This window comes from Streptomyces inusitatus, from assembly GCF_014651115.1.
GTDB classification, from domain to species: domain Bacteria; phylum Actinomycetota; class Actinomycetes; order Streptomycetales; family Streptomycetaceae; genus Streptomyces; species Streptomyces amakusaensis.
Genome location: NZ_BMWG01000002.1, coordinates 166,674 through 222,481 on the forward strand (window position 1 = coordinate 166,674; position 55,808 = coordinate 222,481).

The following is a 55,808-nucleotide window of genomic DNA, read 5'->3' on the forward strand; positions in this document are numbered from 1 at the left end:
CTCCAGGGGTACGAGGACATCGTCGGCTGGTTCCTGGGCGTGGGTTCGGTGTGCCGGGGCTCGCGGCTCGTCCCCACCGTGGCCAACGGGATGCCGGCCTTCGCCCAGTACCACCGCGCGGAGGACGGCGACGGCCACACTCCGTGGGCGCTGATGGTCATGGACATCCGGGACGGCAGGATCGCCGGGATCAATTCCTTCCTCGACACGGACCGCTGGTTCCCGCTCTTCGAACTGCCGGACCGGCTGCCCGCGCGGAGCGCTTGAGCGCTTGAGCGCTTGAGGACCTAGTCGGGATCGATGAGGTCCCTCAGGCCGATGAGGTCGAGGAGGTCGAGGAGTTCGGGGGTGGGCTCGTGGAGGCGTATTCGGCAGCCGTGGCGGCCCGCCGTGAGACGGAGGCGGGCGAGGGCCTCCACGGCGGTGAGGTCGGCGGGGGCCAGGGCCTCGACCTCGCAGACGGCCTCGGTCGCGCCGGTGTCGGTGAGCCGGGCGCTCAGTTCCTGGCAGAGCCGGGGCACATCGTCCCGGGAGACGGGCCCTTGGATGCGTACGACGACGGGGTCTGTGTTCACACCCACAGAGACCGGCGGGAGGGGCGGAATTCATCGGCGGACCGGGCCGGAAATGCCAGGACCGGTCAGCCGATGAGCGCCGGATCAGGAAATGCGGTCGAGCACGATGGGGCTCGGGGTGAAGGCGGTGCCCGCCGGGGCGATGTCGTAGGAGGACTCCAGCGACTTCAGGGCGTAGTCGAACTTCTCCGGGGTGTCGGTGTGCAGGGTCAGCAGCGGCTGGCCCTCGGTCACCGTGTCCCCGGGCTTGGCGTGCAGCTCCACACCCGCCCCCGCCTGGACGGGGTCCTCCTTGCGGGCGCGGCCCGCGCCGAGCCGCCAGGCGGCGATGCCGACGTCGTACGCGTCGAGGCGGGTCAGCACACCGGAGGCCGGGGCCGTGACGACCTGGCGCTCGCGGGCCACCGGGAGCGCCGCGTCCGGGTCGCCGCCCTGGGCCGAGATCATGCGCCGCCAGACGTCCATCGCGGAGCCGTCGGCGAGGGCCCTCGCCGGGTCGGCGTCCTTCAGCCCGGCCGCGTCGAGCATCTCGCGGGCGAGCGCCAGGGTCAGTTCGACGACATCGGCCGGGCCGCCGCCCGCCAGGACCTCGACGGACTCGCGGACTTCGAGGGCGTTGCCCGCGGTGAGGCCGAGCGGAGTGGACATGTCGGTGAGGAGGGCGACGGTCCGCACTCCGCTGTCGGTGCCCAGCGCCACCATGGTGGAGGCCAGCTCGCGGGCGTCCTCGATGTTCTTCATGAACGCGCCGGTGCCGGCCTTGACGTCCAGGACCAGCGAGCCGGTGCCCTCGGCGATCTTCTTCGACATGATCGAGGAGGCGATGAGCGGGATGGCCTCGACGGTGCCGGTGACATCGCGCAGCGCGTACAGCTTCTTGTCGGCGGGGGCCAGGCCGTCGCCCGCCGCGCAGATCACCGCGCCGGTGGTGTCCAGTACGTGCAGCATCTCCTCGTTGGAGAGCAGCGCGCGCCAGCCGGGGATGGACTCCAGCTTGTCCAGGGTGCCGCCGGTGTGGCCGAGGCCCCGCCCGGAGAGCTGCGGCACGGCCGCGCCGCAGGCGGCGACCAGCGGGGCGAGCGGGAGGGTGATCTTGTCGCCGACGCCGCCGGTCGAGTGCTTGTCGGCGGTGGGGCGGGAGAGCGCGTCGAAGTTCATCCGCTCGCCGGAGGCGATCATCGCGGCGGTCCAGCGGGCGATCTCCGTGCGGTTCATGCCGTTCAGCAGGATCGCCATGGCGAGGGCCGACATCTGCTCGTCGGCGACCTCGCCCCGGGTGTAGGCGTCGATGACCCAGTCGATCTGCTCGGGGCTCAGCTCCCCCCGGTCCCGCTTGGTGCGGATGACGGAGATGACGTCCATGGCATTTCCTCCAGAGTGGCGGATCACAGCGCTCTACGCGCATAGAGATCGAGCGTAAAGGCTGCGGCCCCTCCGTTCGCAGGGAGGGGCCGCAGTACTAGATCAGATTCTTGGGGCCGAAGGCCTGGGGGAGCATCTCCGCCAGGGTCACGATCCCGCCCGGGGTGTCGAGCAGCAGCTCGGGCCCCCCGAACTCGTACAGCAGCTGTCGGCAGCGACCGCACGGCACGAGGCTCTCGCCCCGGCCGTCCACACAGGTGAAGTGGGTCAGCCGGCCGCCGCCGGTGGCCTGGAGCTGGGAGACGAGTCCGCACTCGGCGCAGAGCGAGAGCCCGTAGGAGGCGTTCTCGACATTGCAGCCGGTGACCGTGCGGCCGTCGTCCACCAGAGCGGCCACCCCGACCGGGAAGTCCGAGTAGGGCGCGTACGCGTGGGTCATCGCCTCACGCGCCCGGCTCCGCAGGACCTCCCAGTCGAACGCGGCCGTCGTCACTTGCCCTGGCCCTTGCGGTAGCGCATACCGTCCGCCTTCGGCATTCGCAGCCGTTGTGCGGAGAGCGAGAGGACCAGCAGCGTCACCACGTACGGGGTGGCGGTCACGAACTCGTTGGGAACGGTGTCCGTGGCCAGGTACCAGAGCAGCACCAGGGCGGCGATGACCGCGCTGACCACGGCCTGGACCGTGTTCTTGCGGTAGAACTTCCAGATCGCGAGGGCGACCAGGCCGATCACCAGCAGCAGCAGGAGCGCGTGGACGGTCTGGCCGCCGTTGCGGAGCTGGAGCGCGTCGGTGAAGCCGAAGAGGCCCGCGCCCATGGCGAGCCCGCCGGGCCGCCAGTTACCGAAGATCATCGCGGCGAGACCGATATAGCCCCGGCCGCCGGTCTGGCCCTCGTTGTAGATGTGCGCGGTGACCAGCGACAGGAACGCGCCGCCGAGACCGGCCATACCGCCGGAGACGATCACGGCGATGTACTTGTACTTGTAGACGTTGACGCCGAGCGACTCGGCGGCGATCGGGTTCTCGCCGCAGGAGCGCAGCCGCAGACCGAACGAGGTGCGCCACAGCACGAAGAACGTCATCACGAAGAGCGCCACGGCCACCAGGGTCAGCAGCGACAGATTGGTGACCAGACCGCCGAGGATGCCCGCCAGGTCCGAGATCAGGAACCAGTGGTGCTTCTCGATCGTCAGCAGCCAGTCGGAGAGCCCCGGCACGGTGATGGAGGTGATCGAGTCGGCGGGCGGGGACTGCTTGGGGCTGCCGCCCGCCGCCGCGGCCTCGCCGCTGTTGAACCAGAGCTTGGCGAAGTAGGTGGTGAAACCGACGGCCAGGATGTTGATCGCGATGCCGGAGATGATGTGGTCGACGCCGAAGGTGACGGTGGCGACCGCGTGCAGCAGTCCGCCGAGCATGCCGCCCAGCACACCGCAGAGGACGCCGATCCAGGGATCGGTCTGCCAGCCGGCCCAGGCGCCGAAGAAGGTGCCCAGGATCATCATGCCCTCAAGGCCGATGTTGACCACGCCCGCGCGCTCGGCCCAGAGGCCGCCGAGACCGGCGAGGCCGATCGGCACCGCCAGGGAGAGCGCGGCGCTGATCAGTCCGGCCGAGGTGATGTCCTGTGCTCCGGTGATCATTCGAACCGCGGAGAGGACGAGCAGCGCGCCCGAGATGATCAGCAGAACGACCGGGAAGGACAGGCGGGTACGGCCGCCCTTGCCGCCGCTCACCTTGGGGGCGGCGGCGGGCGGCGGGGTGGAAGTCGCCGTGACGCTCACGCCGACACCTCCTGCTTCTCGGAGTTACGGGCCTGGGCGGCGAGCTTCGCGCCGACCTGCCGCTGCTGGCGCTTGAGGCCGTAGCGGCGCACGACTTCGTAGGCGATGACCACGCAGAGGACGATCACGCCCTGGATGACGCCGACGATCTCCTTGTCGTAGCCCTGGAATTCGAGCTGGCCGCTGCCGCGCTCCAGGAAGGCCCAGAGGATCGCGCCGAGGGCGATGCCGATCGGGTGGTTGCGGCCGAGGAGGGCGATGGCGATACCGGTGAAGCCGATGCCGACGGGGAAGTCGCCGCTGTACTCGTAGCTGTCGTTGAGCAGGGTCGGCATGCCGACCAGGCCCGCGACCGCGCCGGAGATCAGCATGGAGGTGACGACCATCTTCTTCACATTCACACCGCTGGCCTCGGCGGCGGAGCCGGACTGGCCGACCGTGCGCAGATCGAAGCCGAAGCGGGTGCGGGAGAGCGTGAACCAGTAGGCGACGCCCGCGAGGGCCGCGACCACGATGAAGCCCCAGACGGGGCCGGTGGCGGTCGGGAACTCGAAGAAGTGCGAGGACTCCGGGATGGGCTTGGTGGAGATCTTGGTACCGGCGGTGTCCAGATGGCCGAGGCGGCCGGTCTGGAGGAGATAGCCGATGATCGCGGTGGCGATCGCGTTCAGCATGATCGTGGAGACGACCTCGCTGACGCCCCGGGTGACCTTGAGGACACCGGCGATACCGGCCCACATCGCGCCGACGATCATCGCGCAGAGGATGATCAGCGGGATCTGGATCGCGCCGGGCAGGGTCAGCGCGCCGCCGAGGGCGGCGGCGAAGAAGGCGGCGAGGCGGTACTGGCCGTCGACGCCGATGTTGAACAGGTTCATCCGGAAGCCGAGGGCGACCGCGAGTCCTGCCAGGTAGTAGGTGGTCGCCTTGTTCAGGATGTAGACCTGGCTGTCCGCCTTCGACCCGTAGTCGAACATGATGCCGAAGGCGTTGAACGGCTCCTTGCCGGTCGCCAGCAGCACCACGGCGGTCACCAGGAACGCGACCACGATCGCGAGCAGCGGGGCCGCGAGGCCCAGGAGCACCCGCTCCTTGTCGATCTTCTTCATCGGTCCTCTCCCCCGTCCCGGGGGTCGTCCGAGCCGTCGCCGGACTCGCTGGTTTCGACGGTTTCAGCGGTTTCGGCGGGGACCTCAAGATGGCCGGAGGCCGCGCCGGTCATGGCCGAGCCCAGCTCCTCCGGGGTGATGGTCGCCGGGTCGGCGTCCGCGACCAGCCGGCCCCGGTACATCACCCGGAGGGTGTCGGAGAGCCCGATCAGCTCGTCCAGGTCGGCGGAGATCAGCAGAACCGCCAGTCCCTCGCGGCGCGCCTCGCGGATCTGGTCCCAGATCTGCGCCTGCGCGCCGACGTCCACCCCGCGGGTGGGGTGGGCGGCGATCAGCAGCTTGGGGTTGTGGCTCATCTCGCGGCCGACGATCAGCTTCTGCTGGTTGCCGCCGGAGAGCGAGGCCGCGGTGACGTCGATGCCGGGGGTGCGCACGTCGTACTCGCGGACGATCCGCTCGGTGTCGGCGCGGGCGGCCTTGAGATCGAGGAAGGCTCCCCTGCTGTTGGGCTTCTCGGTCACATGGCCGAGGATGCGGTTCTCCCAGAGCGGGGCTTCCAGCAGCAGTCCGTGGCGGTGGCGGTCCTCGGGGATGACCCCGATGCCGTCCTCGCGGCGCTTGCGCGTCGGGGTCTGCGAGATGTCCTGGCCGTCGAGGGTGAGCACACCGGTGTCCAGATGGCGCATGCCCATGATCGCCTCGACCAGTTCGGACTGGCCGTTGCCCTCCACTCCGGCGATGCCGAGGACTTCGCCCTTGTGGATGGTGAAGTCGATGGAGTCCAGTACGGCGCGGACGACTCCGTCGGGGTCGGTCGCGGTCAGCCGCACTTCCTTGACCTGGAGCATCGGCACATCGGTGACGGTGGACTCACGGGTCTCGGGCGAGGGCAGCTCGCTGCCGACCATCAGCTCGGCGAGCTGCTTCGGCGTGGTGGAGGCGGGGTCGGCGGTGCCGACCGTGGTGCCCCGGCGGATGACGGTGATGTCGTCGGCGACCGAGAGCACCTCGCCGAGCTTGTGCGAGATGAAGATGACCGTGAGGCCCTCCGCCTTCAGCTCCCGCAGATTGTCGAAGAGCGCGTCGACCTCCTGCGGCACCAGGACGGCGGTCGGCTCGTCCAGGATCAGTGTGCGCGCGCCCCGGTAGAGAACCTTGAGGATCTCGACCCGCTGGCGGTCGGCGACGCCGAGGTCCTCGACATGGACGTCGGGCCGGATGCCGAGGCCGTACGCGTCCGAGATCTCCTTGATCTTGGCGCGGGCCCGGTCGCCGATGCCGTACAGCTTCTCGGAGCCGAGGACGACGTTCTCAAGGACGGTGAGGTAGTCGGCGAGCATGAAGTGCTGGTGCACCATGCCGATGCCGCGGGCGATGGCGTCTCCGGGGTTGGAGAAGGAGACCTGCTCGCCGTCCACCGCGATGGTGCCCTCGTCCGGCTTCTGCATGCCGTAAAGGATCTTCATCAGGGTGGACTTGCCCGCGCCGTTCTCGCCGACGAGGGCGTGCACGGTGCCGCGGGCCACGGTGATGTCGATGTCGTGGTTGGCCACGACTCCGGGGAATCGTTTGGTGATGCCGCGGAGCTCTACGGCATGGGGACTGCTGGACGCTTTGATGGCGCACTCTCCAGGACAGGAGTGGAGGAGCAGAGGCGGTGGTGGCGAAAACTACCGCGTAGCACCCCGTAGCTGGGAAACTACGCGCGTAGCGTCGCCAAATCGTGAAAGACCCTGGCGCGCTCGCCGAACGCGATACGTGCGTCGGGGCCCGGAGGGGCGGCTGGCCGCTCGTCCGGGCCCCGATGCCTGGCTGGATCAGGTGGTGGTGTTGACCTTGATCTGGCCGTCCACGATCTTCTTCTTCGCCTCGTCGAGCTTGCCCTGGATGTCCTTCAGGTGGTCGCCCGTGGTGGTGAGGCTGACGCCGTCCTCCGCGAGGGAGTAGGTGTGCGTGCCGGTCAGCGGCTTGCCGTCCTTGACGGACTTGGCCAGTTCAAAGACGCCGGTGTCGACGTTCTTGACGACCGAGGTCAGGATGACGGAGGCGTACTTCTTCAGGGCCGGGTCCTTGGCCTGGTCCGAGTCGACGCCGATCGCCCAGGAGCCCTTCTTGGCCGCGACGGCCTCGATGGCGCCGGCGCCGGAGCCGCCCGCGGCGGTGTAGATCACGTCGACGCCCTTGTCGAGCATGCCCTCGGCGGCGCCCTTGCCCTTGTCGGGGCTGCCGAAGCCGGAGAGGTCGGTACCGGTGGTCAGGTACTGGATCTGGACCGACGCCTTGGGGTTGGTCTCCTTGACGCCCTGCTCGAAGCCGGCCGCGAACTTCTTGATCAGCGGAAGGTCGACACCGCCGATGAAGCCGATCTTGCCGTCCTTCGACTTCAGCGCGGCGGCGACGCCCGCGAGGTAGGAGCCCTGCTCCTCGGTGAAGACGATGTTGTCGACGTTCTTGGCGTCGGAGATCGAGTCGACCAGGCCGAAGCTCGTCTTGGGGAACTGCGGAGCGACCTTGTCGATCGTGTCCTTGTAGGCGAAGCCCACGGCGACGACGGGGTTGAAGCCGCCCTTCGCCAGCGAGGCGAGACGCGCCTCGCGGTCCGCCGGGGTCTCGCCGTGCTTGGCGGTGAGCTCCTTGGTCTCGGCGCCCAGCTCGGCCTTGGCCTTGTCCAGGCCGCGGGCGGCGGAGTCGTTGAAGGAGTTGTCGCCGCGGCCGCCGACGTCGTAGGCCATGCCGATCTTCAGCTTGCCGTCGGCGGCACCGGTGGACTCGGTGGTGGTGGACTCGGTGGACGCCTCACCGCACCCGGAGGCGGTGAGAGCGAGGGCCGCGGAGGCGAAACACGCGGCAGCGATCTTGGATACCCGGCGCAAGAGGAGGCCCCTTCGAGACTGACCGAAAGCGCCTCTTCCGGCGCTGGTTTTGCGGCGATCGTAACGCGCGTAGATGTCAGTTAAAGCCCTGTTCATGAGTCGTTATCGGATCGTCGCGAACCAGGCGTGTGAAGGACGGAGCGTAGCGTTACGGCACGGGGACGGGTGGTGCGCACGGGGCTGGGGACGCGACCCCGGGAATGCCCTGGAATCGCGCTTCCAGGGCGTTCCGGTTGTGGTGTCAGCCGCGGGCCGCGTGGAGCAGGGCCGTGGCGGTGAAGAGCTCGACGCCGACCTTGATGGCGCGCTCGTCGGCGTCGAAATCGCCCCGGTGGAGATCGCGCTTGACCGGGTCGCCGGGGGTGCGCACCCCGAGCCTGGCCAGTGCGCCGGGAACCCGTTCCAGGTACCAGGAGAAGTCCTCGCCGCCCAGGCTCTGTTCGGTGTCCTCGACGGCGGCGGGGCCCAGCCGGACGGTCTGCGCCTCCCGCAGCAGCTCGGTGACGTAGGGATCGTTGACCACGGGCGGCACGCCCCGGATGTAGTTGATCTCCGACTTGGCCCGGTGGAGCGTGGCGATCTCGTCGATGGCCGCGTGGACCAGATCGGGCGCGGCCCGCCAGCCCGGCAGATCCAGGCAGCGGACGGTGCCGGAGAGTTCCGCGTGCTGGGGGATGACATTGCAGGCGTGGCCCGCCTCGATGCGTCCCCAGGTGACGGCGAGCCCCGAGCGGGCGTCCACCCGGCGGGCGAGCAGGGCGGGGACCTCGGTGGCCACCTTCGCCGCCGCCGTGACCAGGTCGGTGGTCAGATGCGGGCGGGCGGTGTGGCCGCCGGGCCCGTCGAGGGAGACTTCGAGCCGGTCGCAGGCGGAGGTGATGGGGCCGGGCCGCAGCCCGATGACGCCCGCGTCGACCCGGGGGTCGCAGTGGACCGCGACGATCATGCCGACGCCGTCCAGCACCCCTGATTCGATGGCGTCGGACGCGCCGCCGGGCAGCACCTCCTCGGCGGGCTGGAAGATCAGCCGTACCGGGCGCGGCAGCAGCCCCTGCCGGTCCAGCTCGGCCAGGACCAGTCCGGCCCCCAGCACCGTGGCGGTGTGGATGTCGTGGCCGCAGGCGTGCGCGCGGTCCGGGACGGTGGAGCGGTAGGGCACGCCGGTCTTGGTGTCGGGGATGGGGAGCGCGTCGATGTCCGCGCGGAGCGCGAGAAGTGGCGTTTCTCCGTCCCACTCGCCGATGTCACACAGGAGTCCGGTGCCGACGGAGAGCACCCGTGGTTCGAGACCGGCCTCTTCGAGGCGCGCCTTGAGGGCGGCGGTCGTACGGAACTCCTGGTTGCCCAATTCGGGGTGCATGTGCAGATCGCGGCGGAAGGCGATCAGCTCGGCGCGCAGCGATTCGGACAGAGTGCCGGGGAGGGCGACGCCCCCGGGCAGGTCGGTTTCGGACTCGCGGGACATCAGTTGGTTCACCTGTTGAAGAGTAGGCCCAGGAGGGGGCCAACTGACCGCTGATCAACAAAAGTTCAATCCTACAGGCGAAGGAACAGCGGCCCCCAGGTGCATGATCTCGGATATCTGTGGGTAAGCTCACGCCTCTTTTCGAACGTACCCCACCGTGCGGGACCCCGCCGCCGGGCGGCTCCTCAGACCGGCGCGGGCAGCCGCTGGACGTCCCGGGCGCTCCCCGTGACGCCCGCGAGGAACCCCCGGGCGTGTGGTGAGGCGGTCGCTCTCAGCCACTCCGGGGCTATGTCGCAGACGGCCACCTTGATTCCGGTGCCCGCGAGTGCGATGGGGAGGGTGTGGACCACGGTGGAGGGGAAGCTGAGGACCGTGGCGGCGATCGGGCCCCGGCGGGCGACCAGCTCCAGCGGGAGGTCCGGGCGGACGATCTCCACTCCGGTCTCCCGGGCCAGCCGGGCGAGTTTGCCTGAGTCCTCGCGGCGGTGGGCGAAGTAGCGGGTCACGCCGTGTGCCCGGGTGAGGGCGGCGACCGCCGCCGCGTAGCGGTCCGGGTCGACCACCCCGGTCTCCACCAGCGAGGTGCCCACCAGATCGGCCCCCGGCGCGATCTCCGGCGGGCCGAAGCGGAAGCGGGTCCAGCCGAAGGTGTTGGGGGTGACGGCGATGCCTTGGGGCGGGGCGACGGGCATCGAGGTGAACAGCTCGACGGCCTGGGTGCGGGAGGGCGTCAGCCGGCTGCGGGCGAGCCGGGTGACCGGCGCGAGGGCCAGCTCCCGGGGGCCCCGGGCGTCGCGCCGGTGCCAGCGCGTCAGCTTCTCGCCCCGGGCGAGCCGGTCGGTGAACTCCATGGTCGCGGTGCCGTCGTCCACCACGGTCAGCGGTGTGCCGCCGACCAGCGTCAGCAGTAGCTGCACATAGCGCGAGAAGGGGTCGCCGATGACGATCCGCCCGGCGCGGCGCAGCTCCGGCAGCAGTGCGCGCACCGCCCTGAGCGGCGCGCCCGCGCCGCCGCGCGCCTCCTGCCAGCGGACCGCGAAGCCCTCCTCGCGGGCCAGCTCGGCCATGGTGCGCAGCTGGTCCCGGGAGACGGGGTCGGTGGGCGGGAGCACGACGACGAGGATGCCGTCGGCGGGGCCCGGGGGCGACGGCGGGCCGGGGCGGCGGCGCGGGTGCTCGTACGGCTGGGGGTACGGCGGCTCGTACGGCTGGGCGTGGGCCCACTCCAGGACGTTCAGGAGCTGGACCGGGCTCTCGACGAAGGCGAGATTCACTGCGGGTCACCTCTGACGTGGACGGTTCGGTCTTCGGAGAGGGAGGGGAGGGCCGGAGGGCGGGGGTCCGCAAGGGGGTCGCCCACTGGGCGCGGGGTCCGTCCGCCCTCCGGGGTCTGCCGGTGAGGGAAGGCGGCGGGGTCAGACGGCGACGGGCTCGCGGTCGTCGGCCCCGGTCCCGGTCCCGGTCTCCACCGCGTGGAGGCCGGGGACGCGGCGGAGCTTGCGCATCGGGGCGAGTTCGGATTCGTAGACCTTCTTCACGCCGTCGCCGAGCGCCGCCTCGATGGTGCGGATGTCGCGTACGAGACGCTGGAGCCCGCCCGGTTCCACGGAGGCGGCCTGGTCGGAGCCCCACATCGCGCGGTCGAGGGTGATGTGGCGCTCGACGAAGACGGCTCCGACGGCGACGGCGGCCAGGGTGGTCTGGAGTCCGGTCTCATGGCCGGAGTAGCCGATCGGGACGTTCGGGTACTCGTCCTTGAGGGTCTGGATCACCTTGAGGTTCAGCTCCTCCGCCCGCGCCGGGTAGGTCGAGGTGGCGTGGCAGAGCAGGATGTTGTCGCTGCCCAGCACCTCCACCGCGTGCCGGATCTGGCGCGGGGTGGACATCCCGGTGGAGAGGATGACGGTCCGGCCGGTGGCGCGCAGGGCTCGGAGCAGTTCGTCGTCGGTGAGCGAGGCGGAGGCCACCTTGTGCGCGGGGACGTCGAACTTCTCCAGGAAGGCGACGGCCTCGGTGTCCCAGGGCGAGGCGAACCAGTCGATGCCGCGCTCGCGGCAGTGCGCGTCGATACGGCGGTACTCCGTCTCGCCGAACTCCACCCGGTGCCGGTAGTCGATGTAGGTCATCCGGCCCCAGGGGGTGTCGCGCTCGATGTCCCACTGGTCGCGCGGGGTGCAGATCTCCGGGGTGCGCTTCTGGAACTTGACGGCGTCGCAGCCCGCGTCGGCGGCGGCGTCGATGAGGGCGAGGGCGTTGTCCAGGTCGCCGTTGTGGTTGATGCCGATCTCACCGGTGACATAGACCGGGTGGCCCGGCCCGGCGGTCCTGGTGCCGAGGGTGCGCAGTCGGGACGTGCTCATGAGGGTGGTTCCTTACGTGTCGGGATCGGTGGAGCGAGGTTCAGGACTGGTCAGGGGACTGGTCAGGGGACTGGTCGTGGGGCGGCCGGCCGGGGCCGTCCAGCGCCGGGCCGAGCAGCCAGCCGGCGATCTCGCGGACGGCCCCCTCGCCGCCGCGCGTCGCGGTGACCGCGCGGGCGGCGGCGCGTACGGGGCCGTGCGCGTCGGCGACGGCCACGGGCCAGCCGGCGAGCGAGAAGCAGGGCAGATCGTTGACGTCGTTGCCGAGGTAGAGCACGCGCTCCGGCGGGATGCCCCGCTCCTCGCACCACTCGGCGAGCGCGAGATCCTTGCGGTCGACACCGTGCAGCACGGGGATGTCGAGCTTGCGGGCGCGGGCGGCGACCACCGGATTCCGCTCGGTGGAGAGGATCAGCAGGGCGAGACCGGCCTCGCGGAGACGGGCGATGCCGAGCCCGTCGCCCCGGTGGACGGCGACGGTCTCCCGGCCGTCCGCGTCGATGAGGACGCGGTCGTCGGTCTGGGTGCCGTCGAAGTCGAGTACGACGGCGTCGACATCGGCCGGCGCGGGCCGGGCGGGCGCGGTGTCCCGGCCGTCGGTACGCCTTCCGGCGGCGGGCGGGTCGAGCAGCGGGGCGAGCGCCCGGGCCCGGGCGAGATCGTGCGGGTCGTCCACCTCCAGCACGCGGGCGGGGTCGGTGCGGACCAGCTCGGTGCGGCCGAAGAACCGGTGCCGCGCGGCGCGGAAACCCGCCGCGTCCATGGCGTACGCGGCTCCCGTCTCCAGCAGGTCCTGCGGCCGGTCCTGACGGCGGGGCCGGTGGGCGGGGTCGTGGTTGACCCCGCGCGCTCCCCGGGCCGGGGCGAGGACCGGGTTCTGGTCCTCGCCGGGGACCGGGTCCGACGCCGGGCCGGACGCCGATCCCGGGTCCTGATCCTGGTCCTGGCCGGAGGCCGATGCCGGGGATTCGCGCCAGAGGAAGCCGTGGAAGGGGGCCACCGTCACCGCGCTGTCCGCGCCGCCCTCGGCCACCGCCGAGGCGACGCCCGCCACCTCGGCGCCGGTGAGGAACGGGCTGGTGCACTGGACCAGCACCACCACGCCCACCCGTCTCCCGTGCGCCGACTCGAAGGCGTCCAGGGCGTGCAGCACCGCCGACTCGCTGCTCGCCGTGTCCCCGGCGAGCGCCTCGGGCCGCCACACCACCTCCGCGCCCGCGGTCTTGGCCGCGGCGGCGATCTCCGGGTCGTCGGTGGTCACCACGACATCGGTGACCAGCCGTGCGGCGAGGCTCTCCCGTACGGCACGGACCACCAGCGGCACTCCGCCGACCGGTGCGAGGTTCTTGGCGGGGACGCCCTTGGAGCCGCCCCTGGCGGGTATCACGGCGAGGACGGTCATCGGCTGTCGCTCTCCTGAGGTGTCGGGGGCCGGACGGCCCGAAGCGCGGTTCACAGTTCGCCCACCCGCCGGATCACCGGGGCGACCCGCTGGACGCCGTGCCGGTACGCGCCGCGCGCGGCCCCCCGTACGGCCTCGCGGACCAGCCGTCGCACACCGCCGCCGGGCCGGGGCTCCCCCGCCGCGCCCGGCAGCGGGACGCCGTCCGGGCCGATGCGGTGGCGGGCGAGGATCCCGGGCAGATAGCCGGGGGCGGTGGCGGCCGTGTAGTACGGCGCGAGGGCCGGGAGTCCGGGGCGCGCGAGCAGCTCGGCGACCCGCTCGCGGGCGGTGTCGAAGGCGTTCTCGTACCGTCCGTCCGCCGCGACGCCCTGCCCGGCCAGCCAGAGCGGATCGGGCTTCGGACGGTGCCCGGCGTCGAGGCGGTCGAAGGAGGTCAGCAGCCCGGAACCGATGAAGTGGTGGTTGCCGAGGGACTCGCGGACGCCGAGATCGGTGAGGATCGCGGTCGGGATCCCCCGGTGCAGCGACTCCATCGCCGCTGTGGAGGAGACGGTGACCAGCAGATCCGTACGGTCCAGGACCTCGCCCATGTGCCCGTGCGCCAGGGTGAGATTGGGCGGCAGCCCGCCCGGTGTCTTCTCCGCGAGCCGCTGGTACGGGAGTTCTTCGAGGTGAGTGGTGTGCTCGCCGGGACGGGAGCGCAGCTTGAGGACCACTTCGCGGGTGGGGTGGAGCCTCGCGTGCTCGATCAGTCGGCCCAGCAGATGGGCGCGGTCGGCGCGGGAGGCGGGCACCGACGGCTGTGTCGCGAAGACGAGGGTGTCGCGCCCGGCCTCGGGCCGGTACGCCGCGCCGCCGAGGAAGGGCAGCGCGGCCTCGGTGACGGCGGACGCGTCCGCCCCGACCCCCTCGTACACCGCGCGGAACCGCTCCGCGTCCCGGCGGGAGTTGGCGAGTACGAGGTCCGCGCCGTGCCGCAGCAGCAGTCCGTCGGCGAGCTTCTCGTAGACGACTCCGACATATCCGGTGACGACGACCGGGCGGTTCGGCGTCCGGAGCGCCGCGAGGCCGTGCAGCACGGCCTGGACCCCGCCGCCGACGAGTGCGAGGACGATCACGTCGTACGTGTCGTCGCCGTACGTGTCGCCGCCCGCCCGCCGCAGGAATTCGGCGGCGGTAACCTCGTGGATCGCGTCCGCCTCCGCGCCGACCTCGGCGAGCTGGCGGGCCGTGGGAGTGGCCCGGCCGCGCAGCAGGAAGCCGGTGAGGACGGCGGGTCCGGGGGCGATGCGGCGGGCGGTGAGCGCGCCCCATTTCCACCGGGTGTCGGAGTCGGCGAGTACGGCCACGCGTACTGGCTCGCTGGTAGGTGATGGCACATCCAGGACGTTAGGAAGCCTTTTCGTTCGACGGCCCAACGCGATCGCAACAAAGGGTTAACAGAGCCCCTACGCATGGGGAGTTCGGGCGAATCCGGAATCGGCCCGCGAGGATGAACGCGTTCGTCGCCCGCCGTTCATCCGGCGTCCGTCCGGCGGACGGACGGCGGCCCGATCGGCGATCCAGCCTCGGGCGGGTGGTCAAGCTCTCCGTCATCGTGCCGTTCTTCAACGTACGGACATACGCGCCCGACACCCTCCGAAGCCTTCTCTCCAATGCCCGTGACGATTTCGAATTCCTGCTGGTCGACGATTTCTCGACCGACGGGACCGCGGAGATCCTGGAGCGCGCGGAGGGCGGGATCCCCGGCGCCCGGCTGATCCGCCGGGAGGCCAACGGCGGTCTGGCGACCGCCCGCAACACCGGGCTGGACGCGGCGCGCGGGAGGTACGTCGCCTTCCTCGACGGCGACGACTGGCTCGCCCCGGGCCACTTCGCCCGGCTGCTCACCGCGGTGGAGGAGCTGGGCTGCGACTTCGTCCGCACCGACCATGTGCAGTGCACGGCGAGGTCCCGCACCGTCCGCCGGGTGCCGGTCGGCCGCCGGGGCGAGGTGCTCGACCCGCGTTCGGTGATCGGGCCCGCCGACCGGTCGACGGCCGTGGACTACCCCTTCGCCTGGGCGGGGATGTACCACCGCAGACTCCTCGAACAAGGGCTGCTGCATTTCACCGACGGGCTGCGGACAGCCGAGGACCGGCCGTGGATATGGCGGCTGCACCGGGACGCCGAATCCTTCGCGGTCATCACCCAGCTGGGAATCTTCTACCGGCGCGGAGTCGCCTCCTCGCTGACCCAGATCGGCGATGTCCGCCAGCTCGATTTCCTCCGCGCTTTCGACCAGGTACTGGCCGAGACGGCGAAAGACCGGGAAGCGGAAAAGCTGTTGCCGAAAGCGGTCCGCACCTACTGTGCGGTGATCGCCCACCATCTGAATTCGGCGGGGAGATATGAACCGGCGGTGGCGAAGTCCCTGCGCACGGAATCGGCGGCGGCACTGCGGCGCATGCCCCAGGAGGTGCTGGGGGACGTCCTGGACTCGATGGACGACCGCCGGGCGGGACGGCTGCGCGCGCTGCGCCGCCGCGCCCTGGTGACCGGGCGGGCGGCGGCCTGATGCGGACGACCCAGATCTTCTACGCCTCCTCGCTGTACGGGATCGCCACCCTGGCGGCGGCGATCGACAGCGGCTTCTTCCCCCCGGCGGACCGCAGACTGCTGCTGGTCTCCAACAACGCGCGCACCCCGGAGACCTCGCCCGCGCCGGACACCGCGCCGGGCTTCGAGCGGCTGCGGGGCCGGTTCGACGGGGTGGTGTCGTGGAACGAGGCGATCGCCCCCTTCCACCCGGGCGGCTGGTCGCCGCGCCGGGACGATCTCCCCCTGTGGGAGAGGTATCTGCGGCTGCGGTGGGGGCTCGGCGACGACCGGATCGCGCTCGCGGTGGAGTCCCTCCAGGTCGCCCCCGCGCTCACGGTGGCCCAGCTCTTCCCGGACGCGCCGGTCGATGTGTACGCGGACGGGCTGATGAGCTACGGGCCGACGCGCGACGCGATCGATCCGCTGGTGGGCGAGCGGGTGCGCCGGCTGCTCCATCTCGATCTGGTGCCGGGGCTCGAACCGCTGCTGCTGGCGGAGTTCGGGGTGACACCCGAGGTGGTGCCGGCGGAGGCCTTCCGCGAGGTGATCGCCGAGCTGGCGGAGGCCGCGCCCCCCGGCGGTGGGGAGGAGGAAGGGGCCGTGCTGCTGCTGGGCCAGTATCTGGCGGCGCTCGGCATCCTCACCCCCCAGGAGGAGGAGGACCTCCATCTGCGGATGATGTGGGCCGCCGTCGAGCGCGGCCACCGCCGGATCGTCTTCAAACCCCATCCGACGGCCCCCGCGTCCTGGACCCGCGCCCTGGAGCTGTCGGCGGCGGACCTCGGGGTGGAACTGTCGGTACTGACGGATCCGGTGCTCGCGGAGGTCGTCTACCGGCGGGCGCGGCCCGCGCTCGTCGTGGGCTGCTTCTCCACGGCGCTGCTCACGGCGAACGCCTTCTACGGCATCCCGGTGGCCCGGATCGGCACCGAACCGCTGCTGGACCGGCTGACGCCGTACCAGAACAGCAACCGGATCCCGCTGACGATCGTGGACGCGCTGGTGCCCGAGGTGTCCGGCGAAGCCGACGGGACCGATGAAACGGACCGGACGCTGACCATGGGCGAGCTGACCGGGCTGGTCAAGGCGGTCGGTTTCGCGATGCAGTCGCGGATCAGACCCGATCTGCGCGGGCCCGCCGAGGAATTCCTCGCCACCCGTCTCGACGCCCGGACACTGCGCTACTTCAAACGCCGACGGCTGACCGCGCTGGGCCTCCCGGGCGGCGCGCCGGTGCCCCGGGGAGCGGCGGTCAGAAAGATGGTGCGCGGGGCTCGCCGCCTGCGGCGGGCGGCACTACGCTGATCCGGCGGCACCCGTTCTCCCGTAAAGAGGGCGGGTGCCGTCCATATGTCCCGCCCGTCTCCCCCGTCTCGTCTTCCCTCTCCCCCTCCCCTGGTTGTTTCCCGCTCTCTGCCGCGCCCCGGCCGGAATGAGGCCCAAGGTCAAAAGGGGCCTAAGGTCTCTGTGCGGAGAGGCTTCGTACCGACCACGCTGGTGGTCAGCGGCATGAAGCAGCACAGAGCAGCACAGAACAGCACTTCGGGAAGGGGCTGGGGAGCCATGAGGCACCGCAGGGTCGCCGACCTGATGACGCCCGCCGCCGTGAGCGTCCAGCGGGGAACCGCCTTCAAGGAGATCGCCCGGCTGCTGGACGAGTACGGCATCACGGCCGTGCCGGTGGTCGACGACGAGGAGCGCCCGGTCGGCGTCGTGTCGGAGGCGGATCTGCTGCGCCGGCAGACCTCCCGGACGACGGCGAGCACCGCCGAGGCGCTGATGTCCAGCCCGGCGATCGTGGCGGAGCCGCAGTGGAGCGTGGTCCGGGCGGCCCGGGTGATGGAGGAGAAGCGGATCAAGCGGCTGCCGGTGGTGGACGCCTCCGGACGGCTGACCGGTGTGGTCAGCCGCAGCGATCTGCTCCGGCTCTTCCTCCGGCGGGACCGGGCGATCCAGGAGGAGATCCTTGAGGACGTCCTCACCCAGACCCTGGGTCTCTCCCCCTCCGCCCTCACAGTCGATGTCACCGACGGCCGGGTCACCCTGAGCGGAACCGTGGAGCGGCGGACGGTACTGCCGGTGTTCGTCCGGCTGTGCGAGAGCGTCGACGGAGTGGTGGAGGTCATCGACCGGCTGGACTACCGCCTCGACGACACGGCTCCCGCCGAAGCACCGGACTGACCGGACCGGCCGGGCCGGACCGACAGGACCCGCCGACCGGACCGGGACCGGCCGGGCCGCGCGCGTACCTCCTCAGGCGGCGCTGCTGAGCGAGAGCTTCACCGCGAAGCCGAGGAAGAGGGCGCCGGCGGCGGAGTTCGCCCCGGCGGTCAGCCGTCTGCGGCGGCGGAAGACGGCGGCGAGGTGGGTGCCGGTGAATATCAGCGCGGAGAGATAGAGGAAGCTCGCCAGCTGGAGGAAGCCGCCGAGGACGGCGAAGGACAGCGCGGGATAGGCGTACGCGGGATCCACGAACTGGACGAAGAAGGCGATCACGAACAGGATCGCCTTCGGATTGAGCAGGCTGATCACAAAGGCCTTGCGGAAGGGCCGCTCGGCCGCCCCGGCGGGCTGCTCACCGCCGGGGGTCTCGGCGGGCTCCTCGTGCCGCTGCCGCCACATCGACCAGGCCGCGCGCAGCATCCCTATCGCCAGCCAGGTCAGATAGCCCGCCCCGGCGAACTTCACGATCCCGAAGAGCAGCTCATTGGCCTGGAGCAGGGAGGCCACTCCGGCGGCCCCGAGCACCATCAGCACGGTGTCGCCGCACCAGACGCCCGCGGCGGCCGTGTACCCCTTGCGGGTCCCGCTCCGCGCGGCGACCGAGAGCACATAGAGCGAATTCGGCCCCGGCAGCAGAACGACCAGGACAAGACCCGCCAGATAGGTCGGAAGATCGGTGACACCCAGCATGAAAAGGAGTGTCGCACACGGGTACGACACTCCCCCTCTGTGTTCTCCGCCACAGGTCAGAGGGGGTCAGAAGGTGTCCGTGGGGACATGGGAGCCCCAGACCTCGCGCAGCGCGCCGCAGACCTCGCCGACCGTCGCCAGGGCGCGCAGGGCCTCCTTCATCGGGGGCAGCACATTCGCCGTGCCCCCGGCCGCCGTGCGCAGCGCGTCGAGCGCCCCGGCCACGGCGGCGCGGTCGCGTCCGGCGCGCAGGGCCGCCAGCCGCTCGCACTGCCGGGCCTCGATCCCGGGGTCGACGCGGAGCGGCTCGTACGGCTCCTCGGCGTCGAGCGCGTACCGGTTGACGCCGACGACGACGCGTTCGCCGCTGTCGGTCTCCCGTGCGATCCGGTAGGCGCTGCGCTCGATCTCGCGCTTCTGGAAGCCCTGCTCGATGGCGGCGACCGCGCCGCCCAGCTCCTGGACCCGGCGCAGCAGGGCCAGGGTCTCGTCCTCGATGCCGTCCGTCAGCCGCTCGATCGCGTACGAGCCCGCGAACGGGTCGACGGTGGCGGTCACATCGGTCTCGTACGCCAGCACCTGCTGGGTGCGGAGCGCCAGCCGGGCGGACTTCTCGGTCGGCAGAGCGATCGCCTCGTCGAAGGAGTTGGTGTGCAGCGACTGGGTGCCGCCGAGGACGGCCGCGAGGGCCTGCACGGTGACGCGTACGAGATTGACCTCGGGCTGCTGGGCGGTGAGCTGCACGCCCGCCGTCTGGGTGTGAAAGCGGAGCATCAGCGACTTGGGGTTCCGTGCCCCGAACTCCTCGCGCATCACCCGTGCCCAGATCCGGCGCGCGGCCCGGAATTTGGCGATCTCCTCCAGGAGGGTGGTCCTGGCGACGAAGAAGAAGGAGACCCGGGGGGCGAAGTCGTCCACCTCCATGCCCGCCGCCACCGCCGTGCGGACGTACTCGATGCCGTTGGCGAGGGTGAAGGCGATCTCCTGCGCGGGCGTGGCCCCGGCCTCGGCCATGTGGTAGCCGGAGACGGAGATGGTGTTCCACCGGGGGATCTCGCGCCGGCAGTACTGGAAGGTGTCCGCGACCAGCCGCAGCGAGGGCCCCGGCGGAAAGATGTAGGTGCCCCGGGCGATGTACTCCTTGAGCACGTCGTTCTGGATGGTGCCGGTGAGCCGGTCGGCCGGTACGCCCTGTTCCTCGGCCACCAGTCGGTAGAGCAGCAGCAGCGGCGCGGCCGGGGCGTTGATCGTCATCGAGGTGGAGACACGGTCGAGCGGGATGCCGTCGAACAGGACGCGCATGTCGTCGAGGGAGTCGATGGCGACGCCGACCCTGCCCACCTCTCCGTGGGCGATCGGCGCGTCGGAGTCGTGGCCCATCTGGGTGGGCAGGTCGAAGGCGACGGAGAGTCCGGTGGTGCCGTGGGCGATCAGCCGCTGATAGCGGGCGTTGGACTCGGCGGCGGTGCCGAACCCCGCGTACTGGCGCATGGTCCAGGGGCGGCCGGTGTACATCGTCGGGTGGACGCCCCGGGTGTAGGGGTACGAGCCGGGCTCCCCCAGCCGCTCCGCCGGGTCCCAGCCCGTCAGCGCGTCCGGCCCGTAAACCGGTTCGATGGGCAGCCCCGACTCGGACTGGCGTGTCATTCTCGGCCTCCCCGGGACCTCTTTTCGGACCTTTCTTCCCCATCATGCGGGGGATTGGGCAACCGGGCAGGGCGGAATCACCTCTGGAGGGGCAGCACAGGCGGCCGGGGGACACAGGGGGACGGGCATGCTTCGCAGCAGCGTCGTACACGGGAGGACGGACCGGGGGCCGAACCGGGGGACGCGCCGTGGGCCGGACCGGGGGACGCGCCGGGCGGCGACGGTACGCGGAGTGCTGGCGGCGGTCGCCGTGCTGGCGGTGGCCACCGGGTGTACGGCACAGGCGAGCGATCTCCGTTCGGCGGGGGCCGGTTCCGGGGTGGGCGGCACACCGTCCGCGACCGCCGCCGGGGCCGTGACCGGGGCCGTCTCGAAGCCGACCCCGACCCCGACTCCAACTCCGCCCCCTCCCCCGGTTTCCACCTCGGCACCGGCGGCGACGCCTTCCGCCCGGCCGCCGCTGTCCGCACCGGCGACGACGGCGGCTCCCACCCGGTCGGCCACCCCGAGCGCCCCGCCCGCGCCGGTGCTGATGAGCCGGGGCGCCCGGAGCGATCAGGTCCGCGAACTCCAGGCCAGGCTGGCCCAGATCGGCTGGTTCGACGGCGCGCCCACCGGGACGTACGGACCGGTCACCACCGCCGCCGTCCAGGGGTTCCAGGGCAGGCGCGGACTGCCCGTGACGGGGGACACGGACACCGTGACCTGGCGGAAGCTGCTCGGTATGACGACCGAGCCGACCCGCGCAGAGCTGACCGGCGAGACCGTCAACAAGCCCGCCGTCAAGCTCGACCCGCGCTGTACGACGGGCCGGGTGATGTGCGTCAGCAAGACCACGCGCACGCTCTCCTGGGTGGTCGACGGCGAGGTCCGGTCGACGATGGACGTGCGGTTCGGCTCGGAGTACACCCCCACCCGGGAGGGGGTCTTCAGTGTGTTCCTGAAGTCGAGGGACCATGTGTCGACGCTGTACGACACCCCGATGCCGTACGCGCTGTTCTTCAGCGGCGGCCAGGCGGTGCACTACTCGTCGGACTTCGCGGCGAACGGCTACAGCGGGGCCTCGCACGGCTGTGTCAATGTGCGGGACCGGGCGGCCGTCTCGGCGCTCTTCGCGGAGGTGCGGAACGGCGACAAGGTCGTCGTCCACTGGTGACCCGCCCGGCGGGAAGGAAGCGGGAGGGAAGAAGAAGAGGAGGCGCGGGCGGGACCGGGGGAACGTGTCCCACCCGCGCCAATGCGTCTAGCCGTAGGTACGGGGGGAACCCCGGCTCATGACGCCACCGATGACCAGTCGGCTCACTCATTACTGCGCCGTACGCCACAAAAATGTCACACATGGCTGTTCCACCGAATGAAGTAGCAGGTCAAGGCTGTGCGCAGACGGGCGGCGCTACTTCGACGGACCCGGCGGGCGGTTGACGGCGGGGCCGCCCGCGCCGGGGCCGCTGTTCGCCGTGGCGCTCTCCTTCACGGTCCGGCCGTCCTTCACGGTGCCGCCGTTCTGGGCGGACTTGGCGTTCTTACCGCCGCCGCCGCGGTCGCCGTGGTGGTGGCCGTGACCGTGATCATGCCCCTGGCCCTGGCCCTGTCCCTGGCCCTGCTCCTGGCCCTTCGGCTTGGACTTGGGCTTGGGCTTGGTCCAGCCCTTCCCGTGGTCGCGCTTGGTGAACTTGTCCGGCTTGGCCGGTACGGCCGGGACACCGTCGCCGCCCGCCGTGTCCCGTCCCTTCGCCCGGAACGGGCCGTCGAGGAGCCTCTCGCAGAAACGGTCCACCCGGTCGGCGCCCTTGGCGTTCCGCTCCAGCCGCTTCGCGCCCACGGGGCCGAGGGTCCCATCGCGGCGGGCACGGCAATCCGCGACCAGCCGGTGGTACTTCTCCCCCGCCAACCGGTTCCGGTTCCGGTTCTGCTTCTGGTCGGGGTCGCCCGTCCAGCCCTCCGCGCCGACCTCCCCGCCGTCCGGGTACGGCTCGGCGCCCACGGCGCCGGGCGAGCCGGAACCGCTCGCGGAGGGCTTCGGCGCACCGCTCTGGGCACCGCTGTCGGCGAACGGGGCCGACGGACTCGTACCGGCCGCAGCGGGCGGGCGCACCGGCGGACGGGTCTCCGGCGCGGCCGGCGGCTCGCTGTCCACGGGCGTCGGGGCATCGCCGCCGACGACGTGCGAACCGGCGGGCGGCGCGGGGAAGGGCGAGGGCAGCAGACCGCTGCCGGCCGCCACCGCCACCCCGCAGAAGGCGAATCCGGCGACGGCGGCCACCACGCCGAAACGGACCGTGCGCGGCAGCCCGCCCGCCTGGCGCGGGCGCGGCGGCCGGGTCAGCCGTACGACTCCGAGGCTCTCGCCCTCCTGCGGGATCCGGGCGGGCGCTTCGGCCCGTACTCTGCGAAAGGCCGCCGTCGCGGCGGCCTCTCCCTGCATCTCGCCGTCCTCCGGGCGGAGCGGCAGCCGTGGCGCGCCCGCGGAGCGCAGCGCCCGGTCGAGCCGGCCGGCCTGGGTACGGGCTCGCCCCTCGGGGGCGTCGACCGGTTCACCGCGCAACAGCCGTTCCGCTGTGTCCTGGTCGAGCCACTCGTACCGCTCGTCGGCCATCACATGTCCTTCTGCGTCCGCAGCCGTATATGCGTCACACCGGCGGGTGCCGTCGCACCCGGCCGTGGTACGCGCTGCGGAGGCACACCATTCAGGTCGGTTCCGCGCTCGTCGGGGCCGGTTCCCGCGCTCGCGTCGTCCGTGTCGACACTGTCCGCACCGTACGCTCTCGCGACCGGATCCCGGTATTCCATTTGCCGGTGACCAGCCGTCGGGCGCGGCCCGCCGAGGCTTTCGGCGGGGCTCCCGACAGGGCTCCCGGCGGGGTCGGGGCCCTCCGCTCCCAGCAGCTCGGCCAGCCGCTTGAGGCCCCGGTGGGCGGCGGTGCGGACCGCGCCCGGGCGCTTGCCCAGGGTCTTGGCGGCGCTCTTGGCGTCGAGGCCGACCACCACCCGCAGGACGACCGCCTCGGCCTGGTCCTGGGGGAGCTGGGCGATCAGCGCCATGGTGCTGCCGGTGGCCAGCGACTCCATCGCCGCGTCGGCGGTGTCGCACTCGGCGGGCTTCCCGGTCAGCTCGGTCTCGTCGCCGCCGACGGCGGGGCGGCGACCGCGCATCCGTATGTGGTCGAGGGCCCGGTTGCGGGCTATGCGCGCGGCCCAGCCCCGGAACCGGTCCGCGTCACCGCTGAAGCGCTCCAGGTCCCGGGCGATCTGAAGCCATGCCTCGGACGTGACGTCCTCGGCGTCCGCCTCTCCCACGAGAGTGCGCACATAGCCGAGCAGCCGCGGGTGCACGGCGCGGTACACAGTACGGAAGGCGGTCTCGTTCCCGTCCTGTGCCGCGAGCACCGCGGCGGTCAGCTCCGCGTCGTCCCCCAGCACTACCTCAACCTGTTTCGAATCGCAGCTGGTCACCACTGCCCGCGCCCTCCGGGCGCGCATCAGACGCTACGGCGTCGCCCTGGCTCACGTCCATGGCTTGTACAACTTGCAACAATATGCCGACTCAGTGGGGTGTGACAGAAAACGTCTGCCCGGCGCTGAGTGAAGTACGGGGACGCCACGCGACCCCGGCGGACGGCGACCGGGGCCTCTCCTGTGGGGGGTGGCGGCCTCGGTCGTCCCTCCATCCGCCACGCCGTCTCCTCGTCGGCCGCCCGGCGGACCTCCGTACGCCCGCGCGGCGCGGGGCCGGTCAGCCCTGGACCCTGGACCGGCGGGAGACCACCGCGCGCAGCACCCGCTGCCCCTCGGTCGACACCCGCAGCACCTGGCGGAGCCCGGCCCCGCCCTCTCCCGCGCCGAGTATCTCCAGCACCTTCAGCTGTCGGCGCAGCTCGCCGGCGACCAGCGGCCCGGCCCCGGCGGGCTCGCCCTCGCGGCAGCCCTTCAGCACCTCGACGACGGCGGTGGCGGCGGGCTCCCCGACCGCCGGGCCCGCGTCCAGCCGGTGGTGGAGTTCGAGCGCGGCTATCGAGCAGTCGTCCGCCCACTCCCGCAGCGGCTCCCGGTCCCAGAGCGGGGGCGCGGCGTCCAGCATCTGCCGTACGAGAGTGCCCGCCTCGTCCCCGGTGTCCGCCTCGGCCATCGTCTCCCGGGCCTCGATCAGCGCGACGGTCCAGCCGTCCGCGCCCTTCGCCAGCCCGGCCCAGAGCGGGCGCAGCACGTCCGCCTCCGCCGCGAGCAGCGGCAGACAGCGCTCCAGGCTGGCCAGTCCGCTCGCGGCGAGACCTCGCTCGTCGGCCTCCGCGATCAGTTCTCTCAGGCATTTCGACGCCATGGGACGTCTCCCCCTCCCGACGTGCCCCCTTCGATCCGGAGGGCCCGTTCAGCGGCGCGGTTTTCGGGCCGCTTGGCGCAAAGTACTCCCTTCCGCACCCCGCCCGCCATGGGTTGTGCGGAGCTGGACGGTTGTGCACCGGACTGACCGAAGCGCATCAAGTGAGCTTGACTCCCTCACATTTGCATCACGTGGCCATGACATTCCCGCCATGCGGAGGCGTTCGGCCGCGGGCTCCCGGTTCTGCCGGTCGGCCCGGCCGCTCGGCCCGGCCGCTCAGCCGAGCCGCTCGGCCAGCGCCTGGAATCCCTGCCAGTCACGGGCGGGCGGGCGCGGGTCCCAGACCTTCTGGGCCGTCGCCCGGAGCGGGAGCGCGATGCCCCGGGCGATCCGCTCGGGGGTCTGCGCCCCGGCGATGTCGCACCAGATCGCGAACCGGGCTCCCAGGATCTGCCCCGAGTACTTCCGGGGCACCGGTGCGGTGCCGCGCAGCACCAGCGGGGTCCACTGCTCGTAGATCCGCTCGCCGGTGGGGTAGGTGAACTCATTGGGCTCGCCGAGCACGTAATAGAGGTACTCGTCGTTCAGGTTCACCACCGGCCGGCCCTCGGCGAGGTACTCGTCCGGCTGACGCGCCCCGATCTCCTTGCCGGTCCAGTACTGGACCTCGACGTCCTTGTCGACGCTCACCCGCCCGCCCCGGAAGAATCCGTCGTTCCACGCGGTGGGCACCCTGCCCAGCGGGCGCACCGCGGCGGCGCGGTCGTTCACCCAGGCGGTCGCGAGGTCCTGGATGCGGCCCTGGGGCCCGTACCGCTCGCGGGCGAGGGCGGCGAGGGCGGGGAAGGAGGCCTCGGGGTCCCGGCGGGTCAGCGCCTGGTACTCGTCGCCGCCGAGGTTCCAGTACCGGCTGTCGAAGAGCTGGGCGTACTCCCTCAGCAGTTCGTCCACCAGGGTGGCGGACGCGGGCTTGGAGATGTCGATCGCGCCGGGCACGGTCCGTCCGGCGGCGTCCTTCAGCCTCAGCTCCGGATAGTGGTCGAGGACCGCGCCGAGGTGGCCCGGGGAGTCGATCTCGGGGATGACGGTGATGTGCAGCGAGGCGGCGAGTTCGAGGATCCGTCTCACCTGGGCCTTGGTCAGATGCTCGCGGGAGACGATCTCGGGGTGGGTGTCGGACTGGATCCGGAAGGCCTGGTCGTCGGAGAAGTGCAGGCCGAGCTGGTTGAGCTTGATGTCGGCCATCTCCCGCAGCCGGTCCTCCAGCCAGCCCGCCGTGAAGGGTTTGCGCGCGATGTCGACCATCAGCCCGCGCTGCGGCCGGCCGGGCGCGTCCCGCACGGTCCCCTCCGGCATCGCCCCGCCGGAGCGCACGGCCTGTTTCAGGGTGCGGGTGCCGTAGAAGACCCCGGCCTCGGCGGGCCCCGATATCCGGACCCGGCCGCCGCCGGTGACGACGGTGTACGACTCCGGGCCGGTCAGGGCCCCCTGGGCGGGCGGGGGCGACGGGGGCGCGGTGAGCGCCAGCTCCACATCGCCGGGGCGGGCCGCGGCCGTTCCCCGGAAGGCGATCTTCAGCTCCCCGGCGAGAAGCCTGCCCTCGTCGTCGAGTCCCTCGCTGCCCTTCGCGATCACGACCCCCGCGCCGGGTTCCGGCCGCCAGCCGGGGCCGCGCGCCGGTTCATGGACGCGTACGGCGGGGATGGTCGCGGGGGCCGAGGAGAGCGGGTACGTCCGGGAGGGTGACGGGGTGGCGGCCTCCCGGTCCCGGGAGGCGGCCTCGGTGCGGGCGGGGCCGTCGGGGCCACCGCCGGAGCCGCCGTCTCCGGAACAGCCGCCCAGTGTCATGGAGAGTGCGGTGGCGGCGGTGACCGCGGTGATCGCCGCGACGGCGAATCGGGCGCGCGAAGAGCCTCGTATCACTCGAATGCCTCCCAAGTAGCAAGAAAGTTTGTTAAACCACCCCCATCTGCCCATCACATAAAGCGAAACTCCCACTTTCGGGTGAAAATCGTGCGGCCGTCGGACGGCCGCTCGGACAGATCGATAGCGTCCGACCCATCCGCCTCCCCCTTCCCAGCGGTTCCGCTGTTCCGTTCGAGGAGCCCACGCTGCCCAGCGAATCCCACGCCGGCCTCCCGAGGCGATCGCCGACACTCCACCAGACCGCGACCGCCCCCACCCCTCCAGCCTCACCACCCCCGGCCGCCCCGCAAGCCCAGCCGCCGCAGCCGCGCGCCGCCCGGATCCCGCAGCCGCGCACCGCGCCGATCCCGGAGCAGCGCGCCGCGCCGCCCCCGTGGCCGCGCGACACGCCCTGGGGCCTGGACCGCTTCAACTCGGCCGACCCCCGGTCGGCCGTCACCGCCCTGCTCGGCTGCTGCGGCAGCCACCGCTGGGCCCGCCGGCTGGCCGAGCACCGCCCGTACCCCGACATCGGCTCCCTGCTCGCCGCCGCCGACGAGGCCTGTTACGACCTCACCCCCGCCGAGCTGGGCGACGCCCTCGCGGGCGAGTCCCGCGCCCGGCCGCACCCGAGCGCCCCCCGGGTGGCGCACACCGCCCTCGCCGCGGCCCACGCCGCGTACGAGAGCAGATTCGGCCACGCCTTCGTGATCGCCCCCGGCCCGGGCAGGGCCGCCGCCCACCTGGACCGGATCCTCACCGGCATCCGCACCCGGCTCGCCCACGAGCCGGACGAGGAGCGCGCCGTGGCCGCCGAGGAGCTGCGCGGACTGGTCCGGGCCAGGCTGCGGCGACTGCTGCCGGCCGGGCCGCCGAACGGGTCCTCGGCCGGACAACCGAGGAAAGGCCGGACAAAGGCTTACCGATAGCCCGTCCGAGGCTGTTTGATTGCCTGTTTGATCACACCTGCGGACCCCGGGCGAACGAACCGACAAAGCGTCGCTACGATGGCCGGGGCCGGTGGACCGTACCCGGCCGGGCCAAACCGACCACCCAAGCCGGCAGGCCCTAGTCCCCGCTCCCGGAGGGTTCTTCCGTGCCGGCTGGAACGCTGTACCGCGGCCGGGAAGGAATGTGGTCCTGGGTGGCTCATCGAGTCACCGGCGTCCTCATCTTCTTCTTCCTGTTCGTCCATGTCCTGGACACCGCACTCGTCCGTGTCTCGCCAGAGGACTACGACAAGGTCGTAGCCGTCTACAAGACTCCCATCGTCGCGTTGCTGGAGTACGGCCTCGTCGCCGCGGTGCTCTTCCACGCGCTCAACGGTCTGCGAGTCATCGCCGTAGATTTCTGGTCCAAGGGCCCGCGCTTCCAGAAGCAGATGCTCTGGACCGTCGTGGGCATCTGGGTCGTGCTGATGGTGGGCGCTCTCTACCCCGTCCTCGGCCACGCCGTACGCGAAGTATTCGGGAGCTGACGCACCATGTCTGCTGACACCTCTTCCGCCATCGGTTCCGTCGAGAGCGGCCCGCACTACGACGTGGACAACCCGGCCCCCCTCATCGAGGCCCCGCGCAAGCGCACCGGGAAGACCCCGCGCGCCACCCGCGGCAACTTCGAGATGGCCGCCTGGCTCTTCATGCGTCTCTCCGGCGTCCTGCTGGTCGTCCTGGTCATCGGCCACCTGATCATCCAGCTGGTGCTGGACGGCGGCGTCTCCAAGATCGGCTTCGCGTTCGTCGCGGGCCGCTGGGCGTCCCCGTTCTGGCAGGTCTGGGATCTGCTGATGCTCTGGCTCGCCATGCTGCACGGCGCCAACGGCCTGCGTACCGTCATCAACGACTACGCCGAGCGGCCGAACACGCGCCTGTGGCTGAAGGGCCTGCTGTACGCCGCCACGGTGTTCACCATCCTGCTGGGCACGCTGGTGATCTTCACCTTCGACCCGAACATCCGCTAAAGCCGGGGCTGACGAACCAATGAAGATCCACAAGTACGACACCGTCATCGTCGGCGCCGGCGGCGCGGGCATGCGCGCGGCCATCGAGGCCACCAAGCGCAGCCGTACCGCGGTGCTGACCAAGCTCTACCCCACCCGCTCCCACACGGGCGCGGCGCAGGGCGGCATGGCCGCCGCGCTCGCCAATGTGGAGGAGGACAACTGGGAGTGGCACACCTTCGACACGGTCAAGGGCGGTGACTACCTGGTCGACCAGGACGCCGCCGAGATCCTGGCGAAGGAGGCCATCGACGCGGTCCTCGACCTGGAGAAGATGGGCCTGCCGTTCAACCGGACGCCGAACGGCACCATCGACCAGCGCCGCTTCGGCGGGCACTCCCGCAACCACGGCGAGGCCCCGGTCCGCCGGTCCTGCTACGCCGCCGACCGCACCGGTCATATGATCCTCCAGACGCTGTACCAGAACTGCGTCAAGGAGGGCGTGGAGTTCTTCAACGAGTTCTACGTCCTGGATCAGCTGATCACCGAGGTCGACGGGGTCAAGAAGTCGGCCGGCGTCGTCGCGTACGAGCTGGCCACCGGCGAGATCCATGTCTTCCAGGCGAAGTCCGTGATCTACGCCTCCGGCGGCACCGGCAAGTTCTTCAAGGTGACCTCCAACGCGCACACCCTCACCGGCGACGGCCAGGCGGCCTGCTACCGGCGCGGGCTGCCCCTGGAGGACATGGAGTTCTTCCAGTTCCACCCGACGGGCATCTGGCGCATGGGCATCCTGCTCACGGAGGGCGCCCGCGGTGAGGGCGGCATCCTGCGCAACAAGGACGGCGAGCGCTTCATGGAGAAGTACGCCCCCGTCATGAAGGACCTCGCCTCGCGCGACGTCGTCTCCCGCTCCATCTACACGGAGATCCGCGAGGGCCGCGGCTGCGGCCCCGAGGGCGACCACGTCTACCTGGACCTGACCCACCTGCCGCCGGAGCAGCTCGACGCCAAGCTCCCGGACATCACCGAGTTCGCCCGGACCTACCTCGGCATCGAGCCCTACACGGACCCGATCCCGATCCAGCCCACCGCGCACTACGCCATGGGCGGCATCCCGACCAACGTCGAGGGTGAGGTCCTGCTGGACAACACCACCGTCGTGCCGGGTCTGTACGCGGCCGGCGAGGTCGCCTGTGTCTCGGTGCACGGCGCCAACCGGCTGGGCACCAACTCGCTCCTCGACATCAACGTCTTCGGCAAGCGCTCCGGCATCGCCGCCGCCGAGTACGCCGCGAAGGCCGACTACGTCGACCTTCCGGAGGACCCGGCCTCGCTGGTCCAGGAGCAGGTGGAGCGGCTGCGCAACTCCACGGGCAACGAGCGGGTCGCGGAGATCCGCCGTGAGCTCCAGGAGACGATGGACGCCAATGTGATGGTGTTCCGCACCGAGCAGACGATCAAGACCGCCGTCGAGAAGATCGGCGAGCTGCGCGCCCGCTACAAGAACGTGTCCATCCAGGACAAGGGCCGCCGCTTCAACACCGACCTCCTCGAAGCCGTCGAGCTGGGCAACCTGCTCGACCTGGCCGAGGTCATGGCCGTCTCGGCACTGGCCCGCAAGGAGTCCCGCGGCGGTCACTACCGCGAGGACTACCCCAACCGCGACGACGTCAACTTCATGCGCCACACCATGGCGTACCGCGAGCTCGGCGACGACGGCACCGAGACCATCCGTCTCGACTACAAGCCGGTCGTCCAGACCCGCTACCAGCCGATGGAGCGTAAGTACTGATGGCTACCCCCGTACTGGACAAGGTCGAGGCGGAATCCGCCGCCTCCCCCTACATCACGGTCACCTTCCGGGTCCGCCGCTTCAACCCCGAGGTGTCGGAGCACGCGGTCTGGGAGGACTTCCCGATCGAGATCGACCCCAAGGAGCGGGTCCTCGACGGCCTCCACAAGATCAAGTGGGACCTCGACGGCTCCCTCACCTTCCGCCGCTCCTGCGCCCACGGGATCTGCGGCTCCGACGCGATGCGGATCAACGGCAAGAACAGGCTCGCCTGCAAGACGCTGATCAAGGACATCAACCCGGAGAAGCCGATCACGGTCGAGCCCATCAAGGGCCTCACGGTCCTCAAGGACCTCGTCGTCGACATGGAGCCCTTCTTCCAGGCCTACCGCGACGTCATGCCCTTCCTCGTCACCAAGGGCAACGAGCCGACCCGCGAGCGCCTCCAGTCCGCCGAGGACCGCGAGCGCTTCGACGACACCACCAAGTGCATCCTCTGCGCCGCCTGCACCTCCTCCTGCCCGGTGTTCTGGAACGACGGCCAGTACTTCGGCCCCGCCGCCATCGTCAACGCCCACCGCTTCATCTTCGACTCCCGCGACGAGGCCGGTGAGCAGCGCCTGGAGATCCTCAACGACAAGGACGGCGTCTGGCGCTGCCGCACCACCTTCAACTGCACCGACGCCTGCCCCCGCGGCATCGAGGTCACCAAGGCCATCCAGGAAGTCAAGCGCGCCCTGATCACCCGCCGCTTCTGACCCTCCCTCGTGGTTTCCGCTCCCCGCCCCGCCGGATCCGATCCGGCGGGGCGGAGTGCTGTGGGGGCCTCCCCGCCGGGCGGGAGCCGGGCGCCTGAGGGAACGAGGGCATCGGGCTTCTCGTCGCGGGAGGGGACCTGGCAGGATCAGAGGGCCTCTGACTGATGGGGCGGAAAGCGGGGAAACGACCATGAGCGAGCCGAATCCGTACCGGCCGGACGGGGAACCCGAGTATCAGTGGGGGCCGGAGCAGCCGTACGGGTATCCGCAGGAGACGCGGGGGTACGGGTATCCGCAGGGGGCGGGGCCGGGGTTCACGCAGGCGGCGGGGGTGCCGGTGCCGGTGCCGTATGGGCAGGCGGTGGGGGGTGCTCCGGCGCTGGCGATCGGGGACATCACGGTGGTGGGGGACACGATCATGACCCCGGCGGGGGGAATGCCGCTGCGGGGGGCGGTGTGGAACGCGTCGGATCTGTCGCGGACCGAGGAGAAGATCCCGGTGTACGCGATCGTGCTGGCGGTGCTGTTCGTGGGGGCGTGCGGGCTCGGGCTGCTCTTTCTGCTGATCAAGGAGAAGGAGACCTCGGGCTTTGTGCAGGTGACGGTGACCAGTGGCGGGAAGCATCACGCCACGATGATCCCGGCCATGCATCCTCATCTCTTCCAGCAGGTCATGGCCCAGGTCGGCTACGCGCGCTCGATCAGCGCGATGTGACGGAGCCCCCGGCCTCCGGCGGGCGGGGCGGGAGGCCGCCCGCCGGGGGTGTCACGGGGTGAGGAAGTCGGCGAGGAGAGCGGTGATCTCGGCCGGGCGCTCCAGGCTGGGGAGATGGCCCGCCCAGGGGAGTTCGCGGTGGTGTGCGCCGGGCAGGAGTTCGGCGGTGCGGATCGCACAGGCGCGGAAGTCCGGGAAGTCGTGGGCGCCGGAGAGGATGAGGGCGGGGGTCCGGAGGCCGGCGAGGGAGGGTACGTCGAAGTCGGCGGCGCCGTCGTGTTCCTCGGCGGCGGCGGACTGGACGCGGAAGGCGTGCAGCTGCATGGCGCGGACGGCCTCGGTGGTGGCGGTGTCGGCCTCGGGGCCCAGCCAGGCGCGGGCGTTGAGTTCGGCGGCCTTCTCCAGCTCGTCGGCTTCGAAGAGTTCGGTCTCCCGGGCGTCGAAGGCGGCGAGTTCGGGGCTCTCGTCCTGGTCGGGGAGGCCGGGGCAGAGCAGGGCGAGCGCGGTGACCCGGTGCGGGGCGCGGAGCGCGATGTCGAGGGCGGTGCGGCCGCCGTACGAGGAGCCGACGAGGGCGGCCTGTTCGACGCCGAGGGCGTCCAGGAGCCGGAGCACATCGTCCGCGTCGCTGTAGGGAGCGTCTGAGGCCGGGGTCTCGCCGTACCCCCTGAAGTCGCAGCGCACCAGCCGGAGTCCGGCGGCCGGGAGCTTCCGCCACTGCGGGTCCCACATGCGGCGGTCGCAGACGGTGGAGTGCAGCAGGACGGCCACCGGGCCGTCGCCGGTCATGTCATGAGTAAGAGTCATCAAGGGCACGTTAAGCCGGAATCAGCCCCGAGCCAACTGGATTGCGGGGCCGCACACCCATGTCTTGAACATGTTCAAAAACAGGTCTACTGTCTTTTCTGACAGTCTTTTTGAACGCGTTCAAGGAGCGTGGGGCATGGACTTCAACGTGGTCGGCTACATCGTCTATCTGCTGGTCAGCGTGGCGCTGACGATCTGGGTGGCCCGCACCCTCAGCCGCAATGGGCGGATCTTCCTCGCCGATGTGATGCACGGGAACGAGAAGCTCGCCGAAGCCGTCAACCATCTGCTGGTCGTCGGCTTCTACCTGGTCAACCTGGGCTTCGTCGCCCTGTATCTGCGGGTCGCCGAGGAAATCGGGGACACCCGCGGGCTGTTCGACGCGCTCTCGGTGAAGCTCGGCGTCGTCCTGCTCGTCCTCGGGGTGCTGCACCTGGGCAATGTCTACGTCCTCAACAAGATCCGCCGCCGGGGTGTGATGGAGCGCGAGACGACCCCGCCTGTGGAGCCGCAGGGCTGGCTGCCCCCGGCGGACAAGACCCCCTGGACCCCGCCCGCCGGCGGACCGGCCGGAGCCTGAGCGCCATGGCCACCCATCCGCGCCACCGGGGTCCGCTCCAGCGGCTGACCGTCCTCTACGACGCCGACTGCCCGCTCTGCGTCCATCTGCGGCACTGGCTCAAGCGGCAGCGCCAGCTCGTCCCGCTGCATCTGGTGCCCGCGGGCTCGGAGGCGGCGCGGCGGCTCTTCCCCTCCCTCGACCACGGGCGCACCCTGCGCGAGATCACCGTGATCGGCGACGGGGGCCAGATCTACAGCGGCTCGGCCGCCTGGGTCGTCTGTCTGTGGGCGCTGGCCGAGCACCGGACCAGGGCCCACTGGCTCGCCACCCCCGCCGGAGCCCCCTTCGTCCGCGTCACCATGCTCGCGGCGGCCAAGTACCGCGAGCTGTCCGGCGTACGGCCGGGGCCGGACGGCGCACGCCCGGGCCCGGCCGGGGCCCCGGCCTCCGCCGGTCCGCCCTGCGACGACCGGTGCGAGATCCCCCGTTAGGCTCGGTCACCGTGACGGACGCGCAGGCCCCCAAGAATGCCCCCAAGAGCGAGCAGACCCGCACGCTCATCCTTGAGACAGCCCTGAGGCTGTTCCAGGAGAACGGTTACGACAAGACGACCATGCGGGCCATCGCCAAAGAGGCCGGTGTCTCGGTGGGCAACGCGTACTACTACTTCGCCTCCAAGGAACACCTCGTCCAGGGCTTCTACGACCGGATCGCCGCCGAGCACCGCGCGGCGGTCCGGCCCGTGCTGGACAACGAGACCCAGTTGGAGGCGCGCCTCGCCGGGGTGCTGCTCGCCTGGCTGGAGATCGCGGAGCCGTACCACGAGTTCGCGGCGCAGTTCTTCAAGAACGCGGCCGACCCGGAGAGTCCCCTCAGCCCCTTCTCCAAGGAGTCGGAGCCCGCCCGCGAGGAGGCCATCGCGGTGCACCGCGAGGCGCTGGCCGGAGCGAGGACCAAAGTGCCCGCCGAACTGGCCGACGCGCTTCCGGAGCTGCTGTGGCTCTCCCAGATGGGGCTGGTCCTGTACTGGGTCTTCGACCGCTCGGAGGGTCACGAGCGCAGCCGCCGGCTGGCGGAGCAGGGCGCGCGGCTCACCGCGCGGGGCATCGTCCTCGCCCGTTTCCGGGTGCTGCGCCCGCTCGTCCACGATGTGCACGAGCTGCTGACGGATCTGCTGCCCGGGATGGCGCAGTCGGCCGTGGGCCGCAAGCAGGGCGCGGCCGCGAAGAAGGCCGCAGGGGTACGGAAGCGGGCGACGGCGGTACGGAAGGGGGCGGCCGCGCCGCCGCCCCCGGCGGAGTGAGGCTCAGGCCTTGCGCGAGGCGAGCTGGACGACGGTGATGTCGGAGGAGGCCCCGACCCGGACCGGCGGGCCCCAGGCTCCCGCGCCCCGGGTGACATAGAGCTGGGTGTCCCCGTACCGCTCCAGGCCCGCGACGGTGGGGTTGGCGAGTTCGGCGAGGTAGTTGCCCGGCCAGAGCTGTCCGCCGTGGGTGTGGCCGGAGAGCTGGAGGTCCACGCCGTGCTTGACGGCGTCGTGGATGACGACGGGCTGGTGGGCGAGGAGCACGGAGGCCCGGCCGGTGTCCCGGTCGCCGAGCGCCCGGGCGAAGTCGGGGCCGTGGCCGGTGGCCTCGCCCTCCAGGTCGTTGACCCCGGCGAGGTCGAAGCCGCCCGCGATCTCCACGCGTTCGTTCTCCAGCGGCCGCAGCCCCAGCTCACGGACGTGGTCGACCCATTCGTCGGCCCCGGAGTAGTACTCGTGGTTCCCGGTCACGAAGAAGGAGCCGTGCCGGGCCCTGAGCTGAGTGAGGGGTTCGGCGGCGGCCCCGAGGTCGGCGACGGTGCCGTCGACCATGTCGCCGACGACGGCGACGAGGTCGGGCTGGGCCGCGTTGATGGCGTCGACGATCCGCTGGGTGTGGCCCCGGCCGAGGATGGGCCCGAGGTGGATGTCGCTGACGACGGCGATCCGGAAGCCGTGCGCAGAGCGCGGCAGCTTGGCGAGCGGTACGGTGACCCGCTTGATCCTGGGGCCGCGCAGCACCCCGTACGCGCCGTGGCCCACGGTCCCCAGCGCGGCGGCGGCGGCCGTGCCGCCGACCACCCGGGAGACGAACAGCCGCCGGGAGACCGGCTGGGGCCCGGGAGCGCCGGGCGCGGCCTTGACCTCGTGCGGGGCGGCGGCGGGGTCGGCGGGCGCGGTCAGGACGGCGGACGGGGAGCCGGGGGCCGGGGCCTGCTCCGGGGAGGCGTCGGCGGTGGCCGCCGAGGGATCCGGGCCAAAGGGCACGGACAACGCGGGCCTCTCGGCGTCCGCGGTGGTGTGATCCGGTACGCCGACGGCGCCGACGGCGGGCGTCCGCTCCGCGCGGCGCAGCCACAGGGCGCGTACGGCCTCGCCGACGAGCAGCCACAGGACCAGATAGAGCAGGACCGGCAGCCAGAGATACCCGGGCCAGGCCAGCACCTGTTCCAGCCGGAACGGCACCCCCGCCCGGCTCGACGTCAGGGCAGCGACCGACAGCAGGGGCAGCGTCCACACCGCCACCGTGCCGATCCGCCGCGCCGTCCCGCCCGCGCGCGTGGTGTCACGGACGAGTCTGCGCCAGACATACCAGTGCGCCCCCGCGAAGACGGCGATCACCGCGACCATGACCAGCAGGACGACCACAATCACAGACTGCTCCCCTATTCTTCGCGTTCTTCGCGCCGCGAGGCGCGAACCGCACGCAACCCGATGACTCCGACGGCCGTCCCCAGAATCAGGGACGTGATGGCGAGCACCAGGTGGACCCAGAAGTAACCCGTCGGGTCGCCCGCGCCGTCGAACGCGAGCCCGCTGCCGTCCTGCCAGAGGTTTTTGACGAAAGTGACCCAGATGAACCAGCTCCACACCCCGAAGGCGAGCAGGAACCAGGACGCGGGGCGGCTGAGCTTCATACACCCAGTATCGGGGGCGTTCCCCGGGCTGGCCGCGCCGGGTGGGCTGTCCCGGCGGTCTTCACGGCGCGCCATGAACCCGATAAGCATATTTTCTGTTTTCCCCTGTACTTTCACACCCGTGTCCGCCCTGAAGAAGACCGTGAAGAAGTCGGTGCTGACGATCGCCGCCGCCTCGCTTCTCCCCCTCCTCCTCGTCGCTCCCGCCGCCGCGGACTCCCACGACGACAAGCCGAAGGGCAAGTCCAAGAGCGCCTCGAAGAAGCAGCCGAACCCCCCGGCGGCGATGTCCACCATCGGCGGCTCACTGCTCGGCAGAGCGGGCACCCAAGTCACTCTCGGGAAGGGCGCGCCGGTGCTCCCCAAGGGGCTGAGCGGGCGGTCCTGGATCGTCGCGGACGCGGAGAACGGCGATGTCCTCGCCGCGCACAACGCGCACTGGCGGCTGCCCCCGGCGTCCACGCTCAAGATGCTCTTCGCCGACACCCTGCTGCCGAAGCTGCCCAAGGCGACCACCCACAAGGTCTCCGCCGAGGAGCTGGAGGACGTCGGCCCCGGCAGCAGCCTGGTCGGGGTCAAGGAGGACCTCAGCTACTCGGTCCACGATCTCTGGCTCGGCGTCTTCCTGCGCTCCGGCAATGACGCCGTCCATGTGCTGTCGGCGATGAACGGCGGCTTCGACAAGACCGTCCAGGACATGCAGGCGCACGCCGAGGAGTTGCAGGCGCTCGACACCCAGGTGGTGTCGCCCGACGGCTACGACGCGGCGGGGCAGGTCTCCTCCGCGTACGACCTGACGCTGATCGCCCGCAGCGGGATGCAGAAGAAGGACTTCCGCGAGTACGCCTCCACCGTCAGCGCCGACTTCCCCGGCGAGATGGACGGCAGGAAGCGGGAGACCTTCGAGATCCAGAACACCAACCGGCTGCTGACCGGCGACTACGGGATCGCCCCGTACAAGGGGGTCGCCGGGGTGAAGAACGGCAATACGACGCATGCCGGGGCGACCTTCACCGGGGTGGCCGAGCGGAACGGCAAGGTCCTTCTCGTCACCGTCATGAACCCGGACTCGGGCGAGAGCAACGCCGTCTACAAGGAGACGGCGGAGCTGTTCGACTGGGGCTTCGCGGCCTCGGGGAAGGTCACCCCGGTGGGTGAGCTGGTGGCTCCCAGGTCCGCGCCCGTCAAGGACGTCGGCAAGGCCGGTCCGGCCAAGAACGAGCACGGCGTCGGGGACACCGCCGGGAACGGGAACGGAACGGGGAACGGAACGGGGACCGGGAACGCGGCGGATCAGGTCGCCTCGGCGGGGCGGAAGGAGACCTCCGGAGGGATGGGGACGGCGCTGGCGATCGCGGGCGGGGCGCTGATCGCGCTGGCGGCGGCCGTGTTCGTGGTCAACCGCCGCTGGCCCTCCCCGCGCGGCTGAGGTCAGGGAGCGCCGGGGGTCCGCTCGGCGGCTCCGCCGTTCTCGCCGGTCGCCTTCGCTGTGTCCGTCGCTGTGTCCGTCGCCGTGTCCGTCGCCGTGTCCGTCGCCGTCCAGGCCGCGCAGTACAGCAGCAGCTTCGCGGTCAGATTGATCCACAGCAGCAGGGCGACCGGCACCCCGAACGCCCCGTACAGACTCTTCGACGCGACCCCCTGCATATAGCCGCTGAGCAGCAGCTTCAGCAGCTCGAATCCGACCGCGCCGAGCAGCGCGGCCACCACCAGCCGGCGGCGCGGCGGATGCGTCCCGGGGAGCATGGTCAGCAGATAGAGCAGGATCAGGAAACCGGCGGCGACCGCGACGGAGATGGCGGCGGCCGACAGCAGCACCCCCTCGGCCCCGCCCTGCTCGATGCCGAGCCGCTCCGCGCCCCAGCCGACCGCCGAGGAGCCGAGCGCGGAGGCGGCGAGGGAGGCGAGCGCGGTCGCGCCGAGGCCGAGGAGCACGCCCGCGTCCTTGAGCTTGCGCAGAACCGGATTGCCCTCGTCCTTGTCGTCCAGCCCCCATACGGCCCGCAGACAGTCCCGCATCGAGCCGACCCAGCCGATCCCGGTCAGCAGCAGCAGCGCGCCCGCGACCAGCCCGACCGTACCCGCGTTGGCGACCAGCGAGCCGATGTCGAGCTGCTCGGAGATCCCCGGCACCTGGTCGGCGAGCCGGTCCTGGAGCCTGGTCAGCCCCTCCTCCCCCAGCAGCGCGGCCCAGACCGCCGCCGCGACGGTGATCAGCGGGAAGAGCGCGAGAAAACTGAGGAAGGTGATCGCGGCGGCGAGCCGGGTCCAGTGCGCCCGCTCCAGCGTCTCGTAGGAGCGCCAGATGTGCGTACGCGTCAGCCGGGCCGCCCAGGGGCCGATGAGCGGGAGCCGTGTCAACCAGTCCATGCCGTACGCCTACCCCCGGAGCCGCCGCTCACAGGCCCGCGACCGCCAAACCGTACATCGCGGCCCACACCAGACCGATGACGGCGAGCGCCCGGTCGCGCAGCACCACGTCCTCGGGCTCGCCCGCGGTGCCCCGGTCGGCGAAGACGGCGTACCGCAGCACCGCGAGGATGAAGGCGATCATCGAAAGCTGCCGCCAGGGCAGCAGCGCCCCGGCGTCGGCGGCGTCGCTCTCCAGCGCCCACAGACAGTAGGCGAGCACGGCGACCCCGGCCGCGAGCTGCCAGACGAACCGCAGATAGCCGGTGGTGTACTCGTTCAGCAGGGCCCTGGTCGCACCGCCGCCGCCCGCCATCTGGACGGCTTCGGAGTAGCGCTTGGCGGCGACCATGAAGAGCGCGCCGAAGCCGGTGGTGATCAGGAACCAGCGGGAGAGCGGGATGTCGAGCGCGACTCCGCCGATCATCGCCCGCATCAGAAACCCGGTGGTGACGACGGCCATGTCGACCACGAGGACATGTTTGAGCCAGAGGCAGTAGGCGATCTGCGTCGAGAGGTACGCGGTGAGCAGCGCCCCCGTCAGCGGGTTGCAGAGGGCCGCCGCCCCGGCCACCGCCGCCGTCGCGAGCAGCGCGGACGCCGCGTAGGCGACGGGTACGGGGACCTCACCGGCGGCGACGGGGCGGCGGCACTTCACGGGGTGGGCACGGTCGGCCTCGGCGTCGCGGGCGTCGTTGAGGAGGTAGACGGCGGCGGCGGCCGTGGTGAAGAGCAGGAAGACGGCGGCGAGCCGGGCGGCGTTGTGGAGGGAGTCCAGCTCTCCGGCGGCGGCGGGCGCGGCGAGCACCAGGGTGTTCTTGACCCACTGCCGGGGCCGGGCGGACCGGAGCAGCCCGCGGGGCAGGGCGCGTACGCCGGGGGTCGCGGCTCCGGGCACGCGCCCCCCGGGGTGCGGGGGGCGGCCCAGCAGGGCGGTGTCGCGCCCGCTCACTCCGCCCGCCCTCGGCCCCGGCCCCCGGTACGGCCCCGGCCCCGGCCCCCGGTCCAGCGCGAGCCGAGCCGGGCGGCGAGCCCGCCGAGCGCGGCGCCCGCCGCGACATCGCTCGGATAGTGGACGCCGACGACGAGCCGTGACACACACATGGCGGCGGCGAGCACGACCACCGCCGGTTCCGCCGCGGGGAGAAGCCCGCCGAAGACGACGGCCGCGGCGGCGGCGGAGGTCGCGTGCGAGCTGGGGAAGGAGTACGGCCCCGCCGTCCGCACCAACGGCCCGAGCGCCGCCCCGGGAGGGCGAGCGGCCCCGGACCCGCCCGGGGGCGCGGACGCGCTGCTGCGGCCGGGGCTCTGACGCACCGTCTCGGGGGCCCGGCCCCCCGCCCCGCCGAGGCCGCGGGGAACCCCGTGGGACACGGTGCCGGAGGCCGGGACGTCCTGGTGGTCCGGCACGGACACCCGCACCGGACTCGGGCGGGCGCGGCGGACGGTCCATTTGAGGCAGAGGCTGGCCAGGTGGGCCGTGCCGATGAGGGCTGTGGCGCGGAGCCAGCGGCTTCGGCGGCGGCGGTCGGCGGCGGCCCCGGCGAGGCCGGCGGCGAGCCAGAGCGCGCCGTGCTCGCCGGCGTGGGAGAGCGCCCTGGCCGCCCCGGCGACCCCCGGCCGGCCGCCGCAGTCGCGCATCGCCGCGAGCAGCCTGCGGTCGGCCGCCGCGCAGTCGGCGTATCTCATTCGCCACCCCTTCTCCTGAGCCCGGCCCCCGCTCTCGGGGCGACTCTTCTGGGCGACCGGCCGACATTTCACGCCATTCTTTGATGACACTCGTTTAATCACCCATTTCGGCGAGTCCACCAGACACTCCAAAAATGTGGGCATACGCGGCTATACGGTCACATCCATGCCTGCCGAGAACCCCCTCCCCACCGATCTCCCCACCCCCGTCGACCCCTTCGTCCCCGTCAGCGGCTGGGGCCGCACCGCCACCACCACCGCCGCCGTGCTGCGCCCCCGCTCCCAAGACGAGGCCGCGGCGGCGGTACGCGACTGGGGCGTCCGGGGCGGAATCGCCCGGGGGCTCGGCCGGGCCTACGGCGACGCGGCGCAGAACGCGGGCGGCACGGTCCTCGACATGACGGCGCTGCGGCGGATCCACGCCGTCGACACCGAGGCGGGCACGGTCGTCTGCGACGCCGGGGTGAGCCTGCACCGGCTGATGGAAGTGCTGCTGCCGCTCGGCTGGTTCGTACCGGTGACGCCGGGGACCCGGCACGTCACCGTGGGCGGCGCGGTCGGCGCGGACATCCACGGAAAGAACCACCACGTCAGCGGGGCCTTCTCCCGCCATGTGGAGTCCGTGGAACTGCTCACCGCCGACGGCTCGGTGCACACCGCGCTCCCCGGCACCGATCTCTTCGACGCCACCACCGGCGGCATGGGACTGACCGGGGTGATCCTCTCCGCGAAGATCCGCCTCCACCGGGTGGAGACCTCGCTGATGTCCGTCGACACCGAACGCGCCACCGATCTCGACGACCTGATGGCCAGACTCGCCGCCACCGACCACCGCTACCGCTACTCGGTCGCCTGGATCGATCTGCTCGCGCGCGGCAGGGCGCTCGGCCGCTCGGTCCTCACCCGGGGGGAGCACGCCCCGCTGGACGCGCTGCCCGCGCGCGCCCGGCGCGATCCGCTCGCCTTCCGCCCCGGCAGACTGCCCGCGCCGCCCGCCTTCGTCCCGGCGGGACTCCTCACCCGCACCACGGTCGGTCTCTTCAACGAGTTCTGGTACCGCAGGGCCCCCCGCTCCCGGACCGGCCGGCTCCAGCGGATCCCGTCCTTCTTCCACCCGCTGGACGCCGTCCCGCACTGGAACCGGATCTACGGCCGCGACGGCTTCGTCCAGTACCAGTTCGTCGTCGGCCACGGCCAGGAGGAGACCCTGCGCCGGATCGTCCGGCGGATCGCCCGCCGCCGCTGCCCGTCCTTCCTCGCGGTCCTCAAACGGTTCGGCGAGGCCGACCCGGGATGGCTCTCCTTCCCGGTGCCCGGCTGGACCCTGGCGCTGGACATCCCCGCCGGGCTGAGCGGCCTCGGCGGCTTCCTCGACGAGCTGGACGAGGAGGTCGCGGGCGCGGGCGGCCGGGTCTATCTCGCCAAGGACTCCCGGCTGCGCCCGGAACTCCTCGCCGGGATGTACCCCCGGCTCGCGGACTTCCGCACCCTGCGGGCCCGGCTGGACCCGCGCGGAGTCTTCGCCTCCGACCTCTCCCGACGGCTCGGCCTGTGAGCCCCGCCCCCTCCCACGCATGTACAGGAGCAGTCATGAAGGACGCCTTCGGCACCCCGCAGTCCCTGCTCGTCCTCGGCGGCACATCGGAGATCGGCCTCGCCGTCGCCCGCCGGCTGATCGCCCGCCGCGCCCGCACCGTCTGGCTGGCCGGACGCCCCTGCCCCGAACTCGAAGCCGCCGCCGAGGGGCTGCGCGCGCTCGGCGCGGACGTCCGTACGGTCGCCTTCGACGCGCTGGAGACCGCCGCGCACGAGGAGAGTCTCGGCAAGGTCTTCACCGAGGGCGACATCGACATGGTGCTGCTCGCCTTCGGCGTCCTGGGCGACCAGGCGAACGACGAGGGCGACCCGCCGGCGGCGGTGCGGGTCGCGCAGACCAACTACACGGGCGCGGTGTCGGCCGGGCTGATCTGCGCGGCGGCGCTCCAGAACCAGGGGCACGGCTCCCTGGTGGTGCTCTCCTCGGTCGCGGGCGAGCGGGCCCGGCGCGCCAACTTCATCTACGGATCGAGCAAGGCCGGACTCGACGCCTTCGCCCAGGGGCTGGGGGACGCGCTGTACGGGACGGGGGTCCATGTGATGGTCGTACGGCCGGGATTCGTCCGTACCCGGATGACGGCGGGGCGGCCCGCCGCGCCGCTGGCCACCACCCCCGAGGCGGTCGCCGCCGCCGTGGAGCTGGGGCTGCGCCGCCGCTCGGAGACGGTGTGGGTGCCGGGGACGCTGCGGATCGCGATGACGGCCCTGCGGCATGTGCCGCGCCCGCTGTTCCGCCGGCTTCCCGTCTGAAGTCGGGAGGGGATCAGGAGGAGAAGGGCGCGGAGGCGGGCTCGTCGGCCGGCGAGCCCTGCGGGGGCACGGCGGTGCCCCCGTCGCCGAAGGCGTACGAGTTCAGCTTCCGCCAGACGCTGTCCGCGCCCTGCTCGTACAGCGAGAAGGAGGCACAGGTCCAGGCCGCCTCGAAGTCGGCCAGTTCCTCGTACGCCCGGTCCATGGCCTCCTCGGCGATGCCGTGGGCGACGGTGACATGCGGGTGGTACGAGAACTGGAGCTCGCGCACCAGCGGGCCCGAGGCGTCCCGGACCCGCTTCTGGAGCCAGGAGCAGGCCGCCGCGCCCTCGGCGATCCGCACGAAGACGACCGGGGAGAGCGGCCGGAAGGTCCCCGTACCGCTGAGCCGCATGGGGAACGGCCGCACCGCCCGCGCGACCTCGGTGAGATGCGCCTCGACGGCCGGGAGCAGCGCGGGGTCGGCCTCGGTGGGCGGCAGCAGGGTCACATGGGTGGGGATGCCGTGCGCGGCGGGATCCCCGAAGCCCGCGCGCGCCTCCTGGAGGAAGCTGCCGTAGGGCTCCGGGACCGCGATCGAGACGCCGAGCGTGACGGTCCCCACGTCGTTCTCCTTCACACTTCGGTCGGGCGGTGCACCCGTCGGGCGGGACCCCCGCCGGAGCGGGAGTCGTACAGCCGCCAGTGTGGCGGCTGTACGGCGTGTGTGGCCAGAGGCGTTGGACACAGCGCCGGGGGGCCGGCAGGCCCCATACTGAAAGGCTCGGTCAGTGCTCGGTCAGTGCTTGGCCGGGAGCAGGCCCACCCTGTCGTACGCCGTGGCCAGCGTCTCGGCGGCCACCGCGCGGGCCTTCTCGGCGCCCTTGGCGAGCACCGAGTCGAGCGTCTCGGGGTCGTCCAGATACTCCTGCGTACGGGCGCGGAACGGCGTGACGAACTCCACCATCACCTCGGCGAGGTCGGTCTTGAGCGCGCCGTACATCTTGCCCTCGTACTCCCGCTCCAGCTCGGCGACGGAGGTGCCGGTGAGGGTGGAGTAGATGGTCAGGAGGTTGCTGACGCCGGGCTTCTCGACCGGGTCGAAGCGGATGACGGTGTCGGTGTCGGTGACCGCGCTCTTGACCTTCTTCCCGGTCGTCTTCGGCTCGTCCAGCAGGTTGATCAGGCCCTTGGGCGTGGAGGCCGACTTGCTCATCTTGATCGCCGGGTCCTGGAGGTCGTAGATCTTCGCGACCTCCTTGACGATGTGCGCCGCGGGCACGTTGAACGTGTCGCCGAAGCGGGTGTTGAAGCGCTCGGCGAGATCGCGGGTCAGCTCGATGTGCTGGCGCTGGTCCTCGCCGACCGGCACGGTGTCGGCCTGGTAGAGCAGGATGTCCGCGACCTGGAGGATCGGGTACGTGAAGAGCCCGACGGTGGCGCGGTCGGCCCCCTGCTTGGCCGACTTGTCCTTGAACTGGGTCATCCGCGAGGCCTCGCCGAATCCGGCGATGCAGTTCATCACCCAGCCGAGCTGCGCGTGCTCGGGCACATGGCTCTGGACGAAGAGGGTGCAGCGGTCGGGGTCGAGCCCGGCGGCGAGGAGCTGGGCGGCGGCGAGGCGGGTGTTGGCCCGGAGCTGGGCCGGCTCCTGCGGCACGGTCATCGCGTGCAGGTCCACGACCATGTAGAACGCGTCGTGGGTCTCCTGGAGCGCCACGTACTGACGGATCGCTCCGAGGTAGTTCCCGAGGTGGAACGAGCCTGCGGTGGGCTGGATGCCGGACAGCGCCCGGGGGCGGGGGTGCTGGGCGGAGCCATGCTGACGGTCTTGGGCCATGCCGGTCATTCTCTCAGGTACCCGGCCGGGCCCGGACACCCTGCCGGGCCCCGGCCGGGCGGGGGATCAGCCGGGCAGCCCGGGAGCGGGGTATGCGGCCATCAGTTCGGCGACCTCCCGGCGGATCGCGGCCAGCGCGTCCTCGTCGCCCGCGCCCGCCGCGCGCACGCCCCGGTCGATCCAGTCGGCGACGGCGGGCATGTGCTCCACGCCGAGGCCGCGCGAGGTCAGGGCGGGGGTGCCGATGCGGATGCCGGAGGGGTCGAAGGGCTTTCTGGCGTCGTAGGGGACGGTGTTGTAATTCACGACGACGCCCGCCCGGTCCAGGCCCTTGGCGGCGATCTTGCCGGGGACCTCCTTGGGGGTGAGGTCCATGAGGATCAGATGGTTGTCGGTGCCGCCGGAGACCAGGTCGAAGCCCCGCTCCAGCAGGGCTTCGGCCAGCGCCCGGGCGTTGGCGACGACCGCGTGGGCGTAGCTCCGGAAGGAGGGCTGGGCGGCCTCGTGGAGGGCGACCGCGATGGCGGCGGTGGTCTGGTTGTGCGGGCCGCCCTGGAGTCCGGGGAAGACGGCCTTGTCGAGGGCCTTGGCGTGTGTCTCGCGGGACATCAGCATCGCGCCGCGCGGGCCGCGCAGGGTCTTGTGGGTGGTTGTGGAGATCACATCGGCGTGCGGCACGGGCGAGGGGTGCGCGCCTCCGGCGATCAGTCCGGCGATGTGGGCGACGTCGGCGACGAGGATCGCGCCGGCCTCCCGGGCGATCTCCGCGAAGGCGGCGAAGTCGATGGTCCGGGGCACGGCGGTGCCGCCACAGAAGATGATCTTCGGGCGTTCCTTGAGGGCCAGCTCGCGGACCTCGTCGAAGTCGACCAGGCCGGTGTCCCGGCGTACCCCGTAGCGCACCCCCCGGAACCAGGTGCCGGTGGCGGAGACGCCCCAGCCGTGGGTGAGGTGGCCGCCCATGGGCAGCGACATGCCCATCACGGTGTCGCCGGGCTCGGCGAAGGCGAGATAGACGGCGAGGTTGGCCGGGGAGCCGGAGTACGGCTGCACATTGGCGTGCTCGACGCCGAAGAGGTCCTTGGCGCGGGCGACGGCGAGCCGCTCGACCTGGTCGATGTTCTGCTGGCCCTCGTAGTAGCGGCGGCCGGGGTAGCCCTCGCTGTACTTGTTCTGGAGCACGGTCCCGGCGGCCTCCAGCACGGCGCGGGAGACGTAGTTCTCGCTGGCGATCAGCCGGAGCGTCTCGGCCTGGAGCCGCTCCTCGGCTCCGACGAGCGCGGCGAGTTCCGGGTCGGCGGCGGCGAGGGCGGGGTGGGGAAGGGTGCTCATGGCGTGTCCTCCGGGTCGTGGTGACGACCGGTTCCCCGGGGCGGCTCGGACGGACGGTCCTCCGGCGGCCCCGGGGGTGACCGGGTTGCCGGGACACCCAGGCGGGCGGTGTCTCGTCTGCTCCTGAGGGCACGGCTCCACCGCGGTCATTCCGCGTACGCCAGTCGCCGTGCTCACCGTCCACCCTAATGCCGACGGTGGACGGCAAGGTTTCCGTGTCCGTATGGCGAGCGACGATAGAAACAGGGGCGCGTGCTGACAAGATCGGCCCGCCCCACGCCGGATGCCCCTGTATCTACCTGATCGGAGATCCCGTGTCCGCATCTGAGAGCGCCATCGCCGCGGCCGAGGCCCACAGCGCGCACAACTACCACCCGCTCCCCGTGGTCGTCGCCACGGCGGAGGGCTCGTGGGTGACCGATGTCGAGGGGCGGCGCTTCCTCGATCTGCTCGCGGGCTACTCGGCCCTCAACTTCGGCCACCGCAACCCCCGGCTGATCGAAGCGGCCAGGGCGCAGCTCGACCGGGTCACCCTCACCTCGCGCGCCTTCCACCACGACCGGTTCGCCGATTTCTGTACGGAGCTGGCGGAGCTGTGCGGCATGGAGTCGGTGCTGCCGATGAACACCGGCGCGGAGGCGGTGGAGACGGCGGTGAAGACCGCCCGCAAGTGGGGGTACCGGGTCAAGGGGGTCCCCGAGGGCATGGCCAAGATCGTCGTCGCGGCGAACAACTTCCACGGCCGTACGACGACGGTGATCAGCTTCTCGACCGACCCGGAGGCGCGGGCGGACTTCGGCCCGTACACCCCGGGGTTCCAGATCGTGCCGTACGGGGATCTCACCGCGATGAGCGCGGCGATGACGGCGGAGAACACCGTGGCCGTGCTGCTGGAGCCGATCCAGGGCGAGGCGGGGGTGCTGGTGCCGCCGGAGGGGTATCTGGCGGGGGTGCGCCGGCTCGCCAGTGAGCGGAATGTGCTGTTCATCGCCGATGAGATCCAGTCGGGCCTGGGCCGTACCGGCCGGACCTTCGCCTGTGAGCACGAGGGCGTGGTGCCGGACATGTATCTGCTGGGCAAGGCGCTGGGCGGCGGGGTCGTGCCGGTGTCGGCGGTGGTCTCCTCGCGGGAGGTGCTCGGGGTGTTCAGGCCCGGGGAGCACGGCTCGACCTTCGGCGGCAATCCGCTGGCCTGCGCGGTGGCGCTGGAGGTGATCGCGATGCTGAGGAGCGGTGAGCACCAGCGGCGCGCGGCCGAGCTGGGCGAGCATCTTCACCATGAGCTGAGCCTGCTCACGGGAGCGGGAGCGGTGCGGGCGGTGCGCGGGCGGGGGCTGTGGGCGGGGGTGGACGTGGATCCGGCCCGGGGCACCGGCCGGGAGATCTCCGAGAAGCTGATGGACCGGGGGGTGCTGGTCAAGGACACCCATGGCTCGACCATCCGGATCGCGCCGCCGCTGGTGATCTCCAAGGAGGATCTCGACTGGGGGCTCGACCAGCTGCGCGCGGTCCTGGCGGGCTGAGCGGGCCGGGGGCCGGGGGCCGGTCCGGGCAGTGGGCCCGGACCGGGTCTCAGAGGATGACGTGCGGCAGGAAGCGGGCGTACTCGTCGGTGATCAGTCCGGAGGACTCGCGGATGCCGAGGCCCGCCGCCTCGTCCTCGACCACCCACGCCCCGAGCACCACCCGATTGCCGTCGAAGTCGGGCAGCGGGGCCAGCTCCTGGTAGCAGCAGGGCTCGTCGCGCAGGACGGGGGCGTGGCCGGGCTCGTGGACGGTGACGCCCGCGCCCTCGCGGCCGAGGAGCGGCTTGGCGACATAGCCACGGCGCCCGGCGGCGAGTTCGCGGGGCCCGTCGAGATAGGCCGGGAGCAGATTGGGGTGGCCCGGGTACAGCTCCCAGAGGATGGCGAGCAGCGCCTTGTTGGAGAGGAGCATCTTCCAGGCGGGCTCTATCCAGCAGGTGGTGCCGGTGCCGCCGCCGTTGTCCAGGGTGTCCAGGACGTGCGGGCCGAAGCGGTCGGTGGTCAGCCACTCCCAGGGGTAGAGCTTGAAGCAGGAGCGGATGAACCGGAGCTTCTCGTCGACGAACCGCCCGGAGAGCCGGTCCCAGCCGATCCGCTCCACCGACAGCGCCTCGGTGTCGATCCCGGCCTGCTGGGCGGTCTCGCGCAGATAGGCGACGGTCATCAGGTCCTCGCCGAGTTCGTCGCCGTCGGAGTGGACGAAGTGCAGGGGGCCCGGCGGGAGCAGCGGGGCCTGCCGCCGCCAGGCGGCGACGAGGCGTTCATGGAGCGAGTTCCACTGGTCCGCGCCGGGGAATCGTTCCTCCATCCAGAACCACTGGGGGCTGGCGGCCTCCACCAGCGAGGTGGGGGTGTCGGCGTTGTACTCCAGCATCTTGGCCGGGCCGGTGCCGTCGTACCGCAGATCGAACCGGCCGTAGACGGAGGGCAGCTCGGCGCGCCGCCGCCAGGACTCGGCGATCAGCCGGGCGAGCCTCGGGTCGGTGATGCCGAGGTCGGCGAAGCGGTCCCGCGCCACGATGTGCGCGGCGGCGGCCAGGCACATGGCGTGGAGTTCGTCGACGACCTCCTCCAGCGCCTCGACCTCGGGCAGCGAGAACTCGTAGTAGGCGCTCTCGTCCCAGTACGGGCGGAGCGAGCCGTCCGGGTGGCGGGTGAGGGGGTAGACGCAGCCCTGTTCCTCCACGGTCCGCTGCCAGTCGGGCCGGGGTTCGATGGTGTGACGTCGCATCGGCGCTCGTTTCGGTGCTCGTTCCGGGTCAGCCGCCGCCGGAGCCGGAGCAGCCGAAGCCGTCCCGCTCGACCGCGCTCTTGTCGAAGCTGCCGCCCCAGACGGTGCCGCCCTCGATCTTGCCGCCGTAGTAGTGGTCGCCCTTGCCGTCGTAGGTGTCGCACTCGTAGCTCGGCAGATGTTCGAGGTTCGCCCGGTCCGCGCACCGCTTGTCCGGTTCGGACCCGCAGGAGGTGATCGTGAGCGCCAGTAGGCCCATCCCGCCGAGCACCACGGTGCTCGACCTCAGTCTGCGTCGCGCCATCGGCCGGCCGCCCCCGTTCGAAAATCACGCTGTCGTGGAAAGGTGCTGAAACGCCGACAGACTAGTGGCCAGGCCGTCGGCTCCGCCTCCTGGCCCCCTTCACACCCTTCGAACACTCCACGCTCACAGGTGTTCCGGCGGTTCCACCGCGGCGGGCCCCCGGGCCGGTCCGGGCGGGGCGGCGGGGGGCGGACGTGAGGTGAGAGGTGCGGGAGGAGGGGCAACCCTTCGGGAACCTCGTGGGTCAAGCTGATGCGTGTTCCGTCCCCGGACGGGCCGCGCGCCAGCCCCCCCGCCCGTCACGACGCTCACCAATGAGGCCCGCTCATGAACTCACGCCGTGTGTCCCGTGGTCTGAAACTGGTCGCGCTCGCGGCCGCAGGCTCCCTGGCCGCCCCGGTGGCGTTCGCCGTCTCCGGCACGGCCCCCGCCGAGCAGGCCGCGGCCGTGGCCACCGCCGGGCGGCCGGCGGGCCCGACGGAGGACTTCAACGGCGACGGCTATCAGGATCTCGCGGTCGCCGCGCCCCTGGGGACCGTCGACGGCAAGAAACGGGCGGGCTATGTCTCGGTGCTGTACGGCTCGAAGTCGGGCCTGCGGATCGAGAGCAAGCAGATCATCCATCAGGACACCCCCGGGATACCGGGAAGCACCGGGGCGGGCGACTCCTACGGCACGGCGCTCGCCGCGGCCGATCTGAACGGGGACCCGTACGCGGATCTCGTGGTCGGCTCCCCCCACGAGGACGCCAACGCGGACGGCACCCTCTCGGTGATCTGGGGCGGCCCCGACGGGCTCGCGGGCGGGGCGATCCTGCTGGACGGCTCGGAGCGGCGCTCCGGCAGCCACATCGTGACCGGCGACTTCGACGGCGACGGCGGCCCCGACGTGGTCACCACCGGGCACGGGGACGAACTCTGGCTGCTCTCCGGGCCCTTCGCCCGGGACGGCTCCCCCAGCCGCACCTCCCGGGTCCCCAGCCGGCGGGACGAGGAGCTGGTGGAGCTGGCGGCGGGCGATGTGAACCGCGACGGGATCACCGACATCGCCGGGCTCCAGGGGTACGGCGAGGCGACCACCCCCGACCTCATGTACTGGAAGGGCACGGCCCAGGGCCTCGCATCCCCCGCGTACGTCAACGGCTTCGGCCGCACCAGTGTCCGCGGCGACAGCCTCGACGTCGGGGATGTGAACGGGGACGGCTTCGAGGACATCGTCGTCGGCCACACCGAGGCGTACACGTACGAGCCGGCCATCCCCACCGGCGGCAAGATCACCTATGTGCCGGGCTCCGCCGCGGGCCCGGCCGGGACCCGGGCCCGCGACTTCCACCAGGACGGCCCCGGGATGCCGGGCGGCGCGGGGCCCCTGGACCGGTTCGGCACGGCGGTCTCCATCGGCGATGTCGACGGGGACGGCTACGGGGACGTCGTGGTCGGCGCGGAGGGCAAGGACGCCCCGGACCAGGAGGGTTCGGGGGCCGTGCTCACCCTGCGCGGCACCGGGAGCGGGCCGACCGGCAAGGGCGCCAAAACCTTCTTCCAGGGGAACGCGGGGGTGCCCGGCACCGCCGAGGAGGACGACCGGTTCGGCTCCGCCACCAAGCTGATCGACTCCAACGGCGACGGGACGCCGGAGCTGGCCGCCACCGCCCAGGGCGAGAACGAACTCAACGGCGCGGTCTGGGTCTTCACCTCGACGGCCGACGGGGTCAGTCCGGACGGGGCCCTCGTGTACGGCCCCAAGACGCTGGGCACGGTGGGGACGAACGGCCGGTTCGGCACCGCGTTCACCGGCTGAGGCGCCCCCTCGCGCGCTCAGCCCGCGGCCGTCGCGGCCTTCGCGGCGTCGTGCCTCAGCCGGGTGAAAGCGGTGGGCCGGGGCAGCAGCGGCAGGGTCTCGGCGATCCGCCGCGCGCACTCGGCGGGCGTGGCCGCACCGGTGTCGCACTCGATGTCGTACACCCCGTGCGCGTGCACGTGATCGAACTGCCGGGCGGCCAGGCCTTCGAGCCGGTCCCCACGCGCCCGTTCGCGCCGCTCCACCTCCTCCAGCGGGCAGCGGACGCCGACCAGGACGACATCCTCGGGGACGAAGAGCTCCAGGCAGTCGGCCAGCCGCCACGGCTGGCTCAGCACATGGTCCACCACGATGTTGTTGCCCGCCGCCGCCATCCCCGCGACCGCCCGGTGAAAACCCATCCAGGTGCGCTTGAGCAGCTCATCCACCTGCTCGGGCGGGTACTCCCGCCGGGTGCGCATCGCGTGGAACGCGTCCACCGGCAGATGGAAGTACGGCTCGTCCAGGATCATCAGCAGCTCCTGGGCGATGCTCGACTTGCCGGAACTGGACGTCCCGTTCAGAAAGATGATCCGTCCGCTCACTCCGGACACCCCCGCCTCTCCCGACACACTCCGCGTACAGGAAAAGTACCTGTCGAGCGGTGGGGAGGCACGGAGGTTTCGGCCGGGGCCTCAGCCGGGAGGCGTCTCACGGGCGGCCCGGACGGCCGGCGGCGGGTCCGGGTCGTCGTCCGAGGGGCGCGGCGGCTCGGGGCCGTCCGGACCCACGCGTACCGACTGCTCGACACGGATCACCCGGAAACGGTGGCCGAGTACGGCGATCCCCGTGCCGCGCTCGGCGTCGAGCCGGTCGGCGGCCTCCGCGTACGCCCGTCGCTCCTCCCCGGTCAGCCGCTCGGTGGCCGGCAGGAACACCCGGAAGTGCAGGGCGAGCGTGTCCCGGGCGTCCTGCGGCGAGGAGCAGGAGGTGGTGTGCGGCCGCCAGTGGCCCTCGTCCCACTCCGCCACGGCGAACTCCGCCGGGAGCAGCACCGCGCCCGGGTGCGTCTCCAGGGCCGCCCTGGCGTCCAGATACACCTCCTCGGGGGCGGTGCCCCGCGCGATCACGAACTTCGAGAGGTCGTGGCGGAGGAGCCCGTCCGAGAGACCGGTGTCCGTGTACGGGTCGATCACAAAGCCCTTGGTCCGGGCCGGCACCTTGTACGCCTCGCCCGGCCAGCCGCGCGCCGGGTCGGGGTCGGAGGGCCGGGGCGGCTCCGGGCCGTCCGGGCCCATCCTGATGAACTGCTCGACCCGCACCACCCGGTGGCGGCGGCCGAGCACCCTCAGCTCGTCGAGGGCCACCCGGTCGAGCTTCTCCGCCGCGGCCAGCGCCCGGGCCTTCCGCTTTCCCTCGCTCCCGCTCGCCGTCAGACGGAAGTGGGAGCCGAGCGCGTCGCGTGCGCACTGCGGGGTGGGCCCGCCGAGACCGAGGATCTCCCAGCCGCCGTGGTCCAGTTCCCGGGTGTGGTGGAAGACCGGCGGGCCCATGCCCAGGATCTCCGGATACCGCTCGCGCGCCCGCCACGCCTCCTCCTCCGCGAGGGCGGCGACCGGCCCGGGCCGGGCCGTGACCCTGAAGGTCAGATAAGCGGGCGCTCCCTCACCGTGCTCATTCATGTACTCAATGTGCTCGGCCCGGTGTGGTTCGATGCCTCGGTTTTCGAAATGGGAGGAGGTGTGAGGGCGCTGGGGAGAAGACGCGGAGGGAGGGGCGTGAACGCACTCCGCCCCCGGGCGCCGGAGCGGCCGGGGGCGGAAAGGGCTGTGAGGCGCACGACCCGGATCGGACTCGGATCAGACCGGGTCAGACTCGGATCAGGCTCAGGTCGGCCCGGATCAGGCTCGGATCAGAGGAGACCGAGGGCGCGCACCGCGTCGCGCTCCTCCGCCAGCTCGCGCACCGAGGCGTCGATGCGGGCGCGGGAGAACTCGTTGATGTCCAGGCCCTGGACGATCTCGTACCGGCCGTCCTTCGCGGTCACCGGGAAGGAGGAGATCAGACCCTCCGGGACGCCGTAGGAGCCGTCCGAGGGGATGCCCATGGAGGTCCAGTCGCCCTCGGCGGTGCCGTTGACCCAGGTGTGGACGTGGTCGATCGCCGCGTTCGCCGCGGAGGCGGCCGAGGACGCGCCGCGGGCCTCGATGATGGCCGCGCCGCGCTTGGCGACGGTCGGGATGAAGGTGTCCGCCAGCCAGGCCTCGTCGTCGACCAGCTCGGCCGCGTTCTTGCCCGCGATCTCCGCGTGGAAGATGTCGGGGTACTGGGTCGCCGAGTGGTTGCCCCAGATCGTCAGGCGCTTGATGTCGGAGACGGTGGTGCCCGTCTTCGCGGCGAGCTGCGACAGGGCGCGGTTGTGGTCCAGGCGGGTCATCGCGGTGAAGCGCTCGGCCGGCACGTCCGGGGCGGCGGCCTGGGCGATCAGGGCGTTGGTGTTGGCCGGGTTGCCGACGACGAGCACCTTGACGTCGTCCGCCGCGTGGTCGTTGATGGCCTTGCCCTGCGGCTTGAAGATGCCGCCGTTGGCCTCCAGCAGATCGCCGCGCTCCATGCCCTTGGTGCGGGGGCGGGCGCCGACGAGGAGGGCCACGTTGGCGCCGTCGAAGGCGACGTTGGGGTCGTCGGTGATGTCGATGCCGCGCAGCAGCGGGAAGGCGCAGTCGTCGAGCTCCATGGCGGTGCCCTGGGCGGCGCCCAGCGCCGGGGTGATCTCAAGAAGGCGCAGCTTGACCGGTACGTCCGGTCCGAGCAGGTGGCCCGAGGCGATGCGGAAGAGCAGCGCGTAACCGATCTGGCCGGCCGCGCCGGTCACGGTGACGTTGACGGGAGTGCGGGTCATGGCGATCTCCGTAAGACAGCTGGCGGTGGGGGTCCCTGCCCCGGGTCCGGGACGCCCCTTCCCACCCTTCACGAATGCCCGGGATTCCGGATCACGGATTCCCGGGACGACTCTCAAGACGAATGACGAATCTTGATGTGAAGAGACATCCAGCGGTCAGGCTATCCGACCTTGCCGACCGGTGGCCGACGGCCCCTTGTGGCACGGCTCACGCCGCCGCGCGCGACGTCGGCGCAGGGGCGCGGGCCCGGGCGCGGGCCCCGCCCGGGGCCGAACCGGCCGCGCGGGCCGCTCACTCGTCCGTGCAGCCCTTGACGCCGGTGGCCTTCAGCGTGCCGCAGGCCGTCGCCTTCGCTCCGTCGGCGACCGCCGTCATGGGGGTGAAGGCGTCGTTGTCGGCGTTCACCAGCCCGTCCTGACGGCCCTTGCCGCCGACGCTGATCTCCACCGTGTCGCCGGGGGCGGCCTCGGTGATGCGCGCCCAGGAGGCCTTGCAGACCTCGCTGTGGCGGACCTCGATCTTCGCCCCGCCCACGGTCGCGGTGGCGACGGTCTTCGCGAACTCGCCGCCGCAGCCCATCGCCTGCGGGTCCTCGCCCGCGCACTTCTCTCCGACGCACTTCACCCCGTCGGGCGGCGCGGAGGCGTCGGCGGACGCGATGGGCGACGGCTTGGCGACCGGCCTGGTCTTCTCGGGCTCGCCGCCGAGGTCGGCCAGCAGGACCGCGGCGGCGACCACGGCCAGCGCGACCACCGCTCCGGCCACAAAGACGACGATCTTCCGCTTGCCGCCCGCGGGGCCCGAACGGCTGCCGCCGCCGGGCCCGGAGCGACGGCCGCTCCCCGGTCCGGCCGCGCGGTGCCTGCTCTGCCCGGCGGAGCGGCCGTACCCCCCGGCCGGGCCCACGACCTGCTCCAGCTGATCCTTGTACGGGGGCCAGGCGGCCGTCGGGGCCGCCGCGTCGGGGGATGCCGTACGGCTCTTCCCCCGGCCGCCGCCCGGTCCGGCTCCGGCGCCGGGCGCGGCCGATTCGTACTCTCCCAGGGCCGCTCGGGCCTGGGATATCCGTATCTGCTCCATGGTCCGGTCGTGGCGTGCCTCGGCGCGGCTCCAGGCCCGCTCCGCCAGCTCCCACATGGTGGTGAGGTGGACCGGGCTGGTGCCCGTCACCTCGGCCAGCGCGATGATCGCGCCCTTGGGGGCGAGGATCCGCCCGTTGAGGTAGCGCTCCCAGGACGTCTTGCTGTAGCCGGTGTGATCCGACACCGCCGCGATGCTGAGCCCGCTCCGGTCGACGAGCCGACGCAACTGCTCGGCGAACTCACGGACTTCCGGATCCAACTCCTCCGGAAGCGCCTTCCAACGAGCCATGGTCTAACCCCCTTGTCCCCCGAACGTAGGTACTGTGACCCGCGCTCAGCCGCCCTCGCACCGCCCTCATGCCGATAAGTCGGACAACCAGAGGAGATGTATGGGGTCAGGATGTCAGTTTCTGACACCGGCGTGCACGGGAGCACCCAGATGGTGTCCGCGCCCCTGAGTGCGCCCCATCACGGATGCCGCCACAGTGTCCCATCCACGACGCGGCGATCACACCGCGCCAATGTGGCCACTTTCGCACCACTGGTCACACCGGTCCCCATCGGACGGGGCGGATTCCCGACGACTCTGGATCACACGGGCGACGCCCGCGCTTCCTTCGGGGGAAGCGCGGGCGTCGCCGGGATGACCTGCGGATGAACGCGCTACTCCCGGAAGGTGAAGCGGACCAGATCCTCCAGGAACGGCAGATCCAGCCAGGGATCCGGCTGGGCCAGCATCGCCAGCAGGGTGATGACCACGCCCAGCAGACCGTAGGTGAGCAGGTCGGTGAAGCGGGAGCGCACGGCGAGCATGCCCACGGAGGGCAGGACCCTGCGCAGCGCCGCGCCCGTGAGCAGGCCCGCGCCGACCAGCAGGGTGCCGATCCGGAACGCCTCGTCGAAAGGGTTCAGACCGACGATCAGCAGACCGGTCCCGACCAGGGCCAGCACCGTGAGCAGCGGCCACTGCCGGGCGGGGGCGGGCGCGTCCCCCGGGGCGGCGCGACCGCCGCCCTCGGGGCGCGCGGTGTGCGTGGTGAGGCTCGGCGGCGGACGGCGGACGGCGGACGGCGGCGGAGCGGGCTCGCGCGCGTCGCCGTCACCGCTGTCACCGCTGTCTGCGCTGTCGCCATCGCCGGCCTCAGCCCCGGGCTCCGGGGCCGTCTCCGCGTCCGTGCCGGGCTCCGTCCCCGCGTCCCGGCGGGCGGCCGGCGCGGGGTCCTGGGCGGGACCCGCCGGGCCGCCGCCGCCCCCGACCTCGCGGTCGTCGTTCATCCGTACGCCCATGAGGGCAGCCTCTCTCCCCGCTCAGCCCGCCGCGCCGACGCCCGCCGCGCGCTCCGCGGCCTCGACCACATTGACCAGCAGCTGCGCACGGGTCATCGGGCCGACGCCGCCCGGGTTCGGGGCCACCCAGCCCGCCACCTCGGCGACTCCGGGGTGCACATCCCCCACGATCTTGCCGTTCTCGTCCCGGCTGACGCCCACGTCGAGCACCACCGCGCCGGGCTTCAGATCCTCGGGCTTGATCAGATGCGGCACGCCCGCCGCCGCGATGACGATGTCCGCCTG

General features: G+C 71.9%; 54 protein-coding genes and 1 riboswitch (2 of these 55 cut by a window edge). Of the genes, 19 read left to right on the forward strand and 35 right to left on the reverse strand.

The genetic code is table 11. From position 1 onward, the window contains the following. Positions 1-267, forward strand: the 3' end of a protein-coding gene (locus tag IE247_RS04545; protein WP_190121577.1) for a sigma-70 family RNA polymerase sigma factor. It extends 717 nt beyond the left edge of the window; 267 of the gene's 984 nt are visible here — the last part of the coding sequence; the start codon falls outside the window, past its left edge; its stop codon occupies positions 265-267. 20 nt (positions 268-287) lie between these two features. Here IE247_RS04545 and IE247_RS04550 read toward each other — a convergent pair whose 3' ends face one another. From IE247_RS04550 to IE247_RS04605, 12 genes are all read right to left on the reverse strand, one after another. After that, entirely contained in the window at positions 288-575 is a 288-nt protein-coding gene (locus IE247_RS04550; RefSeq protein WP_229868654.1) for an STAS domain-containing protein, read from the reverse strand. Positions 576-659: 84 nt separating this feature from the next. Continuing rightward, positions 660-1,937, reverse strand: a complete 1,278-nt coding sequence (locus IE247_RS04555) for a thymidine phosphorylase (RefSeq protein ID WP_190121578.1) — start codon at positions 1,935-1,937, stop codon at positions 660-662. Positions 1,938-2,034: 97 nt separating this feature from the next. After that, entirely contained in the window at positions 2,035-2,430 is a 396-nt protein-coding gene (locus tag IE247_RS04560; RefSeq protein ID WP_190121579.1) for a cytidine deaminase, read from the reverse strand. Further along, positions 2,427-3,719, reverse strand: coding sequence for an ABC transporter permease (locus IE247_RS04565; RefSeq protein ID WP_190121580.1), 1,293 nt, complete (start codon positions 3,717-3,719; stop codon positions 2,427-2,429). The genes IE247_RS04560 and IE247_RS04565 overlap by 4 nt, the downstream gene beginning before the upstream one ends. After that, positions 3,716-4,828 (reverse strand): ABC transporter permease, encoded by a 1,113-nt coding sequence (locus tag IE247_RS04570; RefSeq protein WP_190121581.1) that lies wholly within the window; start codon positions 4,826-4,828, stop codon positions 3,716-3,718. Before IE247_RS04570 ends, IE247_RS04565 begins: the two co-directional genes overlap by 4 nt. After that, the gene (locus IE247_RS04575) at positions 4,825-6,480 is read right to left on the reverse strand and encodes an ABC transporter ATP-binding protein (protein WP_190122078.1); all 1,656 of its coding nucleotides are present in this window, start codon (positions 6,478-6,480) and stop codon (positions 4,825-4,827) included. The genes IE247_RS04570 and IE247_RS04575 overlap by 4 nt, the downstream gene beginning before the upstream one ends. Before the next feature lie 165 nt (positions 6,481-6,645). Next, positions 6,646-7,701 carry a BMP family lipoprotein gene (locus tag IE247_RS04580; RefSeq protein WP_190121582.1) on the reverse strand — a complete coding sequence of 352 codons (1,056 nt, stop codon included), beginning with the start codon at positions 7,699-7,701 and terminating at the stop codon, positions 6,646-6,648. A gap of 241 nt (positions 7,702-7,942) precedes the next feature. Next, complete coding sequence (locus IE247_RS04585; protein ID WP_190122079.1) at positions 7,943-9,166, reverse strand: amidohydrolase; 1,224 nt, start codon at positions 9,164-9,166, stop codon at positions 7,943-7,945. A gap of 185 nt (positions 9,167-9,351) precedes the next feature. Beyond that, on the reverse strand, positions 9,352-10,443 hold the full coding sequence (locus tag IE247_RS04590) for a hypothetical protein (protein ID WP_190121583.1): 1,092 nt from the start codon (positions 10,441-10,443) through the stop codon (positions 9,352-9,354). Between the two features lie 141 nt (positions 10,444-10,584). Continuing rightward, on the reverse strand, positions 10,585-11,529 hold the full coding sequence (locus tag IE247_RS04595; protein ID WP_190121584.1) for an N-acetylneuraminate synthase family protein: 945 nt from the start codon (positions 11,527-11,529) through the stop codon (positions 10,585-10,587). A gap of 40 nt (positions 11,530-11,569) precedes the next feature. Next, on the reverse strand, positions 11,570-12,931 hold the full coding sequence (locus IE247_RS04600; protein WP_190121585.1) for an acylneuraminate cytidylyltransferase: 1,362 nt from the start codon (positions 12,929-12,931) through the stop codon (positions 11,570-11,572). 50 nt (positions 12,932-12,981) lie between these two features. Continuing rightward, on the reverse strand, positions 12,982-14,313 hold the full coding sequence (locus tag IE247_RS04605) for a DUF6716 putative glycosyltransferase (RefSeq protein WP_190121586.1): 1,332 nt from the start codon (positions 14,311-14,313) through the stop codon (positions 12,982-12,984). Positions 14,314-14,510: 197 nt separating this feature from the next. Between IE247_RS04605 and IE247_RS04610 the strand changes: the two genes are divergently transcribed. From IE247_RS04610 to IE247_RS04620, 3 genes are all read left to right on the forward strand, one after another. After that, entirely contained in the window at positions 14,511-15,491 is a 981-nt protein-coding gene (locus tag IE247_RS04610; RefSeq protein ID WP_190121587.1) for a glycosyltransferase family 2 protein, read from the forward strand. After that, positions 15,491-16,819 carry an alpha-2,8-polysialyltransferase family protein gene (locus tag IE247_RS04615; protein WP_190121588.1) on the forward strand — a complete coding sequence of 443 codons (1,329 nt, stop codon included), beginning with the start codon at positions 15,491-15,493 and terminating at the stop codon, positions 16,817-16,819. The genes IE247_RS04610 and IE247_RS04615 overlap by 1 nt, the downstream gene beginning before the upstream one ends. A 258-nt stretch (positions 16,820-17,077) precedes the next feature. Then, a complete protein-coding gene (locus IE247_RS04620; RefSeq protein WP_190121589.1) occupies positions 17,078-17,695 on the forward strand; it encodes a CBS domain-containing protein in 618 nt (205 codons plus the stop codon). Positions 17,696-17,767: 72 nt separating this feature from the next. On the opposite strand, the gene leuE is transcribed toward IE247_RS04620, so the two are convergent. After that, the gene (gene leuE / locus IE247_RS04625; RefSeq protein ID WP_190121590.1) at positions 17,768-18,427 is read right to left on the reverse strand and encodes a leucine efflux protein LeuE; all 660 of its coding nucleotides are present in this window, start codon (positions 18,425-18,427) and stop codon (positions 17,768-17,770) included. Positions 18,428-18,493: 66 nt separating this feature from the next. Next, a complete protein-coding gene (locus IE247_RS04630; protein WP_190121591.1) occupies positions 18,494-20,074 on the reverse strand; it encodes an acyl-CoA mutase large subunit family protein in 1,581 nt (526 codons plus the stop codon). Between the two features lie 127 nt (positions 20,075-20,201). Between IE247_RS04630 and IE247_RS04635 the strand changes: the two genes are divergently transcribed. Continuing rightward, positions 20,202-21,230, forward strand: coding sequence for a L,D-transpeptidase family protein (locus IE247_RS04635; protein WP_190121592.1), 1,029 nt, complete (start codon positions 20,202-20,204; stop codon positions 21,228-21,230). Between the two features lie 237 nt (positions 21,231-21,467). On the opposite strand, the gene IE247_RS04640 is transcribed toward IE247_RS04635, so the two are convergent. The 4 genes from IE247_RS04640 to IE247_RS04655 form a co-directional block, all read right to left on the reverse strand. Next, entirely contained in the window at positions 21,468-22,670 is a 1,203-nt protein-coding gene (locus tag IE247_RS04640) for a hypothetical protein (protein WP_190121593.1), read from the reverse strand. Beyond that, a complete protein-coding gene (locus IE247_RS04645) occupies positions 22,670-23,494 on the reverse strand; it encodes an RNA polymerase sigma factor (RefSeq protein ID WP_190121594.1) in 825 nt (274 codons plus the stop codon). Before IE247_RS04645 ends, IE247_RS04640 begins: the two co-directional genes overlap by 1 nt. 313 nt (positions 23,495-23,807) lie before the next feature. Next, positions 23,808-24,392, reverse strand: a complete 585-nt coding sequence (locus IE247_RS04650) for a hypothetical protein (protein ID WP_190121595.1) — start codon at positions 24,390-24,392, stop codon at positions 23,808-23,810. Between the two features lie 276 nt (positions 24,393-24,668). Further along, positions 24,669-26,240 carry a beta-N-acetylhexosaminidase gene (locus IE247_RS04655; protein WP_190122080.1) on the reverse strand — a complete coding sequence of 524 codons (1,572 nt, stop codon included), beginning with the start codon at positions 26,238-26,240 and terminating at the stop codon, positions 24,669-24,671. Positions 26,241-26,761: 521 nt separating this feature from the next. Here IE247_RS04655 and IE247_RS04660 point away from each other — a divergent pair. The 6 genes from IE247_RS04660 (at position 26,762) to IE247_RS04685 (ending at position 31,504) form a co-directional block, all read left to right on the forward strand. Next, positions 26,762-27,226, forward strand: a complete 465-nt coding sequence (locus IE247_RS04660) for a 2-oxo-4-hydroxy-4-carboxy-5-ureidoimidazoline decarboxylase (RefSeq protein ID WP_373305520.1) — start codon at positions 26,762-26,764, stop codon at positions 27,224-27,226. Positions 27,227-27,393: 167 nt separating this feature from the next. Next, on the forward strand, positions 27,394-27,774 hold the full coding sequence (gene sdhC / locus IE247_RS04665) for a succinate dehydrogenase, cytochrome b556 subunit (RefSeq protein WP_190121596.1): 381 nt from the start codon (positions 27,394-27,396) through the stop codon (positions 27,772-27,774). Positions 27,775-27,780: 6 nt separating this feature from the next. Beyond that, entirely contained in the window at positions 27,781-28,257 is a 477-nt protein-coding gene (locus tag IE247_RS04670) for a succinate dehydrogenase hydrophobic membrane anchor subunit (RefSeq protein WP_190121597.1), read from the forward strand. A gap of 19 nt (positions 28,258-28,276) precedes the next feature. Continuing rightward, complete coding sequence (gene sdhA, locus IE247_RS04675; RefSeq protein ID WP_190121598.1) at positions 28,277-30,031, forward strand: succinate dehydrogenase flavoprotein subunit; 1,755 nt, start codon at positions 28,277-28,279, stop codon at positions 30,029-30,031. Then, on the forward strand, positions 30,031-30,789 hold the full coding sequence (locus IE247_RS04680; RefSeq protein WP_190121599.1) for a succinate dehydrogenase iron-sulfur subunit: 759 nt from the start codon (positions 30,031-30,033) through the stop codon (positions 30,787-30,789). The genes sdhA and IE247_RS04680 overlap by 1 nt, the downstream gene beginning before the upstream one ends. A 190-nt stretch (positions 30,790-30,979) precedes the next feature. Then, entirely contained in the window at positions 30,980-31,504 is a 525-nt protein-coding gene (locus tag IE247_RS04685; protein ID WP_190121600.1) for a hypothetical protein, read from the forward strand. Positions 31,505-31,555: 51 nt separating this feature from the next. On the opposite strand, the gene IE247_RS04690 is transcribed toward IE247_RS04685, so the two are convergent. Beyond that, complete coding sequence (locus IE247_RS04690; protein WP_190121601.1) at positions 31,556-32,311, reverse strand: alpha/beta fold hydrolase; 756 nt, start codon at positions 32,309-32,311, stop codon at positions 31,556-31,558. A 136-nt stretch (positions 32,312-32,447) separates the two neighbouring features. On the opposite strand from IE247_RS04690, the gene IE247_RS04695 reads away from it, so the two are divergent. From IE247_RS04695 to IE247_RS04705, 3 genes are read left to right on the forward strand one after another with little or no spacing between them, the layout of a single operon-like run. Next, the gene (locus IE247_RS04695) at positions 32,448-32,891 is read left to right on the forward strand and encodes a hypothetical protein (protein WP_190121602.1); all 444 of its coding nucleotides are present in this window, start codon (positions 32,448-32,450) and stop codon (positions 32,889-32,891) included. A 5-nt stretch (positions 32,892-32,896) separates the two neighbouring features. Continuing rightward, on the forward strand, positions 32,897-33,364 hold the full coding sequence (locus tag IE247_RS04700; protein WP_190121603.1) for a thiol-disulfide oxidoreductase DCC family protein: 468 nt from the start codon (positions 32,897-32,899) through the stop codon (positions 33,362-33,364). 11 nt (positions 33,365-33,375) lie between these two features. After that, positions 33,376-34,176 (forward strand): TetR/AcrR family transcriptional regulator, encoded by an 801-nt coding sequence (locus IE247_RS04705; protein ID WP_190121604.1) that lies wholly within the window; start codon positions 33,376-33,378, stop codon positions 34,174-34,176. A gap of 3 nt (positions 34,177-34,179) precedes the next feature. Here the strand turns inward: IE247_RS04705 and IE247_RS04710 are convergent, their stop codons facing one another. Both IE247_RS04710 and IE247_RS04715 read right to left on the reverse strand, forming a co-directional pair. Beyond that, positions 34,180-35,553, reverse strand: coding sequence for a metallophosphoesterase (locus IE247_RS04710; RefSeq protein WP_229868656.1), 1,374 nt, complete (start codon positions 35,551-35,553; stop codon positions 34,180-34,182). 11 nt (positions 35,554-35,564) lie between these two features. Then, the gene (locus tag IE247_RS04715; RefSeq protein WP_190121605.1) at positions 35,565-35,816 is read right to left on the reverse strand and encodes an SCO4848 family membrane protein; all 252 of its coding nucleotides are present in this window, start codon (positions 35,814-35,816) and stop codon (positions 35,565-35,567) included. Between the two features lie 130 nt (positions 35,817-35,946). Here IE247_RS04715 and IE247_RS04720 point away from each other — a divergent pair, with 130 nt between their 5' ends. Next, complete coding sequence (locus tag IE247_RS04720) at positions 35,947-37,245, forward strand: D-alanyl-D-alanine carboxypeptidase family protein (RefSeq protein WP_373305521.1); 1,299 nt, start codon at positions 35,947-35,949, stop codon at positions 37,243-37,245. Between the two features lie 2 nt (positions 37,246-37,247). Here the strand turns inward: IE247_RS04720 and IE247_RS04725 are convergent, their stop codons facing one another. From IE247_RS04725 to IE247_RS04735, 3 genes are read right to left on the reverse strand one after another with little or no spacing between them, the layout of a single operon-like run. Then, positions 37,248-38,186, reverse strand: coding sequence for a YihY/virulence factor BrkB family protein (locus IE247_RS04725; RefSeq protein ID WP_190121607.1), 939 nt, complete (start codon positions 38,184-38,186; stop codon positions 37,248-37,250). A gap of 28 nt (positions 38,187-38,214) precedes the next feature. After that, the gene (locus tag IE247_RS04730; RefSeq protein ID WP_190121608.1) at positions 38,215-39,177 is read right to left on the reverse strand and encodes a decaprenyl-phosphate phosphoribosyltransferase; all 963 of its coding nucleotides are present in this window, start codon (positions 39,175-39,177) and stop codon (positions 38,215-38,217) included. Then, entirely contained in the window at positions 39,174-39,914 is a 741-nt protein-coding gene (locus tag IE247_RS04735) for a phosphatase PAP2 family protein (protein WP_190121609.1), read from the reverse strand. The genes IE247_RS04730 and IE247_RS04735 overlap by 4 nt, the downstream gene beginning before the upstream one ends. 166 nt (positions 39,915-40,080) lie before the next feature. Between IE247_RS04735 and dprE1 the strand changes: the two genes are divergently transcribed. Together dprE1 and dprE2 are read left to right on the forward strand one after the other, a co-directional pair. After that, positions 40,081-41,469 (forward strand): decaprenylphosphoryl-beta-D-ribose oxidase, encoded by a 1,389-nt coding sequence (dprE1, locus tag IE247_RS04740; protein ID WP_190121610.1) that lies wholly within the window; start codon positions 40,081-40,083, stop codon positions 41,467-41,469. 35 nt (positions 41,470-41,504) lie between these two features. Further along, positions 41,505-42,260, forward strand: a complete 756-nt coding sequence (dprE2, locus tag IE247_RS04745) for a decaprenylphospho-beta-D-erythro-pentofuranosid-2-ulose 2-reductase (protein WP_190121611.1) — start codon at positions 41,505-41,507, stop codon at positions 42,258-42,260. A gap of 13 nt (positions 42,261-42,273) precedes the next feature. Here dprE2 and IE247_RS04750 read toward each other — a convergent pair whose 3' ends face one another. The 3 genes from IE247_RS04750 to glyA form a co-directional block, all read right to left on the reverse strand. Beyond that, on the reverse strand, positions 42,274-42,864 hold the full coding sequence (locus IE247_RS04750) for a 2'-5' RNA ligase family protein (RefSeq protein WP_190121612.1): 591 nt from the start codon (positions 42,862-42,864) through the stop codon (positions 42,274-42,276). Between the two features lie 174 nt (positions 42,865-43,038). Continuing rightward, the gene (trpS, locus tag IE247_RS04755; protein WP_190121613.1) at positions 43,039-44,079 is read right to left on the reverse strand and encodes a tryptophan--tRNA ligase; all 1,041 of its coding nucleotides are present in this window, start codon (positions 44,077-44,079) and stop codon (positions 43,039-43,041) included. Positions 44,080-44,145: 66 nt separating this feature from the next. After that, positions 44,146-45,411, reverse strand: a complete 1,266-nt coding sequence (gene glyA / locus IE247_RS04760) for a serine hydroxymethyltransferase (protein WP_190121614.1) — start codon at positions 45,409-45,411, stop codon at positions 44,146-44,148. An 88-nt stretch (positions 45,412-45,499) separates the two neighbouring features. After that, positions 45,500-45,589, reverse strand: a riboswitch (ZMP/ZTP riboswitch). Between the two features lie 136 nt (positions 45,590-45,725). Between glyA and rocD the strand changes: the two genes are divergently transcribed. Then, entirely contained in the window at positions 45,726-46,934 is a 1,209-nt protein-coding gene (gene rocD / locus IE247_RS04765; protein WP_229868658.1) for an ornithine--oxo-acid transaminase, read from the forward strand. 49 nt (positions 46,935-46,983) lie between these two features. Here rocD and IE247_RS04770 read toward each other — a convergent pair whose 3' ends face one another. Continuing rightward, positions 46,984-48,168, reverse strand: a complete 1,185-nt coding sequence (locus IE247_RS04770) for a glutathionylspermidine synthase family protein (protein ID WP_190121616.1) — start codon at positions 48,166-48,168, stop codon at positions 46,984-46,986. A 28-nt stretch (positions 48,169-48,196) separates the two neighbouring features. Further along, the gene (locus IE247_RS04775; protein WP_190121617.1) at positions 48,197-48,472 is read right to left on the reverse strand and encodes a hypothetical protein; all 276 of its coding nucleotides are present in this window, start codon (positions 48,470-48,472) and stop codon (positions 48,197-48,199) included. A gap of 327 nt (positions 48,473-48,799) precedes the next feature. On the opposite strand from IE247_RS04775, the gene IE247_RS04780 reads away from it, so the two are divergent. After that, positions 48,800-50,272: an FG-GAP-like repeat-containing protein gene (locus tag IE247_RS04780; protein WP_190121618.1), complete on the forward strand. Its 1,473-nt coding sequence runs from the start codon at positions 48,800-48,802 to the stop codon at positions 50,270-50,272. A gap of 17 nt (positions 50,273-50,289) precedes the next feature. On the opposite strand, the gene IE247_RS04785 is transcribed toward IE247_RS04780, so the two are convergent. From IE247_RS04785 to IE247_RS04810, 6 genes are all read right to left on the reverse strand, one after another. Further along, the gene (locus tag IE247_RS04785; protein ID WP_190121619.1) at positions 50,290-50,856 is read right to left on the reverse strand and encodes a chloramphenicol phosphotransferase CPT family protein; all 567 of its coding nucleotides are present in this window, start codon (positions 50,854-50,856) and stop codon (positions 50,290-50,292) included. 90 nt (positions 50,857-50,946) lie between these two features. Beyond that, positions 50,947-51,933 (reverse strand): DUF5954 family protein, encoded by a 987-nt coding sequence (locus IE247_RS04790; RefSeq protein WP_190121620.1) that lies wholly within the window; start codon positions 51,931-51,933, stop codon positions 50,947-50,949. Positions 51,934-52,163: 230 nt separating this feature from the next. Beyond that, entirely contained in the window at positions 52,164-53,153 is a 990-nt protein-coding gene (locus IE247_RS04795) for a malate dehydrogenase (RefSeq protein WP_190121621.1), read from the reverse strand. Positions 53,154-53,445: 292 nt separating this feature from the next. Further along, positions 53,446-54,525 carry a helix-turn-helix domain-containing protein gene (locus tag IE247_RS04800; protein WP_190121622.1) on the reverse strand — a complete coding sequence of 360 codons (1,080 nt, stop codon included), beginning with the start codon at positions 54,523-54,525 and terminating at the stop codon, positions 53,446-53,448. A 374-nt stretch (positions 54,526-54,899) separates the two neighbouring features. Beyond that, a complete protein-coding gene (locus IE247_RS04805) occupies positions 54,900-55,523 on the reverse strand; it encodes a DUF3017 domain-containing protein (protein WP_229868660.1) in 624 nt (207 codons plus the stop codon). Between the two features lie 21 nt (positions 55,524-55,544). Next, positions 55,545-55,808 carry the end of a bifunctional methylenetetrahydrofolate dehydrogenase/methenyltetrahydrofolate cyclohydrolase gene (locus IE247_RS04810; RefSeq protein ID WP_190121623.1) on the reverse strand. 606 nt of this gene lie beyond the right edge of the window, so only the last 264 of its 870 coding nucleotides appear in the window; the start codon falls outside the window, past its right edge; it ends in the stop codon at positions 55,545-55,547.

What these genes read in the sequence shown, in the direction of transcription:
- IE247_RS04775 (WP_190121617.1), bottom strand. Translation starts at nt 48,472, where the DNA reads ATGGCGCGACGCAGACTGAGGTCGAGCACCGTGGTGCTCGGCGGGATG.
- IE247_RS04570 (WP_190121581.1), bottom strand. Translation starts at nt 4,828, where the DNA reads ATGAAGAAGATCGACAAGGAGCGGGTGCTCCTGGGCCTCGCGGCCCCG.
- IE247_RS04640 (WP_190121593.1), bottom strand. Translation starts at nt 22,670, where the DNA reads ATGGCCGACGAGCGGTACGAGTGGCTCGACCAGGACACAGCGGAACGG.
- sdhA (WP_190121598.1), top strand. Translation starts at nt 28,277, where the DNA reads ATGAAGATCCACAAGTACGACACCGTCATCGTCGGCGCCGGCGGCGCG.
- IE247_RS04735 (WP_190121609.1), bottom strand. Translation starts at nt 39,914, where the DNA reads ATGAGATACGCCGACTGCGCGGCGGCCGACCGCAGGCTGCTCGCGGCG.
- dprE1 (WP_190121610.1), top strand. Translation starts at nt 40,081, where the DNA reads ATGCCTGCCGAGAACCCCCTCCCCACCGATCTCCCCACCCCCGTCGAC.
- IE247_RS04635 (WP_190121592.1), top strand. Translation starts at nt 20,202, where the DNA reads ATGCTTCGCAGCAGCGTCGTACACGGGAGGACGGACCGGGGGCCGAAC.
- IE247_RS04630 (WP_190121591.1), bottom strand. Translation starts at nt 20,074, where the DNA reads ATGACACGCCAGTCCGAGTCGGGGCTGCCCATCGAACCGGTTTACGGG.
- IE247_RS04600 (WP_190121585.1), bottom strand. Translation starts at nt 12,931, where the DNA reads ATGACCGTCCTCGCCGTGATACCCGCCAGGGGCGGCTCCAAGGGCGTC.
- IE247_RS04715 (WP_190121605.1), bottom strand. Translation starts at nt 35,816, where the DNA reads ATGAAGCTCAGCCGCCCCGCGTCCTGGTTCCTGCTCGCCTTCGGGGTG.
- IE247_RS04780 (WP_190121618.1), top strand. Translation starts at nt 48,800, where the DNA reads ATGAACTCACGCCGTGTGTCCCGTGGTCTGAAACTGGTCGCGCTCGCG.
- IE247_RS04695 (WP_190121602.1), top strand. Translation starts at nt 32,448, where the DNA reads ATGGACTTCAACGTGGTCGGCTACATCGTCTATCTGCTGGTCAGCGTG.
- IE247_RS04690 (WP_190121601.1), bottom strand. Translation starts at nt 32,311, where the DNA reads ATGACTCTTACTCATGACATGACCGGCGACGGCCCGGTGGCCGTCCTG.
- IE247_RS04725 (WP_190121607.1), bottom strand. Translation starts at nt 38,186, where the DNA reads ATGGACTGGTTGACACGGCTCCCGCTCATCGGCCCCTGGGCGGCCCGG.
- IE247_RS04670 (WP_190121597.1), top strand. Translation starts at nt 27,781, where the DNA reads ATGTCTGCTGACACCTCTTCCGCCATCGGTTCCGTCGAGAGCGGCCCG.
- IE247_RS04555 (WP_190121578.1), bottom strand. Translation starts at nt 1,937, where the DNA reads ATGGACGTCATCTCCGTCATCCGCACCAAGCGGGACCGGGGGGAGCTG.
- IE247_RS04700 (WP_190121603.1), top strand. Translation starts at nt 32,897, where the DNA reads ATGGCCACCCATCCGCGCCACCGGGGTCCGCTCCAGCGGCTGACCGTC.
- glyA (WP_190121614.1), bottom strand. Translation starts at nt 45,411, where the DNA reads ATGAGCACCCTTCCCCACCCCGCCCTCGCCGCCGCCGACCCGGAACTC.
- IE247_RS04585 (WP_190122079.1), bottom strand. Translation starts at nt 9,166, where the DNA reads ATGTCCCGCGAGTCCGAAACCGACCTGCCCGGGGGCGTCGCCCTCCCC.
- IE247_RS04655 (WP_190122080.1), bottom strand. Translation starts at nt 26,240, where the DNA reads ATGACACTGGGCGGCTGTTCCGGAGACGGCGGCTCCGGCGGTGGCCCC.
- IE247_RS04770 (WP_190121616.1), bottom strand. Translation starts at nt 48,168, where the DNA reads ATGCGACGTCACACCATCGAACCCCGGCCCGACTGGCAGCGGACCGTG.
- leuE (WP_190121590.1), bottom strand. Translation starts at nt 18,427, where the DNA reads ATGCTGGGTGTCACCGATCTTCCGACCTATCTGGCGGGTCTTGTCCTG.
- IE247_RS04685 (WP_190121600.1), top strand. Translation starts at nt 30,980, where the DNA reads ATGAGCGAGCCGAATCCGTACCGGCCGGACGGGGAACCCGAGTATCAG.
- IE247_RS04800 (WP_190121622.1), bottom strand. Translation starts at nt 54,525, where the DNA reads ATGGCTCGTTGGAAGGCGCTTCCGGAGGAGTTGGATCCGGAAGTCCGT.
- IE247_RS04805 (WP_229868660.1), bottom strand. Translation starts at nt 55,523, where the DNA reads ATGGGCGTACGGATGAACGACGACCGCGAGGTCGGGGGCGGCGGCGGC.
- IE247_RS04595 (WP_190121584.1), bottom strand. Translation starts at nt 11,529, where the DNA reads ATGAGCACGTCCCGACTGCGCACCCTCGGCACCAGGACCGCCGGGCCG.
- dprE2 (WP_190121611.1), top strand. Translation starts at nt 41,505, where the DNA reads ATGAAGGACGCCTTCGGCACCCCGCAGTCCCTGCTCGTCCTCGGCGGC.
- IE247_RS04795 (WP_190121621.1), bottom strand. Translation starts at nt 53,153, where the DNA reads ATGACCCGCACTCCCGTCAACGTCACCGTGACCGGCGCGGCCGGCCAG.
- IE247_RS04650 (WP_190121595.1), bottom strand. Translation starts at nt 24,392, where the DNA reads ATGGCGTCGAAATGCCTGAGAGAACTGATCGCGGAGGCCGACGAGCGA.
- IE247_RS04615 (WP_190121588.1), top strand. Translation starts at nt 15,491, where the DNA reads ATGCGGACGACCCAGATCTTCTACGCCTCCTCGCTGTACGGGATCGCC.
- IE247_RS04620 (WP_190121589.1), top strand. Translation starts at nt 17,078, where the DNA reads ATGAGGCACCGCAGGGTCGCCGACCTGATGACGCCCGCCGCCGTGAGC.
- trpS (WP_190121613.1), bottom strand. Translation starts at nt 44,079, where the DNA reads ATGGCCCAAGACCGTCAGCATGGCTCCGCCCAGCACCCCCGCCCCCGG.
- IE247_RS04790 (WP_190121620.1), bottom strand. Translation starts at nt 51,933, where the DNA reads ATGAATGAGCACGGTGAGGGAGCGCCCGCTTATCTGACCTTCAGGGTC.
- IE247_RS04680 (WP_190121599.1), top strand. Translation starts at nt 30,031, where the DNA reads ATGGCTACCCCCGTACTGGACAAGGTCGAGGCGGAATCCGCCGCCTCC.